Source organism: Streptomyces sp. MS191, assembly GCF_008042125.1.
Classification (GTDB): domain Bacteria; phylum Actinomycetota; class Actinomycetes; order Streptomycetales; family Streptomycetaceae; genus Streptomyces.
The window spans coordinates 234,129-275,678 of the sequence record NZ_RDBI01000066.1 but is presented as its reverse complement, the minus strand read 5'-3'; the positions used below and the strand labels follow the sequence as shown (position 1 = coordinate 275,678).

At 72.4% G+C, this 41,550-nt stretch carries 37 protein-coding genes and 4 pseudogenes; 13 read left to right on the top strand and 28 right to left on the bottom strand.

What is annotated here, in order from left to right:
• Both EAO71_RS40170 and EAO71_RS29845 read right to left on the bottom strand, forming a co-directional pair.
• Positions 1–83 (bottom strand): annotated as a pseudogene (locus tag EAO71_RS40170) (ATP-binding protein); the annotation flags it as partial.
• Positions 75–806, bottom strand: a pseudogene (locus EAO71_RS29845) (SigE family RNA polymerase sigma factor); the annotation flags it as partial. The pseudogenes EAO71_RS29845 and EAO71_RS40170, both read right to left, overlap by 9 nt.
• 160 nt (positions 807–966) lie before the next feature.
• Between EAO71_RS29845 and afsQ1 the strand changes: the two are divergent.
• The 5 genes from afsQ1 (at position 967) to EAO71_RS29820 (ending at position 4,735) form a co-directional block, all read left to right on the top strand.
• A complete protein-coding gene (afsQ1, locus tag EAO71_RS29840) occupies positions 967–1,644 on the top strand; it encodes a two-component system response regulator AfsQ1 (RefSeq protein WP_175439295.1) in 678 nt (225 codons plus the stop codon).
• On the top strand, positions 1,641–3,125 hold the full coding sequence (locus EAO71_RS29835; protein ID WP_261992410.1) for a sensor histidine kinase: 1,485 nt from the start codon (positions 1,641–1,643) through the stop codon (positions 3,123–3,125). The genes afsQ1 and EAO71_RS29835 overlap by 4 nt, the downstream gene beginning before the upstream one ends.
• Positions 3,122–3,802, top strand: a complete 681-nt coding sequence (locus EAO71_RS29830) for a hypothetical protein (RefSeq protein ID WP_261992409.1) — start codon at positions 3,122–3,124, stop codon at positions 3,800–3,802. The genes EAO71_RS29835 and EAO71_RS29830 overlap by 4 nt, the downstream gene beginning before the upstream one ends.
• Before the next feature lie 58 nt (positions 3,803–3,860).
• Positions 3,861–4,442, top strand: a complete 582-nt coding sequence (locus EAO71_RS29825) for a VanZ family protein (protein ID WP_261992408.1) — start codon at positions 3,861–3,863, stop codon at positions 4,440–4,442.
• 92 nt (positions 4,443–4,534) lie between these two features.
• Positions 4,535–4,735: a PspC domain-containing protein gene (locus EAO71_RS29820; protein WP_147980906.1), complete on the top strand. Its 201-nt coding sequence runs from the start codon at positions 4,535–4,537 to the stop codon at positions 4,733–4,735.
• 84 nt (positions 4,736–4,819) lie between these two features.
• On the opposite strand, the gene EAO71_RS29815 is transcribed toward EAO71_RS29820, so the two are convergent.
• Both EAO71_RS29815 and EAO71_RS29810 read right to left on the bottom strand, forming a co-directional pair.
• Positions 4,820–5,188 (bottom strand): hypothetical protein, encoded by a 369-nt coding sequence (locus EAO71_RS29815; RefSeq protein WP_147980905.1) that lies wholly within the window; start codon positions 5,186–5,188, stop codon positions 4,820–4,822.
• 162 nt (positions 5,189–5,350) lie between these two features.
• On the bottom strand, positions 5,351–6,505 hold the full coding sequence (locus EAO71_RS29810) for an adenosine deaminase (protein WP_147980904.1): 1,155 nt from the start codon (positions 6,503–6,505) through the stop codon (positions 5,351–5,353).
• 128 nt (positions 6,506–6,633) lie between these two features.
• Here EAO71_RS29810 and EAO71_RS39270 point away from each other — a divergent pair.
• A pseudogene (locus EAO71_RS39270) lies at positions 6,634–7,397 on the top strand (dienelactone hydrolase family protein).
• Between the two features lie 81 nt (positions 7,398–7,478).
• On the opposite strand, the gene EAO71_RS29800 reads toward EAO71_RS39270, so the two are convergent.
• Positions 7,479–8,432, bottom strand: coding sequence for a LysR family transcriptional regulator (locus tag EAO71_RS29800; RefSeq protein WP_147980903.1), 954 nt, complete (start codon positions 8,430–8,432; stop codon positions 7,479–7,481).
• A gap of 62 nt (positions 8,433–8,494) precedes the next feature.
• On the opposite strand from EAO71_RS29800, the gene EAO71_RS29795 reads away from it, so the two are divergent.
• The 3 genes from EAO71_RS29795 (at position 8,495) to EAO71_RS29785 (ending at position 11,609) form a co-directional block, all read left to right on the top strand.
• Entirely contained in the window at positions 8,495–9,769 is a 1,275-nt protein-coding gene (locus tag EAO71_RS29795) for an MFS transporter (protein ID WP_147980902.1), read from the top strand.
• Positions 9,770–9,894: 125 nt separating this feature from the next.
• A complete protein-coding gene (locus EAO71_RS29790; protein WP_399754659.1) occupies positions 9,895–10,542 on the top strand; it encodes a L,D-transpeptidase family protein in 648 nt (215 codons plus the stop codon).
• Positions 10,543–10,622: 80 nt separating this feature from the next.
• Entirely contained in the window at positions 10,623–11,609 is a 987-nt protein-coding gene (locus EAO71_RS29785) for a sigma-70 family RNA polymerase sigma factor (protein ID WP_147980900.1), read from the top strand.
• Here EAO71_RS29785 and EAO71_RS29780 read toward each other — a convergent pair whose 3' ends face one another.
• From EAO71_RS29780 to EAO71_RS29725, 12 genes are all read right to left on the bottom strand, one after another.
• Positions 11,610–11,885, bottom strand: coding sequence for an STAS domain-containing protein (locus tag EAO71_RS29780; RefSeq protein WP_147980899.1), 276 nt, complete (start codon positions 11,883–11,885; stop codon positions 11,610–11,612).
• A gap of 102 nt (positions 11,886–11,987) precedes the next feature.
• Complete coding sequence (locus tag EAO71_RS29775) at positions 11,988–13,265, bottom strand: thymidine phosphorylase (RefSeq protein ID WP_147980898.1); 1,278 nt, start codon at positions 13,263–13,265, stop codon at positions 11,988–11,990.
• Between the two features lie 79 nt (positions 13,266–13,344).
• Positions 13,345–13,749 (bottom strand): cytidine deaminase, encoded by a 405-nt coding sequence (locus EAO71_RS29770; protein WP_147980897.1) that lies wholly within the window; start codon positions 13,747–13,749, stop codon positions 13,345–13,347.
• Positions 13,746–15,032 carry an ABC transporter permease gene (locus EAO71_RS29765; RefSeq protein WP_147980896.1) on the bottom strand — a complete coding sequence of 429 codons (1,287 nt, stop codon included), beginning with the start codon at positions 15,030–15,032 and terminating at the stop codon, positions 13,746–13,748. Before EAO71_RS29765 ends, EAO71_RS29770 begins: the two co-directional genes overlap by 4 nt.
• The gene (locus EAO71_RS29760) at positions 15,029–16,141 is read right to left on the bottom strand and encodes an ABC transporter permease (RefSeq protein ID WP_147980895.1); all 1,113 of its coding nucleotides are present in this window, start codon (positions 16,139–16,141) and stop codon (positions 15,029–15,031) included. The genes EAO71_RS29765 and EAO71_RS29760 overlap by 4 nt, the downstream gene beginning before the upstream one ends.
• Positions 16,138–17,730, bottom strand: coding sequence for an ABC transporter ATP-binding protein (locus EAO71_RS29755; RefSeq protein ID WP_147981327.1), 1,593 nt, complete (start codon positions 17,728–17,730; stop codon positions 16,138–16,140). The genes EAO71_RS29760 and EAO71_RS29755 overlap by 4 nt, the downstream gene beginning before the upstream one ends.
• 196 nt (positions 17,731–17,926) lie before the next feature.
• Complete coding sequence (locus EAO71_RS29750; RefSeq protein WP_147980894.1) at positions 17,927–18,967, bottom strand: BMP family lipoprotein; 1,041 nt, start codon at positions 18,965–18,967, stop codon at positions 17,927–17,929.
• A 324-nt stretch (positions 18,968–19,291) separates the two neighbouring features.
• Complete coding sequence (locus EAO71_RS29745; protein WP_147980893.1) at positions 19,292–20,512, bottom strand: amidohydrolase; 1,221 nt, start codon at positions 20,510–20,512, stop codon at positions 19,292–19,294.
• A gap of 116 nt (positions 20,513–20,628) precedes the next feature.
• Complete coding sequence (locus EAO71_RS29740) at positions 20,629–21,849, bottom strand: P-loop NTPase family protein (RefSeq protein ID WP_147980892.1); 1,221 nt, start codon at positions 21,847–21,849, stop codon at positions 20,629–20,631.
• Positions 21,846–22,739, bottom strand: coding sequence for an N-acetylneuraminate synthase family protein (locus EAO71_RS29735; protein WP_147980891.1), 894 nt, complete (start codon positions 22,737–22,739; stop codon positions 21,846–21,848). The genes EAO71_RS29740 and EAO71_RS29735 overlap by 4 nt, the downstream gene beginning before the upstream one ends.
• A gap of 15 nt (positions 22,740–22,754) precedes the next feature.
• Positions 22,755–23,942, bottom strand: coding sequence for an acylneuraminate cytidylyltransferase (locus EAO71_RS29730; RefSeq protein ID WP_147980890.1), 1,188 nt, complete (start codon positions 23,940–23,942; stop codon positions 22,755–22,757).
• The gene (locus EAO71_RS29725) at positions 23,942–25,228 is read right to left on the bottom strand and encodes a DUF6716 putative glycosyltransferase (RefSeq protein WP_147980889.1); all 1,287 of its coding nucleotides are present in this window, start codon (positions 25,226–25,228) and stop codon (positions 23,942–23,944) included. Before EAO71_RS29725 ends, EAO71_RS29730 begins: the two co-directional genes overlap by 1 nt.
• A 187-nt stretch (positions 25,229–25,415) precedes the next feature.
• On the opposite strand from EAO71_RS29725, the gene EAO71_RS29720 reads away from it, so the two are divergent.
• A complete protein-coding gene (locus tag EAO71_RS29720; protein WP_147980888.1) occupies positions 25,416–26,432 on the top strand; it encodes a glycosyltransferase family 2 protein in 1,017 nt (338 codons plus the stop codon).
• Positions 26,429–27,775, top strand: a complete 1,347-nt coding sequence (locus tag EAO71_RS29715; RefSeq protein ID WP_147980887.1) for an alpha-2,8-polysialyltransferase family protein — start codon at positions 26,429–26,431, stop codon at positions 27,773–27,775. Before EAO71_RS29720 ends, EAO71_RS29715 begins: the two co-directional genes overlap by 4 nt.
• An 18-nt stretch (positions 27,776–27,793) precedes the next feature.
• On the opposite strand, the gene EAO71_RS29710 is transcribed toward EAO71_RS29715, so the two are convergent.
• The 5 genes from EAO71_RS29710 to EAO71_RS29690 all read right to left on the bottom strand — a co-directional run bounded on the left by EAO71_RS29710 (position 27,794) and on the right by EAO71_RS29690 (position 33,817).
• Positions 27,794–28,615 carry a MerR family transcriptional regulator gene (locus EAO71_RS29710; protein WP_147980886.1) on the bottom strand — a complete coding sequence of 274 codons (822 nt, stop codon included), beginning with the start codon at positions 28,613–28,615 and terminating at the stop codon, positions 27,794–27,796.
• Positions 28,616–28,700: 85 nt separating this feature from the next.
• Positions 28,701–29,354 (bottom strand): leucine efflux protein LeuE, encoded by a 654-nt coding sequence (gene leuE / locus EAO71_RS29705; protein WP_147980885.1) that lies wholly within the window; start codon positions 29,352–29,354, stop codon positions 28,701–28,703.
• A gap of 215 nt (positions 29,355–29,569) precedes the next feature.
• The gene (locus tag EAO71_RS29700; RefSeq protein WP_147980884.1) at positions 29,570–31,189 is read right to left on the bottom strand and encodes a sodium/solute symporter; all 1,620 of its coding nucleotides are present in this window, start codon (positions 31,187–31,189) and stop codon (positions 29,570–29,572) included.
• On the bottom strand, positions 31,186–31,785 hold the full coding sequence (locus EAO71_RS29695; RefSeq protein WP_147980883.1) for a DUF485 domain-containing protein: 600 nt from the start codon (positions 31,783–31,785) through the stop codon (positions 31,186–31,188). The genes EAO71_RS29700 and EAO71_RS29695 overlap by 4 nt, the downstream gene beginning before the upstream one ends.
• 451 nt (positions 31,786–32,236) lie before the next feature.
• Complete coding sequence (locus tag EAO71_RS29690) at positions 32,237–33,817, bottom strand: acyl-CoA mutase large subunit family protein (protein WP_147980882.1); 1,581 nt, start codon at positions 33,815–33,817, stop codon at positions 32,237–32,239.
• A 195-nt stretch (positions 33,818–34,012) separates the two neighbouring features.
• On the opposite strand from EAO71_RS29690, the gene EAO71_RS29685 reads away from it, so the two are divergent.
• Positions 34,013–34,873 (top strand): L,D-transpeptidase family protein, encoded by an 861-nt coding sequence (locus EAO71_RS29685; protein ID WP_147980881.1) that lies wholly within the window; start codon positions 34,013–34,015, stop codon positions 34,871–34,873.
• A 178-nt stretch (positions 34,874–35,051) separates the two neighbouring features.
• Here the strand turns inward: EAO71_RS29685 and EAO71_RS29680 are convergent, their stop codons facing one another.
• From EAO71_RS29680 to EAO71_RS29670, 3 genes are all read right to left on the bottom strand, one after another.
• Positions 35,052–36,104 (bottom strand): hypothetical protein, encoded by a 1,053-nt coding sequence (locus EAO71_RS29680; RefSeq protein WP_147980880.1) that lies wholly within the window; start codon positions 36,102–36,104, stop codon positions 35,052–35,054.
• Entirely contained in the window at positions 36,104–36,763 is a 660-nt protein-coding gene (locus EAO71_RS29675; protein ID WP_147981326.1) for an RNA polymerase sigma factor, read from the bottom strand. The genes EAO71_RS29680 and EAO71_RS29675 overlap by 1 nt, the downstream gene beginning before the upstream one ends.
• Before the next feature lie 304 nt (positions 36,764–37,067).
• Complete coding sequence (locus EAO71_RS29670) at positions 37,068–37,754, bottom strand: DinB family protein (protein ID WP_147980879.1); 687 nt, start codon at positions 37,752–37,754, stop codon at positions 37,068–37,070.
• Positions 37,755–37,828: 74 nt separating this feature from the next.
• On the opposite strand from EAO71_RS29670, the gene EAO71_RS29665 reads away from it, so the two are divergent.
• A complete protein-coding gene (locus tag EAO71_RS29665) occupies positions 37,829–38,566 on the top strand; it encodes a Clp protease N-terminal domain-containing protein (RefSeq protein ID WP_147980878.1) in 738 nt (245 codons plus the stop codon).
• Between the two features lie 5 nt (positions 38,567–38,571).
• On the opposite strand, the gene EAO71_RS29660 is transcribed toward EAO71_RS29665, so the two are convergent.
• The 3 genes and pseudogenes from EAO71_RS29660 to EAO71_RS29650 form a co-directional block, all read right to left on the bottom strand.
• Complete coding sequence (locus EAO71_RS29660) at positions 38,572–39,150, bottom strand: hypothetical protein (protein ID WP_147980877.1); 579 nt, start codon at positions 39,148–39,150, stop codon at positions 38,572–38,574.
• 59 nt (positions 39,151–39,209) lie between these two features.
• Entirely contained in the window at positions 39,210–39,665 is a 456-nt protein-coding gene (locus tag EAO71_RS29655; protein WP_187282876.1) for a DUF4328 domain-containing protein, read from the bottom strand.
• A 352-nt stretch (positions 39,666–40,017) separates the two neighbouring features.
• A pseudogene (locus tag EAO71_RS29650) lies at positions 40,018–41,382 on the bottom strand (beta-N-acetylhexosaminidase); the annotation flags it as partial.
• Positions 41,383–41,550 lie beyond the last annotated feature (168 nt).

Sequence of the window (41,550 nt, the reverse complement as noted above, 5' to 3'; positions counted from 1 at the left end):
GCCTTGTAGAAGCGGTCGAAGACGTGCGGCAGGACCTCCTCGGGGATGCCGGGACCGTGGTCCCGCACGGCGATCACCAGCTCGCCGAAGGACTCCTCCTCGTCACGGCCGAAGCTCAGGACCTCGTCCTCGCGCAGCCGGCGCAGGGAGCGCCAGATGCTCGACTTCACCGTGCCGACACTGATGTCCAGGATCTCCGCGATCTCCGGATCCGTACGGCCCTCGTAGTAGCGCAGCACCAGCATCGTGCGCTGGAGCTCGGGCAGCCGGGCCAGGGCCTGCCACAGCACCGCGCGCAGCTCGGTCCCCCGCATGGCGTCCGTGTCGCCCGCCGTCTCCGGCAGTTCCTCGGTCGGGTACTCGTTGAGCTTCCGCCGGCGCCACGCGCTGATGTGCAGGTTGGTCATGGTGCGACGCAGATAGCCGCCCACGGCCGCCTTGTCGCTGATCCGGTCCCAGGCGCGGTACGTCGAGAACAGCGCGCTCTGGAGCAGGTCCTCCGCCTCGAAGCGGTCACCGGTCAGGTGGTAGGCGGTGGCGTACAGGGAGGCACGACGCTCCTGCACGTAGGCGGTGAACGCCGCTTCGGCGTCCCCCGTCTCCGGCGTCGTCCGTCGCTCCCCCGAGACCTCCCCGTACGCCGCTCCCCCGTCAGCCACGGCCACCATGTACGGCGCCTTGTGCTGACGCCCGACGCTGCGAACGCACCCCCGCCCGTTCACCGCGCCGGACTTCTCCGTGCTCCGTACGACGTCGTGGAGACGCGTGACAACTGCGCTTGAAGTGGTGCTGTGCAGTGCGTTCATCTCGCGCCCCCCGTCGGTTGGAGTCTGCTTCGTTCGGTATGACGAGAAGCTTGCCCGGCCCACTTCATCGCGGTGTCCGCCGACTGTCACAGCCGTGTCACAGGGCGAGGTGTCACCGCACAGTCGAACTCCGACGGCCGCATGCGACAGAATGGCGTCCGTGCCTTTCCTGTTGCTGATCGAGGACGACGACGCCATCCGCACGGCCCTCGAACTCTCCCTGTCTCGCCAGGGCCACCGTGTGGCCACCGCGGCGACGGGCGAGGACGGCCTGAAGCTGCTGCGCGAGCAGCGCCCCGACCTGGTCGTGCTGGACGTGATGCTGCCCGGGATCGACGGTTTCGAGGTGTGCCGGCGCATCCGGCGCACCGACCAGCTGCCGATCATCCTGCTGACCGCGCGCAGCGACGACATCGACGTGGTCGTCGGCCTGGAGTCCGGGGCGGACGACTACGTCGTGAAACCCGTCCAGGGCCGGGTGCTCGACGCCCGCATCCGGGCCGTACTGCGGCGCGGCGAGCGGGAGTCGACGGACTCGGCGACCTTCGGCTCGCTCGTCATCGACCGTTCGGCGATGACGGTGACGAAGAACGGGGAGGACCTGCAGCTCACGCCGACCGAACTGCGGCTCCTCCTGGAGCTGAGCCGGCGGCCCGGACAGGCCCTGTCGCGGCAGCAGTTGCTGCGCCTGGTGTGGGAGCACGACTACCTCGGCGACTCGCGCCTGGTCGACGCCTGCGTCCAGCGGCTGCGCGCCAAGGTGGAGGACGTGCCGTCCTCGCCGACCCTGATCCGTACCGTGCGAGGTGTCGGTTACCGGCTGGACGTCCCTGCGTGAGGAAGGGGATATTCGCGGGGCTGCGCTTCACCAGCCTGCGGTTGCGTCTGGTCGTCGTGTTCGCCCTGGTGGCGCTCACCGCCGCCGTGTCCGCCTCCGGCATCGCCTACTGGCTGAACCGCGAGGCGGTCCTGACCCGTACCCAGGACGGTGCGCTGAACGACTTCCGGCAGGAGATGCAGAACCGGGCGGCGACGCTGCCGCTGCATCCCACCCAGGACGACCTGCGGCGGACCGCCGAGCAGATGGCGGGCGGCAGCGCCGGGTACAGCGTGCTGCTGCTCGGCGAGCGGGAGGCGGGCAAGCCGATCGTCGGGGCATCCGACCCGGACACCTTCACGCTGGCGGACGTGCCGCGTGAGCTCCAGGTGGCCGTGGAGACCAGGCGGCCGGTGACGGAGGGCAACGCGCACCCGTACCACCTGTTCTGGCAGCGGACGCAGCGCGGGCAGACGCCGTACCTGGTCGGCGGGACGAACATCGACGGCGGCGGCCCGACCGGCTACATGTTCAAGTCGCTGGACGCCGAGCGGCAGGACCTGAACTCGCTCGCCTGGTCGCTGGGGATCGCGACCGCGCTCGCGCTGATCGGCTCGGCGCTGCTCGCGCAGGCCGCCGCCACCACCGTCCTGCGGCCGGTGCACCGGCTCGGCGAGGCGGCTCGGCAGCTGGGCGAGGGCAAGCTCGACACCCGGCTGCGGGTCTCGGGAACGGACGAACTGGCCGATCTGTCACGGACGTTCAACAGCGCGGCCGAGTCCTTGCAGAAGAAGGTCGCGGACATGAGCTCCCGGGAGGAGTCCAGCCGCCGCTTCGTCGCCGACATGTCGCACGAGCTGCGGACGCCGCTGACCGCGCTGACGGCCGTCACCGAGGTGCTGGAGGACGAGCAGGACTCGCTCGACCCGATGATCGCGCCCGCGGTGGCGCTGGTGGTGAGCGAGACGCGCCGCCTGAACGACCTGGTGGAGAACCTGATGGAGGTGACCCGCTTCGACGCGGGCACCGCCCGGCTGGTCCTGGACGACGTCGACGTCGCCGACCAGGTCACCGCGTGCATCGACGCGCGGGCCTGGCTGGACGCGGTCGAGCTGGACGCCGTGCGCGGGACCATGGCGCGCCTCGATCCGCGCCGGCTGGACGTGATCCTGGCGAACCTCATCGGCAACGCGCTCAAGCACGGCGGTTCGCCGGTGCGGGTGTCGATCCGCGACGAGGGGGACGAGCTGGTGATCGCCGTGCGGGACCACGGTCCCGGCATCCCCGAGGAGGTCCTGCCGCACGTCTTCGACCGCTTCTACAAGGCGAGCGCGTCCCGGCCGCGATCGGAGGGCTCCGGTCTGGGTCTGTCGATCGCCATGGAGAACGCGCTGATCCACGGCGGTTCGATCACCGCGGCGAACTCGCCGGACGGTGACGGCGCCGTGTTCGTGCTGCGGCTGCCGCACCAGAGCGAGCCCGGAGAGGGGTCGGAGAAGTGAGCCGGTTTCGCCGGACGGACCGCGCGGGCGGCCGGGAGCGCACGGGACGCGCGCGTCGCGCCGGGCGTGCGGGTGTGACGGCGGCGGCCCTGGTGGGGATCGCGTTCGCCTCGGGCTGCGGGATCAGGACGACCTCGGTGCCCGTGGACGCGGGGGCGGCCCCGACCCGGGTGGCGTGCAGCGTCGACGGCGAGGACGTCGCGGCGCAGGCGGCGGGGGTGCCGGTCCGGGTCTTCCTGGTATGCGGTTCGCAGCTGGAGGCGGTGGAGCGCAGCGCGCCGCTGCCGGACGAGAAGACCGGCGGGGATCCGGTCCGCACCGCGTCGGCGCTGCTCGCCCAGTTGCAGGGCGAGCCGTCGGAGAGCGAGCAGCAGGCCGGCTTCTCCACCGCCGTGAAGGGGCCGCTGGTGGTCACCGGCGGGCACCGGGGCGACCCGGTGGGCACTCTGCGGCTCAGCCGGCAGCCGGAGGACCTGACGACGACCGCGCTGTCGCAGATCGTCTGCACCTTCGCCGGGAGCTCGGCGGGAGCAGGCGGCGACACGGTCGTCCTCGGCGGTCCCGGCGCCTACCCGCCGCGGCGCTACCACTGCACGGCGGAGTTGCGGGAGCGCCCGGACTCGGCGCCGCCGACGATGTCCCCGTCCGCCGCCGCGGCGTCGCCGTCGGGCACCTGACGGGGACGACCGGGAAAGCGGCGGAACCGATTCCCTCCGATGACGCGTCTTGGGGGGCGTGCAGCGTCAAGGTTCGGGCGGCAGCGCCGCCGTGGTCGTACGCGTGGCGGGGTTCGCCCTCCTCCTCGCGCATCTGCTGCTCGTCGCCTGGGTGGCGCTCCGCCCACTCGACGTGGCCTGGGTGACGGCACCGAACCTGACACCCCTGGCCGGCATCAAGGCGGATCTGGCGCTGGGCCCGGCCGAGGCGGCCCGGCGGATCGGCGAGGGACTGCTGCTCCTGGCCCCGCTGGGGGTGCTCCTGCCGATGGCCGACGGGCGGCTCCGCGTGTCCCCGTGGGCCTCGCTGGCCCGGACCGCGGCGGCGGGGGCGCTGGTGTCCCTGGCGGTCGAGCTGTTGCAGACCGCCGTGCCGGGACAGGTCGTCGACATCGACTCGCTGCTCCTGAACACCGCCGGGGTGGCACTGGCCCATCTGCTCGTGGTGCCCGCCGGGCGGGCCAGGCTGCGCCGCCGGCGGGACGCGGGTGCCGGCCGCTCCTCCTCGGGGACCAGGCGGGGCAGGGGCTCCGCCCTGCTGCGGGACGAGGGTTCTCAGGGGCCTACCCCGACGATTCCCAGGGTCGGGATCGCCCCGTAGACCGACGCTTTGTCCCCCGGCGCACGGCGAACATGGAGTCATCGGGAGCCCGACGGAGCGGCTGCCGAGGACACGCTTCGAAGGAGCCCATCATGGCCGCACTTGCCCGCCCTCGCGACGGACGCATGATCGGCGGAGTGTGCGCAGCGCTGGCACGGCGCTTCGGCACCTCTGCCACCACCATGCGGGTCGTCTTCCTCGTCTCCTGCCTGCTGCCCGGGCCGCAGTTCCTGCTGTACCTGGCGCTGTGGCTGCTGCTGCCGGAGGAGAAGCCGGCGAGCGCGGCCTGGTAGCCCGGCCCGTACGACGGACGAACGGCGAGGGGGCGCCCACCCGGTGCGGGTGGGCGCCCCCTCGGGCATGCCGCGGGGCCGTGGTCAGCCGCCGAGCGGGAGGCCGTTCAGCGGCAGGCCGCCGAGCAGGCCGCCGACCGGGGTGCTGGCGAGGGGACCGGAGGCGGCGTCGAGGGGAAGGCTCTGGGTGGCCTGGCCCGCGGCGGCCGGGAGGGTCTTGACGCCCTGGTCGACGCTGGTGCCGACGGCGCCCTGGCCGGCGAGGACGGACTCGGCCGCGCCGTCGGGGAGCTCGGTGAGGCCGTCGCCCAGCGGCACGGTCTGGGTGACCAGGCCGAGCGCGTCGGGGGCGGCGGGCAGGGCCGGGGCCGCGGAGGCCGTGCCGGCGGCGGCAGCGGCGAAAGCGGCACCGAGAGCGGCGACACCGAGCTTCTTGGCGGCAGTCTGCTTCATCAGAAAATCATCCTTGGGATCTCGGGAATCGAGCAGGGCGGGGACGCGGGGAATGCAGAGGGGCTCTGCAGACCGGCCGGCGAATGACACTTCCGCAAACACTGCAAAGCGGCCGGGGGTTACGCTCCCCGGCCGCTCCGATTTCCGCGAGGATCCCTCGACTCAGTCCGTCCGGCGGGAGGACTCGCTGGTCGTGGCGGTCTGCTGGAACAGCCATTCGGACTTCAATTCGGCATATCCGGGCTTGATCACGTCGTTGATCATGGCCAGCCGTTCATCGAAAGGAATGAACGCCGACTTCATCGCGTTGACGGTGAACCACGCCATGTCGTCGAGCGTGTAGTCGAACGCCTCGACCAGCAGCTCGAATTCGCGGCTCATGCTGGTCCCGCTCATCAGCCGGTTGTCGGTGTTGACGGTGGCCCGGAAGTGCAGCTTGCGCAGCAGGCCGATGGGGTGCTCGGCATAGGAGGCGGCGGCACCGGTCTGGAGGTTGGAGGTCGGGCACATCTCCAGCGGGATGCGCTTGTCCCGGACGTACGCGGCGAGCCGGCCCAGCTGTACCGACCCGTCGTCCGCCACCTCGATGTCGTCGATGATGCGGACACCGTGGCCGAGCCGGTCGGCGCCGCACCACTGGAGCGCCTGCCAGATCGACGGGAGCCCGAAGGCCTCGCCGGCGTGGATCGTGAAGTGGTTGTTCTCCCGCTTGAGGTACTCGAAGGCGTCGAGGTGGCGGGTGGGCGGGAAGCCGGCCTCGGCGCCCGCGATGTCGAAGCCGACGACTCCGGAGTCACGGTAGGAGTTGGCGAGTTCGGCGATCTCCAGCGCCCGGGCGGCGTGCCGCATCGCGGTCAGCAGGGCGCCGACGCGGATGCGGTGGCCGTTGGCCCTGGCCCGGCGCTCGCCCTCCCGGAAGCCCTCGTTGACGGCCTCGACGACCTCTTCGAGGGTCAGCCCGCCCTCCAGGTGCTGCTCGGGGGCGTAGCGCACCTCCGCGTAGACGACACCGTCCTCGGCGAGGTCCACCGCGCACTCGGCGGCGACGCGGACGAGCGCCTCGCGCGTCTGCATGACGGCGCACGTGTGGGCGAAGGTCTCCAGGTACCGCTCCAGCGAGCCGGAGTCGGCGGCCTCGCGGAACCAGATGCCGAGCTTGTCGGGCTCGGTCTCGGGGAGTTGGTCGTAGCCCTGGGCGGCCGCGAGTTCGACGATCGTGCCGGGGCGCAGTCCGCCGTCGAGGTGGTCGTGCAGGAGCACCTTCGGGGCACGGCGGATCTGGTCCGCGGTGGGGGCGTTCGGGATCTGGCTCGTCATTTCGGCACTCTAGCGCCTACGCGCGTAGATCGCCCCCTCTCCTTCCACTTGTCGGCAGGAGACGTCGATACGTAACAGTGACCGCGCGTACGGATGGCGTACACCTCGGCTTCTGAGACTGTTCCGTCATGGCGTACTACGCACTCGTGGGGACGGCCGGCATCCGGAGATCCCGGACACCCCGGCTCGGACGGCCCGTCGGACTCTCTCCCTCGGTCACGACGGTGGGCGGGGTGGTGCTGCTCCTGCCGGACGGCGAGGCGGTGTCGGGGCGGGGCCCCTCGGCCCGCGCCCACGCCGCGGCGCTGCCCCTGGGACGGCGGCTGGCCAGGGCCGGGCACGCGGAGGGACTGGTCTCCCACGTGGTGCACTACCGCGGGCGGGGCTGGAACGGTTCGGACGCGCAGCCGGCCGCGGACGCCGCCTGGGCGGTGACGGAGGCGGTACGGCGCTACGGCGACGTGCCGATCTGCCTGGCGGGCCACGGGATGGGCGCCCGCGCGGCCCTGCGGGCGGCGGAGGACCCCGCGGTCGGCGCCGTCCTCGCCCTGGCCCCCTGGCTGCCGGAGGAGGACGTGGCGGCCGAGCCGGAGCCGGTGCGGCACCTCCCGGGGCGCCGGGTGCTGATCGTGCACGGCACCAACGACGCCCGGACGGATCCGGAGCTGTCGTACCGCCTGGCGGAGCGGGCCAAGAAGTCCAACCGCGACGTCTGCCGCTTCGAGGTCCACTCGGACGGCCACGCGCTGCGCCAGTACCGCGACGAAGTCCACGCGCTGGCCGCGGACTTCGTCCTCGGCTCGCTCTTCTCCCGCCCCTACGCCGGCTGCGGATGCCCCTGGGGCTGCGGATGCCCCTGGCGGCGGGCTTCGGCAGCGCGCCGCGCCGCTGACGGGGCCGCGACCGGGCGCCCCGCCGGACCGGACCGTCCCGCCGGCCGGCGGGGCGCCCCCGGCCGCGTACGGTCCGGCGGTCAGTCCGGCAGCAGGCTGCCCCGCTTGCTCAGCAGGAACTTCTTGAAGGCCGCCACCGGCGCCGTGTCCGGGTGGCCGTCCAGCCAGGCGACGCCGATCTCGCGGACGGCGCGCGGGGCCGTGACGCCGAGTTCCACGACGCCCGGGCGCGGGACGGCCGGCGGGGGCAGCAGGGCGACCCCGAGGCCGGCCGCCACCAGGCCGCGCAGGGTCTCGGCCTCCTCGCCCTCGAAGGCGACGCGCGGGGTGAAGCCCGCCTCGGCGCACAGGTCGTCGGTGATGCGGCGCAGCCCGTAGCCGGGTTCCAGGGTCACGAAGGTCTCCTCGGCCGCCTCCGCCAGCCGGACGCGCTTGCGCCCGGCGAGCCGGTGGTCGTCCGGCACGACCAGGCGCAGCCGCTGCTCGTCGATGCGACGTGCCACCAGGTCGGGGGCGTCCGGGACCGGCGACGTCAGGCACAGGTCGAGGTCACCGGCGCGCAGGCGCTCGATCATCGCCTCGCCGTAGTTCTGCACGAGGGTGAACCTGACCCGCGGGTGGTCGACCCGGAAGGCGCGGATGAGCCCGGGGACGGTCTCCGAGCCCATGGTGTGCAGGAAGCCGAAGGCGACCCGCCCGGCCGCCGGGTCCGCGTCGGCCCGGACGGAGTCGGCGGCCCGCTCCACCTCCGCGAGCGCCCGCTCCGCCGAGCGCAGGAAGGTCCGTCCGGCGGGGGTGAGCGAGACGGTGCGCCCCCGGCGGGCGAAGAGGGAGACGCCCAGGTCCTGTTCGAGCCGGACCATGGCCCGCGAGAGCGTCGACTGCGGCACCCCCATCTCGGCGGCGGCCCTGGTCACATGCTCGTGGCGGGCCACCGCCGCGAAGTACGCGAGCCGCGGCGCGAGCAGCAGTCCCATGTCTTCTTCGTTACTGTTCGGTGACAGGCGAGCCTGTGACCTGTACTCATGCACCATGGGAACGATTACAGCAGTTCCGTGCATTGGACGCATGAAAGCCCGCGGCCTACGTTCGAGGCATGCCTTCCGCCAGTACCAAGGCGGCCGCCACGCAGCCGGCCGCCGACACCCGCCTCGCCCCCGGCGCCCCCGGCCACCGCCGCATGAGCTTCGCGCTCTTCGCCGCCGGACTGGCCGCCTTCGCCCTCCTCTACTCCACCCAGGCCCTGCTCCCCGCCATCTCGGCGGAGTTCGGCGCCACCGCCTCCGCCGCCTCCTGGACGGTCTCCGCCGCCACCGGCGCACTGGCGCTGTGCGTGCTGCCGCTGAGCGCGTTCTCGGAGCGCTTCGGCCGGCGCACGATGATGACCGCCTCCCTCGCGGTGGCCGTCGCCGTCGGGCTGATCGTCCCCTTCGCGCCGAACCTGGAGTGGCTGGTCGCGCTGCGCGCGGTGCAGGGCGCGGCCCTCGCCGGTCTGCCGGCCTCGGCGATGGCGTTCCTGGCCGAGGAGGTCCGGCCGAAGGCGCTGGTCGCCGCGATCGGGCTGTTCGTCGCGGGCAACTCCATCGGCGGCATGAGCGGCCGGATCGTGACCGGCTGGGCGGCACAGGCGTGGGGCTGGCGCGCGGGGCTGCTCGCGGTCGGTCTGATGGCGGCCGCCGGCGCGGTGGCCTTCCGCCTGCTGATCCCCAAGGCGCGTCACTTCACGCCCGGTTCGCTCAACCCCAAGGCGCTGGCCTCGGCCGTCCGCACCCACCTCGCCGACCCGCTGCTGCTGCGCCTGTACGTGATCGGCGCGCTGTTCATGACGGTCTTCGGCGCGGTCTACACCGTGATCGGCTACCGGCTCGCCGAGGCGCCGTTCTCCCTCCCGCAGGGCGTGATCGGTTCGGTCTTCCTGGTCTACCTCGTCGGCACGGTCTCCTCCGCCGCCGCGGGCCGGCTGGTCGGCCGGCTCGGCCGCCGCGGGGCGCTCTACCTGGCCGTCGGGACCACGGCCGCCGGACTGTGCCTCTCCCTGGCCGACGCCCTGGTCGCCGTCCTGCTCGGCCTGGTCCTGATCACGGCCGGCTTCTTCGCCGGACACGCCGTCGCCTCCTCCTCGGTGAGCCGCACCGCCGTGACCGGCCGCGCCCAGGCCTCGGCGCTCTACCAGTCGGCGTACTACCTGGGCAGCAGCGCGGGCGGCACGCTCGGTGCGATCGCCTTCCACGCGGGCGGTTGGGCCGGGACGGTCCTGCTGGGTCTGGTGGCGGTCCTCGGCGTCGTGTCGGTCACCCTCTACGGCAGCCACAGCGCGCGGACGGCGGCCCGCGCCGAGGCGGTCCGGCTGCGCGTCCGAGCCTCCTGCTGAATTCCTTCGGGACCCGTACAACCGCACCGCTCCCCCGGTCGTCCTAACCGATAGGAATCGACGGGGAGTTGGTGATCATGAGAGCCATACGCAAGCGGGCCGGGATCGTCCTCGGCATCACCTCGATGGTGGTGCCGCTGACGGTCGCCCTGGGTGCCGCACCGGCACAGGCGGCCTCCTGCAACGTGACGACCGGGCCGTACCAGAAGCAGGTCGAGAAGTTCCTCGGCCGCCCGGTGGACGGCCGGCAGTCACGGGCGGACTGTCTGGCCATCCAGACCTTCCAGCGCAAGCACGGCATCACCCCCACCCAGGGGTTCGCCGGGCCGCTGACCTGGCGGACGATGAACACGATGCTGGCGCAGAAGGCGGCCGGCACGAACCCCAACCGGGCGGGCAAGTGCCCGACCAACCGGGGGCGGATCGCCTGTGTGGACCTGACGCGGCAGCTGAGCTGGATCCAGGACGGCTCGCGCCTCAAGTACGGGCCGGTGCCGGTGCGTACCGGCAAGAACGGCACCGAGACGCGCACGGGGTCGAAGAAGATCTACTGGCGCAACATCAACCACTGGTCGACGCTCTACCACGTGAGCATGCCGTACTCGCAGTTCTTCGACGGCGGGCAGGCCTTCCACTCCACGACCAAGTCCATGTGGAACCCGCCGGGTTCGGGCGGCTGCGTCAACATGCGGCAGGCCGACGCGAAGGCGTACTGGAACCTGCTGCGCAACGGTGACGACGTGTACATCTACGGGCGCAAGCCGGGAACCTGACCCGGACTGTCCGTCCCCTGCGATAGCTTCCCCTCACCGGCACCGAACGGGCGCCGGTGAGGGGCGAGTGGGGTGGACGGATGAGTGACGTCGTGGCGACCAACGACACCGAGGCGCTGGACTCCCGGCTGGAGAAGTACCGCACGGAGCTGACCGGTTACTGCTACCGGATGCTCGGCTCCGCCTTCGAGGCGGAGGACGCCGTCCAGGACACGATGGTGCGGGCCTGGCGGTCGATCGACTCGTTCGAGGGACGCTCGTCCCTGCGCTCCTGGCTCTACCGCATCGCGACCAACGTCTGCCTGGACTCGCTCAACGCGGGCAACCGCCGGGCCCGCCCGATGGACCTGACGGCCGCCACCCCGGTCGCCCAGGCCCAGCTGAACGCGCGGCCGGAGATCACCTGGCTGGAGCCGGTGCCGGACGGGCGGGTCCTGCCGTCCGTCGCCGACCCGGCGGAGACGGCGGTGTCCCGCGAGACCGTGCGGCTGGCGTTCGTGGCGGCGCTGCAGCACCTCCCGCCCAAGCAGCGGGCGGTGCTGATCCTGCGCGAGGTGCTGGCCTGGAAGGCGAGCGAGGTGGCCGAACTGCTCGGCTCCACCGTCGCCTCGGTCAACAGCGCGCTCCAGCGGGCGCGGGCGACGCTCGCCGAGCACGAACCGACCGCCTCGGACACCGTGGACCCGCTGGACGAGGACCAGAAGGAGCTCCTGGAGCGCTACGTCGCCGCCTTCGAGGGCTACGACATGAAGGCGCTGACCGCCCTCCTGCACGAGGACGCGACGATGTCCATGCCGCCGTACGACCTGTGGCTGCGCGGCCACGACGACATCGTCGGATGGATGCTCGGCGTCGGCGAGGTCTGCTCGGGCTCGAAGCTGGTGCCGACCGTGGCGAACGGCTCGCCGGCCTTCGCCCAGTACCACCCGGACCCGGACGGCGGTTACTCCCCGTGGGCGCTGATCGTGCTGGAGCTGTCGGACGGGAAGATCGGCGAGATGACGTTCTTCCTGGACACCAAGCGCTGGTTCCCGCTGTTCGGCCTGCCGGAGCGGCTGGAGGCCTGATCAGAGCAGCTCCTCCGCCAGCCCGACCAGGTCGAGGAGGAGCGTCAGCTCCGGCCCCGCGCCCCGGTACCGGAGCCGGAGGCCGAGGCGCCCGGCGGCCAGTCTCAGCCGGGCCAGGGCGTCGACGGCGGCGAGGTCGGCGGACGTGAGGGCGCCGACCTCGCAGACGACGTCCCGCCCGGGCGGGACGTCCGCCAGCTCGGCGCAGAGCCGGGGCACGTCGGCCGGGGTGACGCGGCCGGCGAGGGTGAGAACGATCGGTCGAGTGGTGTCCACGTCAGGAAGACCCCCACCGCGGCCGGAACTCATCGCGGCCAGCCCGCGGCGCCGCGCGGGGGCGGATGGGATCCACCGCCCCGCACGGCCGCGGGACCGTCCTTACGCGATGCGGTCGAGGACGATCGGGTTCGACGTGAACGCGGTGCCCGCGGGGGACACGTCCCACGCGCCGTCCAGGGACTTCAGCGCGTAGTCGAACTTCTCCGGGGTGTCCGTGTGCAGGGTCAGCAGGGGCTGACCCGCGGTGACGGTGTCGCCGGGCTTGGCGTGCAGCTCGACGCCCGCGCCGGCCTGGACCGGGTCCTCCTTGCGGGCGCGGCCGGCGCCGAGGCGCCAGGCGGCGACGCCGATGTCGTAGGCGTCCAGGCGGGTGAGGACGCCCGAGGACGGGGCCGTCACGACGTGCTGCTCGCGGGCGACCGGGAGGGCCGCGTCCGGGTCGCCGCCCTGGGCCGCGATCATGCGGCGCCAGTGGTCCATCGCCGAGCCGTCGGCCAGCGCCTTCGCCGGGTCGGCGTCCTTGATGCCGGCCGCGTCGAGCATCTCGCGCGCCAGCGCGACGGTCAGCTCGACGACGTCCGCCGGGCCGCCGCCCGCCAGCACCTCGACGGACTCCCGCACCTCGAGCGCGTTGCCCGCCGTGAGGCCGAGCGGGGTCGACATGTCGGTGAGCAGGGCGACGGTCTTCACACCGCTGTCGGTGCCGAGGCCCACCATGGTGGAGGCGAGCTCGCGCGCGTCCTCGATGGTCTTCATGAAGGCGCCGGTGCCGACCTTCACGTCCAGGACGAGCGAGCCGGTCCCCTCGGCGATCTTCTTGGACATGATCGAGGAGGCGATCAGCGGGATCGCCTCGACCGTGCCGGTGACGTCGCGCAGCGCGTAGAGCTTCTTGTCCGCCGGGGCGAGTCCGTCACCCGCCGCGCAGATCACCGCGCCGGTGGTGTCCAGCACGTGCAGCATCTCCTCGTTGGAGAGCAGCGCCCGCCAGCCGGGGATCGACTCCAGCTTGTCCAGCGTGCCGCCGGTGTGGCCGAGGCCCCGGCCGGACAGCTGCGGCACGGCCGCGCCGCAGGCGGCGACGAGCGGGGCCAGCGGGAGGGTGATCTTGTCACCGACGCCACCGGTGGAGTGCTTGTCCGCGGTGGGACGGGACAGCGAGGAGAAGTCCATCCGCTCGCCCGACGCGATCATCGCGGCGGTCCAGCGGGCGATCTCGCCGCGGTTCATGCCGTTCAGCAGGATCGCCATGGCCAGGGCCGACATCTGCTCGTCGGCGACCTCGCCGCGGGTGTAGGCGTCGATGACCCAGTCGATCTGCTCCGGGCTCAGCTCACCCTTGTCCCGCTTGGTACGGATGACGGAGATGACGTCCATGTGGTGCCTCTTTCTACGCGCATAGAAGGGGAAAGGAGGAGCGGCCCTCCCATCGTGCCGGAAGGGCCGCTCTCGGGTCTTACCTGGCGAGGTGCTCGGGGCCGAACGCCTGCGGGAGCATCTCGGCCAGCGTCAGCCGCCCGGCCGGGGTCTCCAGGACGAGCGCGGGGCCGCCGAACTCGTACAGCAGCTGCCGGCAGCGTCCGCAGGGCACCAGCGTCTCGCCCTTGCCGTCCACGCACACGAAGTGCGTCAGCCGGCCGCCACCGGTCGCCTGGAGCTGCGAGACCAGCCCGCACTCCGCGCACAGGCCGAGGCCGTACGAGGCGTTCTCGACGTTGCAGCCGGTGACGGTGCGCCCGTCGTCGACCCGCGCGGCCACGCCGACCGGGTAGCCCGAGTACGGGGCGTACGCCCGGGACATCGCGTCCCGGGCCGCCTCGCGCAGGGCGTCCCAGTCCGCCTCGGTCACGGGCGTGGTCACTTGCCCTCGCCCTTGCGGTAGCGCATGCCGTCCGCCTTGGGCATCCGCAGGCGCTGCGCGGAGAGCGACAGCACCAGCAGGGTCACCACGTACGGGGTCGCGCTGACGAACTCGACCGGGACCGTCTCGGTACCGAGGTACCAGATGAAGACGCCGACGCCGATGACGATGGCGATCGAGGAGGTGATCCAGCGCTTCTTGTACGCCTTCCAGGCCGCGATCGCGACGAGAGCCGCGAACAGCAGCAGGAGCAGCGCGTGGACGGACTCGCCGCCGCTGCGCAGCTGGAGCGCGTCGGCGAAGCCGAACAGGCCCGCGCCCATCGCCAGGCCGCCCGGCCGCCAGTTGCCGAAGATCATCGCCGCGAGGCCGATGTAGCCGCGGCCACCGGTCTGGCCCTCGTTGTAGATGTGCGAGGTGACCAGCGACAGGAAGGCGCCGCCGAGACCGGCCAGGCCGCCGGAGACGATCACGGCGATGTACTTGTACTTGTAGACGTTGACGCCGAGGGACTCGGCGGCGATCGGGTTCTCGCCGCACGAGCGCAGGCGCAGACCGAACGCGGTCTTCCACAGCACGAAGAAGGTGCCGATGATCAGCAGCACGGCGATGATCGTGACCACCGAGAGGTTGGTGACCAGGCCGCCGAGGATGCCGGCGACGTCCGAGACCAGGAACCAGTGGTGCTTCTCGATGTCGGCCAGCCAGTCGGACAGGCCCGGGATCGTGACCGAGGTGATCTCCTCGGCCGGCGGGGACTGCTTGGGGCTGCCGCCCTTCGTGGCAGCCTCGCCGGAGTTGAACCACAGCTTGGCGAAGTAGGTGGTGAAGCCGACCGCCAGGATGTTGATCGCGATGCCGGAGATGATGTGGTCGACGCCGAAGGTGACGGTGGCGACCGCGTGCAGCAGACCGCCGAGCATGCCGCCCAGGATGCCGGCGAGGATGCCGAGCCACGGGCTGGTCTGCCAGCCGGCCCAGGCACCGAAGAAGGTACCGAGGATCATCATGCCTTCGAGGCCGATGTTGACCACGCCCGCGCGCTCCGACCACAGGCCGCCGAGACCGGCGAGGCCGATCGGCACGGCGAGGGAGAGCGCGGCGCCGATCTGGCCGGCCGAGGTCAGGTCCTGCGCGCCGGTGATGGCGCGGACGGCGGAGAGGGCGATGAGCCCACCCGCGACGATCAGCAGGATCCAGGGAAGGGAGAGCCGGGTGCGGCCGCCCTTGCCACCGGCCGCCTGCGCGGCGGGCGGCGGGGTGGAAGTCGCCGTGGCGCTCACGCCGACACCTCCGTCGAGTCGTTGGAACGGGCCTGGGCCGCGAGCTTCTCGCCGACCTGACGCTGCTGGCGCTTGATGCCGTAGCGGCGGACGAGTTCGTAGGCGATGACCACGCAGAGGACGATGACGCCCTGCATGACGCCGACGATCTCCCGGTCGTAGTCCTCGAACTCCAGCTGCTGACCGCCACGCTCCAGGAAGCCCCAGAGGATCGCGGCGAGCGCGATGCCGATCGGGTGGTTACGACCCAGCAGGGCGATGGCGATGCCGGTGAAGCCGATGCCCACGGGGAAGTCGCCGCCGAACTCGTGCGAGTCGTTGAGCAGCGTCGGCATGCCGATCAGGCCGGCCATGGCGCCGGAGATCAGCATGGAGGTGACGACCATCTTCTTCACGTTGACGCCGCTGGCCGAGGCCGCCGTGTCGGACTGGCCGACGGTGCGCAGGTCGAAGCCGAAGCGGGTGCGGGAGAGCGTGAACCAGTACCCGACGCCCGCGACGACCGCGACGACGACGAAGCCGTAGATCGGGGTCGGCGTCGTCGGGAACTCGAAGAAGTGCGAGGACTCCGGCAGCGGGGTCGTCGCGACCTTCGTGCCGGCCGCGTCGAGGTGGCCGAGCCGGCCGGGCTGGAGCAGGTAGCCGATGATCGCGGTCGCGATGAAGTTCAGCATGATCGTGGAGACGACCTCGCTGACACCCCGGGTGGTCTTCAGGACACCGGCGATGCCCGCCCACATGGCGCCGACGATCATCGCGGTGATGATGATCAGCGGGATCTGGACGATGCCCGGAAGGGTCAGCGCGCCACCGACGGCGGCGGCGAAGAAGGCCGCGAGACGGTACTGGCCGTCGACACCGATGTTGAACAGGTTCATGCGGAAGCCGATGGCCACCGCGATGCCCGCCAGGTAGTACGTCGTCGCCTTGTTGATGATGTAGACCTGGCTGTCCGACTTGATGCCGTAGTCGAACATGATGCCGAAGGCGCTGAACGGCTCCTTGCCGGTGGCCGCGAGCACCAGGGCGGTGATCAGGAAGGCGGCGACGATCGCGAGCAGCGGTGCCGCGATGCCGAGGAGCAGCCGCTCCTTGTCGAACTTCTTCATCGGGCCTCGTCCTCCGGGCCGTCGGTGCCCTCAGGGCTCTCAGGGTGCTCAAGGTGGCCGGCGGCGGCGCCGGTCATGGCCGAGCCCAGCTCCTCCGGGGTGATGGTCGCCGGGTCGGCGTCCGCGACGAGCCGGCCGCGGTACATGACGCGCAGGGTGTCGGAGAGGCCGATCAGCTCGTCCAGGTCGGCGGAGATCAGCAGGACCGCCAGGCCCTCACGTCGCGCCGTGCGGATCTGGTCCCAGATCTGCGCCTGCGCGCCGACGTCCACGCCCCGGGTGGGGTGCGCGGCGATCAGCAGCTTGGGGTCGTGGCTCATCTCGCGGCCGACGATCAGCTTCTGCTGGTTGCCGCCGGAGAGGGAGGCCGCGGTGACCTCGATGCCCGGGGTACGGACGTCGTACTCGCGGACGATCCGCTCGGTGTCCTTGCGGGCGGCCTTGAGGTCGAGGATGACGCCCTTGGAGTTGGGCTTCTCGGTGACGTGGCCGAGGATGCGGTTCTCCCAGAGGGGGGCCTCCAGGAGCAGACCGTGCCGGTGGCGGTCCTCGGGGATGCAGCCGATGCCGCCCTCGCGCCGCTTGCGCGTCGGGGCGGCCGAGATGTCGGCGCCGTCGAGGGTCACGACACCCCGGTCGGCGTTGCGCATGCCCATGATCGTGTCGACGAGCTCGGACTGGCCGTTGCCCTCGACACCGGCGATGCCGAGCACCTCGCCCTTGTGGATGGTGAAGGTGATGCCGCCGAGGACCGCGCGGACCACGCCGTCGGGATCGACGGCGCTCAGCGACAGGTCCTGGACCGTCAGCATCGGCACGTCCGTGACCGTCGACTCGCGGGTCTCCGGCGAGGGCAGTTCGGCGCCCACCATCAGCTCGGCGAGCTGCTTGGTCGTGGTGTGCTTCGGGTCGGCGGTGCCGACCGTGGTGCCGCGCCGGATGACGGTGATCTCGTCGGCGACCGAAAGGACCTCACCCAGCTTGTGCGAGATGAAGATGACGGTCAGGCCCTCGGCCTTGAGCTCGCGCAGGTTGTCGAAGAGCGCGTCGACCTCCTGCGGGACGAGCACGGCGGTCGGCTCGTCGAGGATCAGGGTGCGGGCGCCGCGGTAGAGGACCTTCAGGATCTCCACGCGCTGACGGTCGGCCACACCGAGGTCCTCCATGAGGGCGTTCGGGCGGACACCGAGGCCGTAGGCGTCGGAGATCTCCTTGATCTTGGCGCGGGCCTTGTCGCCGATCCCGTACAGCTTCTCGGAGCCGAGGACGACGTTCTCGAGGACCGTGAGGTTGTCCGCCAGCATGAAGTGCTGGTGCACCATGCCGACACCGCGGGTGATGGCATCGCCGGGGCTGTTGAACGTCACCAGCTCGCCGTCGACCGTGATGGTGCCCTCGTCCGGCTTCTGCATGCCGTACAGGATCTTCATCAGGGTCGACTTGCCCGCGCCGTTCTCGCCCACGAGGGCGTGCACGGTGCCGCGGCGCACGGTGATGTCGATGTCGTGGTTGGCCACGACTCCCGGGAAACGCTTGGTGATGCCGCGGAGTTCTACGGCGTTGGGACTGCTGGAGCTGGAGGCTTTGATGACGCACTCTCCTAGGCAGGGAGCGTGAGGAGGGGATGAGGCGGTGCGCAGGCGCTGTCGGTGGCGAAAAATACCCTGTACGGCGCACGCTACGCGCGTAGCGTTTGGAAAATCGTTCAACTGCCCGCGGGCGGACGTGTGAAGGGGGCCCGGAGTGTCGGCCGAAGCCGCTCTCCGGGCCCCCCTCCGACGGATGTCAGAGGGTCGTCTTGACCTTGATCTGGCCGTCGATGATCTTCTGCTTGGCCTCGTCCAGCTTGGACTGGATGTCGGCGAGGTGGCCACCGGTGGTGGTCAGGGAGACGCCGTTCTCAGCCAGCGAGTAGGCGTGCGTGCCGGTCGCCGGCTTGCCGTCCTTGACGGACTGGATGAGGTCGAAGACACCAGTGTCGACGTTCTTGACCATCGAGGTCATGATCGAGCCGGCGTACTTGGACAGGGCCGGGTCCTTGGCCTGGTCCGAGTCGACGCCGATCGCCCAGGTGCCCGGCTTCGCGGCGACGGCCTCGATGGCGCCGGCACCGGAGCCGCCCGCGGCGGCGTAGATGACGTCGATGCCCTTGTCGAGCATGCCCTTGGCGGCGGCCTTGCCCTTGTCCGGGGCGCCGAAGCCGGAGAAGTCCGTACCGGTGGACAGGTACTGGATCGTCACCGAGGCGTCCGGCTTCGTGTCCTTGACGCCCTGCTGGAAGCCGGCGGCGAACTTCTTGATCAGCGGGGTGTCGACACCACCGATGAAGCCGATCTTGCCGTCCTTGGACTTCAGCGCGGCGGCGACACCGGCGAGGTACGAGCCCTGCTCCTCGGTGAAGACGATCGAGTCGACGTTCTTCAGGTCGGAGACGGAGTCGACGAGGCCGAAGGTGGTCTTCGGGAACTTCGCGGCGACCTTGTCGATCGCGTCCTTGTAGGCGAAGCCGACACCGATGACCGGGTTGAAGCCGCCCTCGGCGAGGGAGGCGAGGCGCTGCTCGCGGTCGGCCGGGGTCTCACCGGTCTTGGCGGTGAGCTCCTTGGTCTCGACACCGAGGTCGGCCTTGGCCTTGTCCAGGCCGCGGGCCGCGGAGTCGTTGAAGGAGTTGTCGCCACGGCCGCCGACGTCGTAGGCCATGCCGACCTTGATGGTGCCCGAGTCGGAGCCAGTGTCCTCGGTGGACGACTCGCCACACGCGGTGGCGGTGAGGGCGAGGGCCGCGGTCGCGATGGACGCGGAAACGATCTTGGATACCCGGCGCAAGAGGAGGGTCCCTTCGAGACTGACCGAAAGCGCCTCTTCCGGCGCTGGTTTCGCGGCGATCGTAACGCGCGTAGATGTCAGTTAAAGACCCGTTCATGAGTCGTTATCGGATCGTCGCGAACCAGCCAGAGCGACGATCCGCGGCGTCCGGCCCCGCAGGGCTGGTTATACACCCGCGTACGGGCGTTCGAGGCCGTTGCGGGCGGGGACACGCGGGCCGCTGGGCCGGACGGGCGACCTCTCGCCACGGCGGCCGTACGGGCGGCCCCGGGGCCGGCACGGGCCCTTCCGGGTCCGGGCTCCGGCCGCCGGGGCCCGCCCTGGTCAGCGTGTCGGCCCGGCGTCCAGCAGGGCCGCGGCGGTGAAGAGCTCGACGCCGACCTCGATGGCGTGCTCGTCCACGTCGAAGTCCCCGCAGTGCAGGTCCCGGCGCGTCGTGTCGCCCGGGACCCGGACGCCCAGGCGGGCCATCGCGCCCGGAACGTGCTCCAGGTACCAGGAGAAGTCCTCGCCGCCCAGGCTCTGCTCGGTGTCCTCGATCGCATACGGTCCGCGCCGGGCCGTCATCGCGTCGCGGAGGAGTTCGGTGACGACCGGGTCGTTGACGACCGGCGGGACCCCGCGGACGTAGTTGACCGTCGACTTGGCGTGGTGCAGGGCCGCGATCTCGTCGATCGCGGCGTGCACCAGGTCGGGGGCGTCCCGCCAGCCGGGCAGGTCGAGGCAGCGGACCGTGCCGGAGAGCTCGGCGTGCTGGGGGATGACGTTGCAGGCGTGGCCCGCCTCGATGCGGCCCCAGGTGACGGCCAGGCCGGAGCGGGCGTCCACCCGGCGGGCGAGGAGGGCGGGGACGTCGACGGCCACCCGGGCGGCGGCCGTGACCAGGTCCGTGGTCAGGTGCGGGCGGGCCGTGTGGCCGCCGGGCCCGTCGAGGGTGACCTCCAGCCGGTCGCAGGCGGAGGTGATGGGGCCCGGGCGCAGCCCGATCCGCCCGGCGTCCACCTTCGGGTCGCAGTGCACGGCGATGATCCGGCCGACGCCGTCCAGCACGCCGGACTCGATGGCGTCGGTGGCGCCGCCGGGCAGCACCTCCTCCGCGGGCTGGAAGATCAGCCGCACCGCGTGGGGGAGCAGGCCCTGACGGTCGAGTTCGGCGAGCACCAGGCCGGCGCCGAGGACGGTCGTGGTGTGGACGTCGTGGCCGCAGGCGTGCGCGCGGTTGGGCACGGTGGAGCGATAGGAGACGGTCTTGACGTCGGGAATGGGCAGGGCGTCGATGTCGGCCCGGATCGCCAGCATGGGCCGTAGGCCGTCCCGGGTGCCGATGTCACAGAGAAGTCCGGTGCCCGTCGCGAGTACCTTCGGCGCGAGTCCGGCCGCCTCCAGGCGGGCCTTGAGCGCTGCGGTGGTACGGAACTCCTGGTTGCCCAGCTCGGGGTGCATGTGCAAGTCCCTGCGGAACGCAATCAGTTCGGCACGCAGGGTCGTGGACAGCTTTCCGGGCAGGACGACGGAGTCGGGCTCGCGGGACTTCAACTGGTTCACCTTTTGAAGGGTAGGCCCCCAGAGAGATCAACTGCCCGTTGATCACGAAAAGTTCAGCCCGATAGGGGAAAGAAAGTCGGTTCACGAGGCATGACGACCATCCCTTGTGGGTAAGCTCACCCGAATTCGAGCCGTTCGACCGAAGGTCCGGCGCACGCCGTGAGCCGGTCGACCTCGTGGGCCGCCGTGCCCGCGACGCCCGACAGGAAGCCCTGCGCGCGCGCCGAGACGTTCTCCCGCAGCCACTCCGGCGCGATCTCGCACACGGCCACCTTCACGCCCGTGTCCACGAGGGCGAGCGGGAGGGTGTGCACGACGGTGGAGGGGAAGCTCACGACGGTACGGCCGATCGGGCCGCGCCGGGCGATCAGCTCCAGCGGCAGGTCCGGACGCACGATCTCCAGACCCGTCTCGACGGCGATCCGGTGCAGCTTGTCGGTGCTCTCCCGGCGGTGGGCGAAGTAGCGGGTGGCGCCATGGGCACGGGCGAGGTCGGCGACCGCCCGGACGTACCGGTCGGGGTCGACGACACCCGTCTCGACCAGTGAGGTGCCCACCAGGTCGGCGCCGCGCGTCAGGCGGGGCGGACCGAAGCGGGCCCGGGTCCAGGCGAAGGTGTGCGGGGTGACGGTGGTGCCCTCGGGCGGGTCGACCGGCAGCGAGGTGAAGATCTCGACCGTGCGGCGGCGGCCGGGGGCGAGCCTGCGCCGGGCGAGGGCGGAGACCGGGGCGAGCACGAGCTCGCGCGGGCCGAGGCCGCCGCGCCGGTGCCAGCGCACCAGGCGCTCGCCCCGGGCCAGCTGGGCGGCGAACTCCATGGTGGCCGTGCCGTCGTCCACGACCGTCAGGTGCTTCGGGCCGAACAGGGTCAGCAGCAGCTGCACGTAGCGGGAGAACGGATCCCCCACGATGATCCGCTCCGCCGCCCGCAGCAGCGGCGCGAGGTCACGCAGGGTCCGCGGCAGCGAGCCGCGCCCGCCCCGTGCCTCCTGCCAGCGCACGGTGAAGCCCTCCTCCCGGGCCAGCTGGGCCATCCGGCGCAGCTGGCCGCGCGACATCGGGTCGGTCGGCGAGAGCACGACGACGGTGAGGCCGCCGGCGGCCGGGGAGCCGGCGGCCGTACGGCCCGGGCCGCCGGACCGCTCCGGGCCCGGCCGGCCGGCCGCGGTACGGGACGGGGTGCGCGGCCCCGGGACCGCGGCGAGCCCGTGCGGGGCGGCGCCGGACGGCCCCGGGGCGACGGGGGTGCCGGGGGCACCCGTGACCTGGGCGTGGGCCCATTCCAGGACGTTCAGGAGCTGGACCGGGCTCTCGACGAACGCCAGCCGGCCGGTCATGCGGCGACGAGGCCCTGGACCCGGCGGAGCTTCTTCATCGGGCCGKGCTCGGAGTCGTAGACCTTCTTGACCCCGTCGCCGAGCGCGGCCTCGATGGTGCGGATGTCGCGGACCAGACGCTGCAGGCCCTGCGGCTCGACGGAGGCGGCCTGGTCGGAGCCCCACATCGCGCGGTCGAGGGTGATGTGCCGCTCGACGAAGGTGGCGCCCAGGGCGACCGCGGCCAGCGTGGTCTGGAGGCCGGTCTCGTGGCCGGAGTAGCCGATCGGGACGTTCGGGTACTCCTCCTTGAGCGTGTCGATCACCCGGAGGTTGAGCTCCTCGGCCTTGGCCGGATAGGTCGAGGTCGCGTGGCAGAGCAGGATGTTGTCGCTGCCCAGGACCTCGACGGCGTGCCGGATCTGCTTCGGGGTCGACATCCCGGTCGACAGGATGACCGTGCGGCCGGTGGCGCGCAGCGCGCGGAGCAGCTCGTCGTCGGTCAGCGAGGCCGAGGCGACCTTGTGGGCGGGCACGTCGAACTTCTCCAGGAAGGCGACGGCCTCGGTGTCCCACGGGGAGGCGAACCAGTCGATGCCGCGCTCGCGGCAGTGCTCGTCGATGGCGCGGTACTCGTCCTCGCCGAACTCGACGCGGTGGCGGTAGTCGATGTACGTCATGCGGCCCCACGGGGTGTCCCGCTCGACGTCCCACTGGTCGCGCGGGGTGCAGATCTCCGGCGTGCGCTTCTGGAACTTCACCGCGTCGCAGCCGGCGTCGGCGGCGACGTCGACGAGCGCGAGGGCGTTCTCCAGGTCGCCGTTGTGGTTGATCCCGATCTCGCCGGTGACGTAGACGGAGTGGCCGGGGCCGGCGGTCTTGTTGCCGAGGGTGCGGATGCGGGTGTTCATGGGGGTTGCCGTTCCTTAGGAGTCGGTGGTGTGGAGCTCGGGGCCGAGGAGCCAGGCGGCGATCTCGCGGATGGCTCCGGAGCCGCCGGGGGTGGCGGTGACCGCACGGGCGGCGGCCCGTACGGAGTCGTGGGCGCTGCCCACCGCGACGGGCCAGCCGACGAGGTGGAAGCAGGGCAGGTCGTTGACGTCGTTGCCGGCGTAGAGCACGCGCTGGGGGTCGATCCCCTGCTCCTCGCACCACTGCTTGAGGGCGAGGTCCTTGCGGTCGACGCCGTGCAGGACGGGGATCCGGAGCTTGCGGGCGCGGGCGGCGACGACCGGGTTCTGCTCGGTGGACAGGATCAGGAGCGGGACACCGGCGCGGCGCAGGGCGGCGATGCCGAGGCCGTCGCCGCGGTGGACGGAGACGAACTCGCGTCCGTCGGCGTCGATGTGGACCCGGTCGTCGGTCTGGGTGCCGTCGAAGTCCAGGACGATCGCGTCGACGTCGTCGAGGCGGGGCGTGGCCGGGGTGTCGAGCAGCGGGGCGAGCGCCCGGGCGCGGGCGAGGTCGTGCGGGTCGTCGATCTCCAGGACCCGGGCGGGATCCGTGACGACGAGCGCGGTGCGCCCGAAGAAGCGGTGCCGGTGGGTGCGGAAGCCCTCGGCGTCCATCGCGTAGACGGCGCCGGTCTCCAGGTACTCGGGCTCCCGGTCCTGGCGGCGGGGGCGGTGCGCCGTGTCGTGGTTGACGCCGGTGGCGCCGCCCTCGGCGTCCCGCCAGAGGAAGCCGTGGCTCTGGGCGACGGTCAGGGCCGTGGCGGCCTCGCCCGAGAGGATCCGCTCGACGGCGCCGTTCACCTCGTCCGGGGTGAGGAAGGGGCTGGTGCACTGGACCAGGAGGACCACGTCGACCGTGCGGCCGTGGGTGGCCTCGAAGGCGTCCATCGCGTGCAGCACCGCGGACTCGCTGGTGGCGGTGTCGCCGGCGAGGTCGGCCGGCCGGCGCACGGCCTCGGCGCCGGCCGCGCGGGCGGCCGTCGCGATCTCCGCGTCGTCCGTGGAGACGACGACGTCGGTGACCCGCCGGGCGCCGCGGCAGGCGTGCACGGTGCGGGCGACGAGCGGGAGCCCGGCCACCGGGGCGAGGTTCTTGGCGGGCACGCCCTTCGAGCCTCCCCGGGCGGGGATCACGGCGAGCACGGTGGGGACGGCGGTCATCAGAGTTCTCCCAGGCGGCGGATGGCGGGGGCGACGCGCTGCACGCCGTGGCGGTAGGCGCCCCGGGCCGCCTCGCGGACGAGTCGCCGCAGTCCGCCGGGGCGGGCCTCCGGCGCGTCGACGTCGAGGCGGTGACGGGCGAGGATCCCGGGCAGGTAGCCGGGGGCCGTGTCCGCGGTGTAGTAGGGCGAGACGGGGGGCAGCGCCGGGCCGGCGAGCAGGTCGGCGACCCGCTCCCTGGCGGCGTCGAAGGCGGACGCGTAGGCGTCTCCCCCGGCGGCGACGCCCTGGCGGTCGAGCCACTCCGCGTCCGGCTCCGGGCGCACGCCCGCGTCGAGCCGCTCGAAGGAGGTCAGCAGCCCCGAGCCCACGAAGTGGTGGTTGCCGAGCACCTCGCGTACACCGAGGTCGGTGAGGACGGCGGTGGGGACGCGCCGGTGCAGTGCTTCGAGCGCGGCCGTCGAGGAGACGGTGACCAGCAGGTCCGTGCGGTCCAGGACCTCGCCCATGTGCCCGTACACGAGGCGGAAGTTGGGCGGCGCGGCGAGATCGCGCACCAGCCGCTGGTAGGGCAGCTCCTCCAGGTGCGTGGTGTGCTCGCCGGGCTTGGAGCGGAGCTTGAGGAGCACCTCGCGCCCCGGGTGCTGCCGGGCGTGGCCGATCAGGCGGCGCAGCAGGTAGACGCGCTCGGCCCTGGTCGCCGGGACGGAGGGCTGGGCGGCGAAGACGAGGGTGTCCCGCCCGGCCTCGGGGGTGTACGGGGCGCCGCCGAGGAAGGGCAGCGCGGCTTCGACGACCGCGGAGGCGTCGGCGCCCACCCCCTCGTACACGGCGCGGAACCGCTCCGCGTCGTGACGGGAGTTGGCGAGGACGACGTCCGCGCCGTGGCGCAGGAGCAGCCCGTCCGCGAGCTTCTCGTAGACGACGCCGACGTAACCGGTGACGATCACCGGCCGCCGTTCCAGGGCGAGTTCGGACAGTCCCTGCAGGACGGCGCGGACGGTGCCGCCGACCAGGGCGAGGACGACGACGTCGTATCCCTCGCCGCGGAGCGCCGCGTCGCGCACCTCGCGGAGGAACTCGGCCCCGGTCACCTCCCGCGGTGGCGTCGTGGACACCCCGGTCTCGGCGAGCTGGCGTGCGGTGGGGGTGGCGCGGCCCCGCAGGACGAATCCCGTGGGCTCGGCGGCCACGAGGCGGCGTGCGGTGAGCGCGCCCCATTTCCACCGGGTGTCGGAATCGGCGAGTACGGCGACGCGCACCGCCTGTTCGGTACTTGCTGGCACGCCGAGGACGCTAGAGAGGCATTCCGGTTCTCGGCCCAACTGCTCCACAACAAAGGGTGAACAGCGCCGTGACGACTTCTGAAAAAGGCCGGGATCGGGGGTGCTTAAGCACTCCGCCGCCTCGTGTTCACCGGACATCCCTCTGCCGGCCAGAACGAATGCCGGGGCGGCGCCTAGCGTCGGCCGCGTGGTCAAGCTCTCCGTCGTCGTGCCGTTCTTCAACGTGCAGACATACGCCCCGGACACCCTCACCAGCCTGCGTGCCAACGCCCGCGAGGACTTCGAGTTCCTGCTCGTCGACGACTGCTCGACGGACGGCACCTCGGCGCTCCTCGAACGGGCGGCCCGCGAGATCCCGGGGGCCGTCCTGCTCCGACACGCCCGCAACGAGGGTCTCGCCACCGCCCGCAACACGGGGCTGGACGCGGCACGCGGCCGCTATCTCGCCTTCCTCGACGGCGACGACTGGCTGGCTCCCGGCTTCTACGACCGGCTGGTCACCGCCATGGATGCGCTGGACTGCGACTTCCTGCGCACCGACCACGTCCGGTGCACGGGGCGGACCCGCACCGTCCGCCGCGCGCCGATCGGGCGGCGCGGCGAGGTCCTGCGTCCCCGGGACGCGATCCTGCCGGCCGACCGGACCACGTCGGTGGACTACCCGTACGCCTGGGCCGGGATCTACCACCGGCGGCTGCTGGACCGCGGCCTGCTGCACTTCACCCCGGGGCTGCGGACGGCCGAGGACCGGCCGTGGATCTGGCGGCTGCACCGGGAGGCGGAGTCCTTCGCGGCGGTGAGCGCACTGGGCCTCTTCTACCGGCGCGGAGTGTCCACGTCACTGACCCAGATCGGCGACGTGCGGCAGCTGGATTTCATTCGCGCATTCGACCAGGTGATCGACGAAACGGCGAACGACCGCGATGCCGAACGGCTCCTCCCGAAAGCCGTCCGCACCTATTGCGCGCTCATTTCCCATCACGTCGGAAATCTTTCGCGATTCGAACCGGCGGTGGCGAGGGAATTGCGGGCGATGAGCGCCGCGGCGCTGCGTCGGATGCCCCGGGACGTGCTCGGGGAGGCGCTGTCCTCGATGGACGAGGAGCGGGCCGCCGTCCTGCGCAGGCTGCGCCGCCGCCGGGGCACCGGTGCCCTCGTCCCGGCGCGCGCCGCCCGCACGGCGGGAGCGGGGGCCGCCGCGTGAGGACCACCCAGATCTTCTACGCGTCCACCCTGTACGGCGCCACGACGCTGGCCGCCGCGCTGGACAGCGGCTGCTTCGGACCGGCCGACCGCCGGCTGCTGCTGGTGGCCAACAACGCGGCCGTGCCGGAGACCACGCCGTCCCTGGACGAGATGCCGGGCTTCGAGGCGCTGCGCGGGCGTTTCGACTCCGTGCTGTCCTGGAACGAGGCCGTCTCCCCCCTCCACCCCTCCGGCTGGACGCCGCGGCCGGACGACCTGCCTCTGCTGGAGCGGCATCTGCGGCGGCTGTGGGGGCTCGGTGACGACCGCGTCGAACTGGCCCTGGAGTCGGTGCAGGTGACGCCCGCCCTGACGGTCGCCCGGCTCTTCCCGGACGCGGCCCTGGACGTGTACGCGGACGGGCTCATGAGCTACGGCCCCACCCGCAACAAGCTCGATCCGCTGGTGGGCGAGCGGGTCCGGCGCCTGCTCCACCTCGACCTGGTGCCGGGGCTCACGCCGCTGCTGCTCGCGGAGTTCGGGGCGGAGCCGGTGGTGGTGCCGACGGAGGCGTTCACCAAGGTCGTCGCCGAGTCGGCGGCCTGCGCGCCCGGCTCCCCGGACGGGGCGCGGGACGGCGGCACGGGGCAGGCGGCCCCGGCGCTGCTGCTCGGCCAGTACCTGGCGGCCCTGTCCCTGCTCACCCCGGCCGAGGAGGAGGAGCTGCATCTGCGGATGGTGCGCGGCGCGGTGGCCCGCGGGCACCGGCGGCTCGTCTTCAAACCGCATCCGACGGCGCCCGACGCGTGGACCCGGACCCTGGCCCGGGAGGCCGAGCGGCTCGGCGCCGCGCTGACCGTGGACGACCGGCCCGTGCTCGCCGAGGTGCTCTACCGGGAGCCGCGGCCGGCGCTGGTCGTCGGCTGCTTCTCGACGGCGCTGATGACCGCCCGTGCCTTCTACGGGATCCCGGTGGCCCGGGTGGGCACGCGGACCCTGCTGGACCGGCTCACCCCGTTCCAGAACAGCAATCGCYTGCCGCTCGTCCTCGTCGACGCGCTGGTGCCCGACCTGGAGGAGGCCGACGGGAACGGCGTCCCCGCCCCGCCGCTCCCCGCCCCGCCGGCCGGCCTGATCGCGGCGGTCGGCTTCGCGATGCAGCCGAGGATCCGGCCGGACCTGCGGGAGGCGGCGGTGCGTCAGCTGTCGGGCCCGCTCGCCGAACGGACCCGTGCCTATGTCACGCGCCGCCGCCTCACCGTCCTCGGCCTGCCGGGCGGCCTGCCGGTCCCCCGGCACCCCCGGGTCCGCCGGCTGGCCCGGCGCGCGCTCCGGCTGAAGCGCGCGCTGAGCCGCTCCTAGGTCCCGTCCGGCTCGGGGTCAGGCGCGGGCGACCGGCTCCTGGAGCTCCGTCACCCAGCCGGCGCGGTCTTCGGGGCACTCCAGGTACAGCTCGCGGGCGTAGCCCGTCGAGCGGTAGCCGTTGGCGTCGATCCAGGTGGCCAGGGTCTGGACGGTCGGCAGGAGGTTCTCCATCGGCCCCCGGTGCACCACGGTCGCCGCCTCCTCCAGGCCGGGCAGGAGGACGAAGTCGACCCCCTCCGCCGTCGCGCCGGCCGGGACGGTCATCCCGGCGTGCACGACGATCGAGCCGTCGCCCGCGCCCGCGTCCTCGTAGTACGCGATCCCCGGGCCGAAGCCGGTGACGCCCGCGCGCTCCAGGAGACCGCACAGCTCCTCGTACAGGGGCTGGATGACCGGGCCGATGTCCTCGGGGCCGAACCCCGCGGCCGGCGCGCTCAGCTCGGCCAGGCGGACCGGCGGAACCTTCTTGATGACGACGTCCTGCGTGGACATGTGTCCCTCGCTCTCGATGGCTCGGAGCCGCGCGCCGACCTGGGCCAGCCGTCCCGCCGCCTCCGCCAGGGCCGTCTCCAGCTCGGCCTGGCGCAGCCTCAGCATCCCGCGCAGCTCGTCCGCTCCCAGCTGCTCGTCGAGGATCGAGCCCACCTGTTCGAGGGTGAAGCCGAGTTCCTTGAGCGCGATGACACGGTTGAGCCGGGCGAGCTGGTCCGCCTCGTAGTGGCGGTAGCCGCTGTGCGGGTCGACGTGGGCCGGGCGCAGCAGTCCGATGGCGTCGTAGTGGCGCAGCATGCGGACCGACACCCGCCCGTGCCGGGCGAAGTCTCCGATGGTGAACATGACGACTCCTACGGAACGGCCTCACACGGTGTCAGGGTCAAGCCGTGCCGGCGCGGGACGGTGCGCGTCCGCGGCGCCGGGACGGTCAGGCGCTGCTGAGCGAGAGCTTCGCCGCGAAGCCGAGGAAGAGCGCGCCGGCCGCGGAGGTCGCCCCGGCGGACAGCCTGCGGCGCCGGCGGAAGGCGGCGGCGAGACGCGTGCCACCGAATATCAGCGTCGTCAGGTAGAGGAAGCTGCCGATCTGGAGCAGGCCGCCGAGCACCAGGAAGGACAGCGCCGGGTAGGCGTATCCGGGATCGACGAACTGCACGAAGAAGGAGATCAGGAAGAGGATGGCCTTCGGGTTGAAGAGGCTGATGATCAGCGCCCGCCGGTACGGGTTCTCCCCCGCGACCGGTTCCCGGTCCGGCTCGTCGGCCGCCTGCGCCTCGCCACGTGAGCGCCACATGGACCAGGCCGCCCGCAGCATGCCGATCGCCATCCAGGTGAGATAGCCGGCGCCCGCGTACTTCACGATCATGAAGAGGAGCGGGGTGGTCTGGAGCAGCGAGGCGGCGCCGAGCGCGGCCAGGGTCATCAGGACCGCGTCGCCGGTGAAGACGCCGGCCGCGGCCCGGTAGCCGGTCCGGGTGCCCTTGCGGGCGGCGACGGACAGCACGTAGAGCGAGTTCGGCCCCGGCAGAAGGATGATGAGGACGAGGCCCGCGAGATAGGTCGGCAGATCGGTGACACCCAGCATGAAGCGGAGTGTCGCACACGGGTGCGACACTCCGCTTTCGGGTTCCGCAGGGCGGACGGCGACATTCCGCATCGGCGCCGGCGGCGGCGCCCGGCAGGGCCGGACGGGTCGGCCGAAGCCCCGGCGGACCACCTCCCGCACGCGACCTCGGGACAGCCGGAAGGGCGCCCGGCCTGGAACATCGGGCCGGGCGCCCTTGCGTCGGGGCGTGCGCGTCAGGACGCGGAGGCGCCGTTCGCCGCGGGCGTGCCGGCCAGGATCGTCTCCTCCACCGCTTCGTACCGCGTGCGCTGGTCGGCCGGGTCGCGTTCACGGAGCACCGTGCCGAGCCAGCCCGCGAGGAAGCCCAGCGGGGCCGAGAGGATGCCCGACGTGGTGAACGGGAACCAGTTGAAGTCCTGGTCCGGGAAGATCGCCTGGGGCGATCCGGACACCAGGTTGCTGCCGGTCATGAGGAGGAACGCGGAGGCGCTGCCCACGATGAGGGTGCAGAGCAGTCCCGTACGGGAGTAGCGGCGCCAGAAGAGGCTGTAGATGAGGGCCGGTGCGACCGCGGACGCGCCGATGCAGAACGACAGGGTGAGCAGTGCCTGGAGGTTCAGGTGCCGTGCACCGGCGGCGATCGCGATCGCCACCAGCCCGACGCCCGCCGCGGCGGTCCGGGCGACGGCCATCTCCGCGGAGTCCGTCAGTCGCGCCTTGCGGCGCAGCCCGTGCGTGATGAGGTCGTGCGCCAGGGTGTTGGCGCAGGCGAGGGTGATCCCGGCGACCGAGGCCAGCAGGGTGAGGAAGATGGCCGTCGCCACGGCCGTGAACAGCAGTGTCTCGACGGTCGTCTGGTCCGCGCCCATGACGGCCTGGCTGACCATGAGGAACGCCGTCTTGCCCTGCGGGTCGCCGGCGGCGATCCGCTGGTGGCCGACGATCGCCGCCGCGCCGAAGCCGATGACGGCGATCAGCAGACAGGTCACGACGACGGTCGACACCGCCCAGGACATCGAGCGCCGCACGGCCGCCGCGCTGCGCGCGGTGAACATGCGCATGGTGATCTGCGGCAGCACCGCGGCACCGAGCACGACCGTCAACTGAGTGCTGATCATGTCGAGTTCGTTGCCGCCGAACTGCAGACCGGAGGCGAGATAGGCGTCTCCCGCCCCGCTGCCGCGCTTGGCGGCGTCCAGCAGGGAGGGCAGGCTGAAGTCGAAGCGGTTGAGGATGAGCGTGGCGATCGCGAGGGACGCGCCGAGCAGGGCGACGGTCTTGACGATCTGGATGAAGGCGGTGCCCTTCATGCCGCCGATCGCCGCGTACGCGATCATCAGCAGGCCCAGGAACACGATCGCGCCGGTCTTGAAGCCGTCGGAGTCGAAGCCGAGGACGACGGAGAGGAGATCGCCGGCGCCCGCGAGCTGGAAGATCACCAGCGGCAGCAGCGCGGTCAGGGTGACCGCGGCCGTGGTGATCCGCACGGCGGGGCCGGGGAGACGCCGGGTGAGGACGTCGCCGATCGTGAACCGGCCGGCGTTACGCAGCGGTTCGGCGAGCAGGAACATCATCAGGACCAGCGAGAGCACGGTGCTCAGGGCCAGCGTGACGCCGTCGTAGCCGACGAGCGCGATGATGCCGATGGTGCCGAGCACGGTGCCGGCGGAGATGTAGTCGCCGGCGATCGCGAGGCCGCTCTGCACGGGGGAGAGCGAGCGGTAGCCGGTGTAGAACTCGCCCAGGTCGTCACGATCGGGGCCGGTCATCACGCACAGCAGCAGCGTGACGGTGATGACCGCGATGAACGCCATCAGCGACATGGTCTGGGCCCCGGAGCTGAAGCTGGTCATGCGCGCGCACCTCCGGTGGGCTGCTGCCACGTGGGACGTCCGGAGCGGCCCTGGCGTTCCGGCCGGGGCGCGGCAGCCGCGGCCGCCCGCTCGGCGCGTTCGCGGATCGCCGCGGCGAGCGGGTCGACGCGGTGGCGTGCGATCCGCTCGTACAGAGCGATCGCGGCCAGCGCCACGGGCAGCTGGAGGAGCCCCAGGACCAGACCGGTGGTGAGACCACCGGTGATGTTGCCGGTCATCAGCGAGGGGGCGTAGCCGGACAGGAAAAGGAAGATGACGAAGTAGCCGAGCGCGGTGAAGGTGGCGACGCGGCGGAGCCTGCGGTAGGCCGATCCGAGCCGGTGCAGGTCATCACGGTCGTCGGGGGCGGCGGGCGGTGGAGGCTGCGGGGACGCGTTCCAGGGCTGCTGCGCGGAGTCCCAGCCCTGCGGCGAGGAGTCCCACGCCCGCGGGGAGTCCCAGGCTGCCTGCGGGTCGGTGCCCCAGGACGGCGATCCACCCTCCCAGGACTGCGACGCCGCCTCCTGGCGGTGCCGCCCGGCATTCGGGTGCTGCGGTACGGGCGGTGGACCGGGGAAAGGCTGGTGGTACGACATCGATCTTGCTCCTTGCCGCCCCGGGGGACGGGCGGGTGGCGCTGGTGGTCCGCGTACGTTACTCATGGGTATGGCCCCCGCGTAAGAGGGTTTCCGACCGTTTGGTATGTCGGTTCGGTGACGATCCTGTGTGCACGGCGACGGAACCCGCGGTAACCCTCGCAGTGGATCTTTCCGCAGGTCACGGGTGAGCCCCGGGCCACCCGGCGCACCGGGCCGACCGTCCGGCGGCGGCGCGCGGCGCGGCAGCCGGGGCGGCAGGCCACCCGCCTCCGATCGCGAGGCGCACCAGCAGCGCGCCACCGTCGGACGCCGCGTCGACCGCTTGCACGGGTGGCGGTGGATCGCCACCCGCAAGGAGAAGGACCCCGACCGTCTACCCGGCCGGGGTCCACACTGCGGGCTCCTGCGGTGATCCGGACGAGACGGCCCAGGTCCGCCCGGACAGGACCTAGAAGGCGTCGGTGGGGACGTAGGTGCCCCAGACCTCGCGCAGGGCGTTGCAGACCTCGCCGACGGTGGCCCGGGCCTTGAGGGCGTCCTTCATCGGGTAGAGGACGTTGTCCGTGCCCTCCGCGGCCTTCTTCAGCTCGGTCAGCGCCGTGTCCACGGCCGCCTGGTCGCGCTCGGCGCGCAGCTTGGCGAGCCGGTCGGCCTGCTGGGCCTCGATCGCCGGGTCGACGCGCAGCGGCTCGTAGGGCTCCTCGACGTCGATCGTGTAGCGGTTGACGCCCACGACGACCCGCTCGCCGCTGTCGGTCTCCTGCGCGATGCGGTAGGCGGAGCGCTCGATCTCGTTCTTCTGGAAGCCGCGCTCGATCGCGTTGACCGCGCCGCCCATGTCCTCGACCTTGGCCATCAGTTCGAGGGCGGCGGCCTCGACGTCGTCCGTCATCTTCTCGACGACGTAGGAGCCGGCGAAGGGGTCGACGGTCGCGGTGACGTCCGTCTCGTAGGCGAGGACCTGCTGGGTCCGCAGCGCGAGGCGGGCGGACTTGTCCGTCGGCAGGGCGATGGCCTCGTCGAAGGAGTTCGTGTGCAGCGACTGCGTACCGCCCAGGACCGCGGCCAGACCCTGGACGGCCACGCGCACCAGGTTGACCTCGGGCTGCTGGGCGGTGAGCTGGACACCGGCCGTCTGGGTGTGGAAGCGGAGCATCAGCGACTTGGGGTTCTTCGCGCCGAACTCCTCCTTCATCACCCTCGCCCAGATCCGGCGGGCGGCACGGAACTTCGCGACCTCCTCGAGGATCGTGGTGCGGGCCACGAAGAAGAAGGAGAGACGGGGCGCGAAGTCGTCCACGTCCATGCCCGCGGCGACGGCGGTACGGACGTACTCGATGCCGTCGGCCAGGGTGAACGCGATCTCCTGCGCGGGCGAGGCACCGGCCTCGGCCATGTGGTAGCCGGAGATCGAGATCGTGTTCCACTTCGGGATCTCGGCCCGGCAGTACTTGAAGATGTCCGCGATCAGCCGCAGCGACGGCTTCGGCGGGAAGATGTACGTGCCCCGGGCGATGTACTCCTTGAGCACGTCGTTCTGGATCGTGCCGGTCAGCTTGTCCGCCGCGACGCCCTGCTCCTCGCCCACGAGCTGGTACAGCAGGAGCAGCAGCGCACCGGGGGCGTTGATGGTCATCGACGTCGAGACCTTGTCCAGCGGGATCCCGTCGAACAGCACCCGCATGTCGTCGATCGAGTCGATGGCCACGCCGACCTTGCCGACCTCGCCGTGCGCGATCGGGGCGTCGGAGTCGTGGCCCATCTGGGTCGGCAGGTCGAAGGCGACCGACAGGCCCATCGTGCCGTTGTCGATCAGCTGCTTGTAGCGGGCGTTGGACTCGACGGCGGTGCCGAAGCCGGCGTACTGCCGCATGGTCCAGGGCCGGCCGGTGTACATCGAGGGGTACACACCGCGGGTGAAGGGGTACGCACCCGGCTCGCCCAGCTTCCCGGCCGGATCCCACCCGTCGAGCGCGTCCGGCCCGTAGACCGGCTCAATGGGCAGCCCGGATTCCGACTCGCGCGCCATCTGCTGTGCCTCCCGATAGACCTACTGGTGGGTACCGACCCTCGCGACGGACTGTAGCCGTGGCCGTGCGGCGGGTGGAGAGCCGCTCGCTGGGACCTTCCTCACAGCATGCTCCGTACTTTGCGAGGGTGCGCAACCAAGCGGCCCCGGTAAGCATCCAATAAGTACACACACACGTCTCGGGGGGCATGTTCCATGCAACGTTCGTCCGTCATTCGCAGAGCACTCGTGGCCGCGGTCGCCGTGGCCGTCGTCACCGGCTGCAAGGCACAGGCAGCCGGTCCGGAGGAGACGGCGAGTCCGTCGGCACCCTCCTCCTCGGCCTCGGCCCCCGCCTCGCCGTCCGGCGAGGCGTCGACCCCGTCGGACGACAAGCCGTCCGACGCACCCACGTCCGCCACCCCCAGCTCCTCGGCGCCCGCCGCCAAGGTGCTGATGAAGGACGGCGACGAGAACAAGCAGGTACGCGAACTCCAGGCGCGACTGCGCCAGATCGGGTACTTCGACCGTGCCCCCACCGGCTTCTACGGCACGATGACCGGCGGCGCGGTGAAGGGCTTCCAGAAGAAGCGGGAGCTGCCGGAGACCGGCTCGGTGGACGAGACGACCTGGCAGAAGCTGGTCGCCATGACGCACGAGCCGACGGCGGACGAGCTGAAGCCGGCCACCACCAACAAGCTGGACAAGCCGGACGCCCGTTGCATGACCGGCCGCGTGCTCTGCATCAGCAAGGAGAGCAGGACGCTCGCCTGGATGATCGACGGCAAGGTCGTCTCGTCGATGGACGTCCGCTTCGGCTCGGAGAACACCCCCACTCGTGAGGGCACGTTCAAGGTCAACTCCAAGAGCCGCAACCACGTCTCGACGATCTACCACACGCCGATGCCGTTCGCGATGTTCTTCAGCGGCGGTCAGGCCGTGCACTACTCGGCCGACTTCGCGGCCCGGGGCTACAACGGCGCCTCGCACGGCTGCGTCAACGTCCGGGACCGGGGCAAGGTGTCCTCGCTCTTCGACCAGGTGAAGGTCGGCGACAAGGTCGTCGTCCACTGGTAGAGCGCGACCCGCGACAGCGGGGAGGAGAGGGCGCGGGTGGGACCGGGGGAACGTGTCCCACCCGCGCCGTGCGCGGAGCCGAAGGTACGGGGGGAACCCCGGCTCACTCGCGCGGCCGATGACCAGTCGGCTCACTCAGTACTGCGCCGTGCGGCCGAAAAGTGTCACACCCCGCGTCTCACACGGGTGCGGCGGCGAGCGTGAGGACCGGCGCGGGGGCCGCCCGGAGGGTCTCCGCCGAGAGGGAACCGCCGTCCGGGGCGTCGGCCGCGGTGCGGCTCACCCCGCCGACGCGCCCGGAGGTGCCGCCCGACTCCCTGGAGTCGCCCCGGCCGCCGCTCCCCGTGGAGCCGTCGCCCGTACCGCCCGACGCGCGTCCCGAACTCCCCTCGGCGGTGCCCGAGGAATCGCCGGCCAGGATCCGGTCGCAGTAGCGGCGCACGGTCTCGCCCGTCTCCGCGGAGTCCGTGAGCCGGCGCCGGTCGCTGTCGGAGATGCGTCCGTCCCTGAGGTCCTGACAGGCCTTGAGGATCCGGGTGCGCAGGACGCCGGCGTCCCACTCCGTGCCCTTGCTGCTCGCCCCGGGCTCCGGGGCGTCCCGGCTCGGCGTGCCGCTCACCCCGGGGGTCTCGGTCACGCCGGGGGCGGCCGGCGAGGAGGAGGGGCCGGGCCGCAGGTCGTCGGGCGAGGGCGGCGCGGACGGCGTGACCGTGCCGAAGCCGTCGTCCGGGCCGCCGGAGACCAGCGGCTCGGGGCTGTCCGCGACCGTGACCGAGCCGGCGGGCGCGGGGGTCTCGTCGAAGGGCGTCGGGATGAGGCCCGTACCGGAGGCGACGGCGACACCGCCGACCGCGACGGCCGCCACCGCGGCGGCCAGCCCGTAGCGGACCGAGCGTCCCCACCGCCGGGCGGCGGGCAGCCGCCCGATCCGCACCCCGTGCAGTTCGGCGGCGCCGGACGCGGGCAGCGGCCCCGCGAGGTCCGCGGCCGCGGGCAGGGAGGCGCCGGCGCGGGCCGCCGTCGCCCGGCGGAAGGCGGCCAGGGCCGCCGCCTCGCCGGGAAGTTCCTCCCGCGCCGCGGGATCCACGGCCGGTCGCCGGGCCGCGTCGAGGGCGTGGGCGAGTCGTTCGGCCTGGTCGCGGGCGTCACCGTCGACGGGGTCGACCGGCAGGCCGCGGAGCAGCCGCTCCGCGGCCTCCTGGTCGAGCCACTGGTACCGCTCGTCGGCCATCACATGTCCTTCTGCGTCCGCGCACGCGATTGCGTCACACCGCCGGGGGCCTGGGCCTCCGGCCTGCGACCGCGCTGCGGAGGTACGCCACCCAGCTGACCTGCGGGATCGTCGGCACCGAGGAGTTCGGCGAGTCTCTTGAGTCCGCGGTGCGCCGCGGTCCGTACGGCTCCGGGGCGCTTCCCCAGCGTGTCGGCGGCGCTCTTGGCGTCCAGGCCGACGACGACCCGCAGCACCACGGCCTCCGCCTGGTCCTGCGGCAGTTGTGCGATCAGGTTCATGGTGTGGCCGGTGGCCAGCGCTTCCATGGCCTCGTCCGCGGTGTCGGACAGGGCCGGCTTGTCGGTGAGTTCGGTCTCGTCGCCCCCCACGGCGGGCCGCCTGCCCCGCATCCGGAGGTGGTCGAGCGCCCGGTTGCGGGCGATGCGCGCCGCCCAGCCGCGGAAGCGGTCCGCGTCACCGCTGAATCGGTCCAGGTCACGGGCGATCTGGAGCCAGGACTCGGAGGCGACGTCCTCGACGTCGGTGTCACCGACGAGCGTCCGTATGTAGCCGAGCAGCCGGGGATGCACGGAACGGTACACAGTACGGAACGCGTCCTCGTCCCCGTTCTGCGCAGCGAGCACAGCGGCCGTCAGCTCCGCGTCGTCCCCCAGCACTCCCCACAACCTGTTCGTCATCGCGGCTGGTCACCACCGCCACGCCGCCCCGGCGCGCAGCAGCACGCTACGTCCTTCCCCGTCGTCACGTCCATGTGCGTCCGGTCCATGTTCGTCCGGTCTTCGTACAACCTGCAACCTTCTGTGGCTGCCGTGCGGTGTGACAGAAAACGCATGCGCGGCGCTGATAGGAGTACGGGGCCGTGCTGCGGCCCCGGCGGACGGCGACCGGGGCCTCTCCTGTGGGGGGTGGCGGCCCCGGTCGTCCTCCTTCGCACCCCGGGGCGCGTGACGGTTCCGGCCCTCAGGGGGTGTCCCTGACCTCGCCGTACCAGCGCCAGGACGTGAGCCGCTCCCGGCCCGGCAGCTCACCGCGCCCGGTCGCCCACAGCAGGGTGGCCCAACGGTCGGTGTCCGCGGGGGCGTCGGGGAAGAGCCGGGTCAGGACCCGGCCGCACAGCCCGGCGGGCGGTGTCCAGGCGACGTCGAGTCCGGTCGCGATGTCGTGGGTGTGCACGAGGGTCTCGACGATGCCCATGGCCGCGAACCCCTCCGCGTCCGAGATCCCGAACCCGTGGTACGAGCGCCGGTCGGCCGGCGTCGTGCGGACCATGGCGGTCAGCATCGCCCCGCACGCCTCGAGGACCTGGAGCAGGCCGGGGAGCCCGCCGGCGGGATCGGCGAACGTGACGTTGGCGGGTCCGCCCTCGCGTCGGCGCTCCCAGCGGAAGGGCACCTCCCCGTCGAGCGGCGGCGTCTCGGGACCGAGCTGCGCGGCGTAGGCGAAGAGGTCGTCGGCGAGGTGCTCGACGGTCTCCCAGCAGCTCCAGGTCAGCGGCCCGGCCGGCCGGTCCCAGCCGGCGGTGGTGCCGGCGGCGGCAGCGGCCCGGAGGGTGGTGAGGGAGAGGCGGACGGCGTGCTGGAGGTCGTCGGCGGTGATGCCCGGCGCGGTGCCGCCCTCTGCGTACTCGGCGTTCTCGGTCGTCGTCATGTGGATCATCATGGCGGGCGACCCACTGTCAACCGAAGGTTGACACTCCCTGACTGTCAACCTAGGGTTGCATCATGACGAAGCCACTCGGCATGAGCCACCCCGTCCGCCTCGACGACCTCATCGAGGCGATCAAGCAGGTCCACACGGACGCGCTGGACCAGCTCTCGGACGCCGTCATCGCGGCGGACCACCTCGGAGACGTGGCCGACCACCTGATCGGCCACTTCGTGGACCAAGCCCGGCGCTCCGGCGCCTCCTGGACCGACATCGGCAGGAGCATGGGCGTCACCCGGCAGGCGGCCCAGAAGCGGTTCGTCCCGAAGGACACGGACGCCGCCAAGATGGACCCCGACGCGGGGTTCAGCCGGTTCACCCCGCGGGCCAGGAACGTCGTCGTGGCCGCGCACAACGAGGCCCGGGCGGCGGGAGGCACCGAGACCCTCCCCGGCCACCTCGCCCTCGGCCTGCTCGCCGAACCCCAGGGGCTCGCCGCGCGCTGGATCGACGGCCGCGGCGTCACCCCGGAGCGGCTGCGCGAGGCCGTCGAGGCCACGCTGCCGGCGGCCGTGGAGGAGGTGCCCGAGCTCATCCCGTACGACGCGGGCGCGAAGAAGGTCCTGGAACTGACGTTCCGCGAGGCACTGCGCCTGGGCCACAACTACGTCGGCACCGAGCACGTCCTGCTGGCGCTCCTGGAGTTCGAGGACGGCAAGGGGGTCCTCTCCGGCCTGGGCCTCGACAAGGCGCGGGCGGAGCGGGACGTCGCGGAGACGATCGCCTCGATCCAGGCGCAGGGGCCGGAGGCGTAGCTCCGTCAGGAGGTGCGGGCCCGGCGGGAGACCACCGCGCGGAGCACCCGGCCGCCCTCGGTGGAGAGCTCGCGGGCCCGGCGCAGACCGGTCGGGCCGTGGGCGGCGACGGATTCGAGGACGGTGTGCTGGCGGCGCAGTTCGCCGGCGAGCAGCGGGCCCGCCCCGTCCGCGTCGCCGGCCCGGCAGCGGTCGACCAGTTCGGTCGCGCCGCCCGCGCCGTCGTACCGCCCGTGCAGCGCGAGCGCCGCGTGGGAGCAGGAGGAGGCCCACTCGCGCAGCGGTTCGGCGGACCACTCGGCGGGGGCCTCGGCCAGCATCTCCCGGACACCCTGGGCCGCCTCGTCGCCCGCGGGGACCACGTCGAGTTCGCCCCGGGCCTTGGCGAGCGACTCGCACCAGGCGCCGCCGTCACCGCGGGCCACCGCCGCCCAGACGGGCCGCAGCACCTCCGCCCCCTCGGGGGCGAGCAGGGGCAGACACCGGTCCAGGCAGGCGAGCCCGGCCGCGGCCAGACTCCGCTCATCGGCCCGGTCGATCAGTTCCAGCACGCTTCGGCTCGTGGCCGAGGTTGCCGACGCCATGGACGCCTCCCGTTGCGGACGCAGTACTGACTCTTACTGCGCCACCTGGCGCGATTACGTCACTGCGCGGCCGGAATCATGCCAGTCGCCTTGGCGTGCTGCATAGAGGTCAGGCGTCGCACGAAGAGAATCGCCAGAACGGCGGCGCCGAGGTTCATCGCGTCGCTCGCCAGGAGCCAGTCGGTGGCCTCCACGAGCCCCTCCACGGTCTCGGCCATGTCGAACATCCGCACCGCGACCCGGCCCACCACGGCCTGGACGGCGAACAGCGTCCACCAGGCGTTGAGGAGCGTGAACTCGCCGCGGCGGTCGGGCGCGCAGGGGTCCGGACGGCTGGCACGCCAGATGTCGACCGCGATCCCCCGCGGAATCCACAGGTTGGCGACCGGGACGAACCACCCGCCGATCGCCCAGCCCGCTCCCCGGCCCTGGAGGCCGGGCGTCCACACGTCGGCGTTCCTCCGAAGCCGGTGGAACCAGACGACGAAGACGGTCGCCGTGGCCAGGAGCAGCACCCCGGGACGAACCACGCCGCCGCGAGGCCCAGGGAGCCCTCGTAGCCCGCCGGGTCGGGGTGGTCGGCGAGGCCGCCCCGGAGGTCGGACCGGACACCGAGGGTGACGATCAGGCTGAAGACGTCGGCGACGGCGGTCGCACCGAGCAGGGACATGACGGCGTACGACAGACCGTTGGGATTGCGGAGCAAGGTGAGTGGATCCCCCCAGGGACGGACGGGGACCTCCCCCGAGGCCCCGGCGCGGCCGAGCGGCCGCAGCGAGTGGAACCTACGGGACGCCTGCCACGGCGTCCACGCGAAAAAGACCCGGTCAGGGCGAGTGCCCCGACCGGGTGCGGCAGCCGGTGAGCTCAGCGCACCTGCGCCGCGAGCGTCCGGAACTGCTCCCAGGTCAGCGTGGGCTTCCGCGCGTCCCAGAGCTTCTGCGCGGTCGCCGTCAGCGGCATCCGGATCCCGGCCGCCACCTGGGCCTGGGTCTGCGACCCCGCCAGGTCGCACCAGACGGCGAACCGGCCGCCCAGGATCTGCGCGTCGTAGCGCGCGGGCACCGCCGTCGTGCCGCGCAGCACGCGCGGGGTCCACTGCTCGTAGATGCGACGACCGGTCGGGTACACGAAGTCGTTCGGCTGGCCGAGGACGTAGTAGAGGTACTCGTCGTTCAGGTTCACGACCTTGCGGCCCTCGCTCAGGTACTCGGCGGGCGGCCGGGCCCCGATCTCCTTGCCGGTCCAGTACTCGACCTCGATGTCCTTGTCGGCGGTGACGATCCCGCCCCGGAAGAAGCCGTCGTTCCAGGCCTTCGCGGTCTTGCCCGCGTCGCGGACCACGGCCGCCCGGTCGTCGAGCCAGCCCTCCGCGAGGTCCTGGACCCGGGCCTGCGGGCCGTACTTCTGCCGTGCGGCGGTCGCCAGCTGCGGATAGGAGGTCTCCGGGGAGCTGACCGTCAGCGCCTGGTACTCGTCGGCGCCGACGTGGAACCAGCCGCCGGGGAAGAGGCCGGCGTACTCGCGCAGCAGCTCGTCGACGAGCCGCGCGGAGCCGGGCTTGGAGATGTCGATGGCCCCCTGGCGCGGGACCCCCTGCACGTTGAGCAGCCGCAGGTCCGGGTGGGCGCGCAGGACGGCGCCGAGGTGCCCGGGCGAGTCGATCTCCGGCACGACCGTGATGTGCAGGGTCTTCGCGAGGGCGAGGATCCGGCGCACCTCGGCCTTGCTGAGGTGCTGCGCCGAGACGATCTCGGGGTGGGTGTCGGACTCGATCCGGAAGCCCTGGTCGTCGGAGAAGTGGAGCCCGAACTGGTTGAGCTTGAGGTCGGCCATCTCGCGGAGCCGGGCCTCGATCCAGCTCGCGCTGAAGAACTTGCGGGCGATGTCGACGTTCAGCCCTCGCTGCGGCTTGGCGGGCGCGTCGTCGACGACGCCCTCGGGCATCGCGCCGGTGCCGCGCACGGACTGCTTGAGGGTGCGGGTGCCGTAGAAGACCCCGGCCTCGTCGGGCCCGGTGATCCGCACCCGGTTGTCGCGGGTGGTCAGCCGGTACGACTCGGCGGCACCCGCGCCGCCGAGGGCGAGCTCGACGTCGCCGGGGCGGGCGGCGACCGCGCCGCGGTACCGGATCTTCAGCTCGCCGGCGAGCAGGCGGCCCTCGTCCGCGAGGGCCTCGCTGCCCTTGGCGACGACGACGCCCGCGGCGGGCACGGGACGCCAGCCGGGCCCGACGAGGCCGGGGTCTTCTACGGCACCCGCACCCTCAAGCAGTCCGTGCGCGGCACCGGCGCGATGCCCGAGGGCGTCGTCGACGACGCGCCCGCCAAGCCGCAGCGAGGGCTGAACGTCGACATCGCCCGCAAGTTCTTCAGCGCGAGCTGGATCGAGGCCCGGCTC

Coding starts and splice junctions, on each gene's coding strand:
- EAO71_RS29820 (WP_147980906.1), top strand. CDS start 4,535: ATGGCCGCACTTGCCCGCCCTCGCGACGGACGCATGATCGGCGGAGTG.
- EAO71_RS29815 (WP_147980905.1), bottom strand. CDS start 5,188: ATGAAGCAGACTGCCGCCAAGAAGCTCGGTGTCGCCGCTCTCGGTGCC.
- EAO71_RS29810 (WP_147980904.1), bottom strand. CDS start 6,505: ATGACGAGCCAGATCCCGAACGCCCCCACCGCGGACCAGATCCGCCGT.
- EAO71_RS29800 (WP_147980903.1), bottom strand. CDS start 8,432: ATGGTGCATGAGTACAGGTCACAGGCTCGCCTGTCACCGAACAGTAAC.
- EAO71_RS29795 (WP_147980902.1), top strand. CDS start 8,495: ATGCCTTCCGCCAGTACCAAGGCGGCCGCCACGCAGCCGGCCGCCGAC.
- EAO71_RS29790 (WP_399754659.1), top strand. CDS start 9,895: ATGGTGGTGCCGCTGACGGTCGCCCTGGGTGCCGCACCGGCACAGGCG.
- EAO71_RS29785 (WP_147980900.1), top strand. CDS start 10,623: ATGAGTGACGTCGTGGCGACCAACGACACCGAGGCGCTGGACTCCCGG.
- EAO71_RS29775 (WP_147980898.1), bottom strand. CDS start 13,265: ATGGACGTCATCTCCGTCATCCGTACCAAGCGGGACAAGGGTGAGCTG.
- EAO71_RS29760 (WP_147980895.1), bottom strand. CDS start 16,141: ATGAAGAAGTTCGACAAGGAGCGGCTGCTCCTCGGCATCGCGGCACCG.
- EAO71_RS29740 (WP_147980892.1), bottom strand. CDS start 21,849: ATGACCGGCCGGCTGGCGTTCGTCGAGAGCCCGGTCCAGCTCCTGAAC.
- EAO71_RS29730 (WP_147980890.1), bottom strand. CDS start 23,942: ATGACCGCCGTCCCCACCGTGCTCGCCGTGATCCCCGCCCGGGGAGGC.
- EAO71_RS29710 (WP_147980886.1), bottom strand. CDS start 28,615: ATGTTCACCATCGGAGACTTCGCCCGGCACGGGCGGGTGTCGGTCCGC.
- leuE (WP_147980885.1), bottom strand. CDS start 29,354: ATGCTGGGTGTCACCGATCTGCCGACCTATCTCGCGGGCCTCGTCCTC.
- EAO71_RS29700 (WP_147980884.1), bottom strand. CDS start 31,189: ATGACCAGCTTCAGCTCCGGGGCCCAGACCATGTCGCTGATGGCGTTC.
- EAO71_RS29695 (WP_147980883.1), bottom strand. CDS start 31,785: ATGTCGTACCACCAGCCTTTCCCCGGTCCACCGCCCGTACCGCAGCAC.
- EAO71_RS29690 (WP_147980882.1), bottom strand. CDS start 33,817: ATGGCGCGCGAGTCGGAATCCGGGCTGCCCATTGAGCCGGTCTACGGG.
- EAO71_RS29685 (WP_147980881.1), top strand. CDS start 34,013: ATGCAACGTTCGTCCGTCATTCGCAGAGCACTCGTGGCCGCGGTCGCC.
- EAO71_RS29680 (WP_147980880.1), bottom strand. CDS start 36,104: ATGGCCGACGAGCGGTACCAGTGGCTCGACCAGGAGGCCGCGGAGCGG.
- EAO71_RS29670 (WP_147980879.1), bottom strand. CDS start 37,754: ATGACGACGACCGAGAACGCCGAGTACGCAGAGGGCGGCACCGCGCCG.
- EAO71_RS29665 (WP_147980878.1), top strand. CDS start 37,829: ATGACGAAGCCACTCGGCATGAGCCACCCCGTCCGCCTCGACGACCTC.
- EAO71_RS29660 (WP_147980877.1), bottom strand. CDS start 39,150: ATGGCGTCGGCAACCTCGGCCACGAGCCGAAGCGTGCTGGAACTGATC.